Consider the following 56583-nt stretch of genomic DNA (forward strand, 5'->3'; position numbering starts at 1 on the left):
CTGACGGCGATGCTGAGCTATTGGAGCGATCCGAATGTCAATCCTGTATCACAAACCTACGGCGCGCCGATGCTGGATTTAGCGAACGCTTATGTCTGGGCCTGGGATACGCGCCCTTTTCCGACCTTTCCCAACCTGCAAAGCCAATGGGATGATGGTGAGAACTATCCCAGGGGGCATTGGTTGAACGGCAGGTCCGGATCGCGCACTCTGGCATCCGTTGTGACGGAAATCTGCCGCGGAGCCGGGGTGACGGATATTGATGTGTCCGGTCTTTATGGCGTGGTCCGCGGATATGTCATCGAAGATGTGACAAACGCGCGTTCGGCTTTGCAACCGCTGATGTTGCGCTATGGCTTCGATGCGATCGAGCGGGATGGTGTCTTGCGGTTCCAGATGCGCGATGGGCACGGTGCGGTTGCGCTGAACCCCGATCAACTGGCGGTCAGCAAAGATCTGGAAGGTGCCGTTGAGCATCGTCGTGAAGCCGAGGCCGAAATGACCGGGCGTGTCCGCCTGCGCTTTGTGCAGTCAGACGCGGATCACGATGTGGTCGCGGAAGAGGCGGTTTTGCCACAAGACAGAACCCATTCGGTATCAGTCAACGAAATGCCGCTGTCCATGACACGCACGGAAGGCCGACAGACCGCCGAGCGCTGGCTGAGTGAGGCCAGAGTGTCTCGCGATACGGTTCGGTTTGCATTGCCACCATCCCAAACGCATTTGGGCGCAGGTGATCTGATCCGGCTGTCGGAAACTGGTACCGGGCCTGTCTATCGGATTGACCGGTTGGAATCCGCTGACTTGCAGTTGGTCGAAGCGGTTCGGATCGAACAGGGCGTTTACAAGGCCGCAGAATTGAAAGACGACCCGGTAACGGTCAAGCCGTTTGCCGCGCCGACGCCTTTGCTGCCGGTTTTTCTTGACTTGCCTTTGATAACCGGAGCTGAAGCCCCTCATGCGCCTTATCTGGCCGTAACCGCAGATCCCTGGCCAGGGGCGGCGACGATCTATTCCTCGTCCAGCGACGATGGGTATATTCTGAGCGACGTGATCAGCGGGCGCGCTACCGTTGGTGTCACCGAAACACCGTTAAGACGGGCCAGCGTCGGAGTATGGGATGATGGCCCGGCATTGAAGGTCAAGCTGCTTGCCGGTCAGTTGGAATCGCGCCCACGCGGATCTGTTCTGAACGGCACCAATTTGGCTGCAATCGGTGACGGATCACCCAACAACTGGGAGGTGTTTCAGTTCTCTGAAGCCAAGCTGGAGGCTCCGGGAGTGTACGCCTTGTCCGGGCGGCTCAGGGGGCAGCTTGGGTCTGACGCTCTGATGCCGGATGTCTGGCCGGAAAGATCGGTTTTTGTTCTGCTGAACGATCACGTGCAGCAGATAAGCCTGCTGCGAAATGAACGGCGCTTGGCCAAGCATTACCGTATCGGACCTGCATCCCGCAGCTATGACGATCCGTCATACCAACATCTGATCGCCTCGTTTGATGGCAATGGTTTGCGCCCGTTCGCGCCTGTACATCTGGGGCTTCGGTCCAGTGCGGCCGGGGACGAATTCAGCTGGATTAGACGTGCCCGGGCCGATGCGGATGACTGGTCGGGGTTGGAAATTCCGTTGGGTGAGGAAAGCGAATCCTATTTGGTGCGTGTTGTCGTAGGAGGAGACCTTGTGCGCGAAGACCTGACGTCTGTGCCTAGGTGGAGCTATTCAGCTGCGATGAAAGCGGCCGACGGTTTGACCGGGCAATACCATATCGAGGTGGCGCAGGTCTCCGCCGTGTACGGACCGGGTGCCTGGGCAAGACTGGTGGTTGGGTAAGCGGCCTGATGCGCCCTGTTTTTCATGGAGATGTGAGTGCTGTGGCGCGCGCCTTGCTGGCCGTGCCGCAGCCGGATCGAGAGGCTTTGTGTGTCCGTATGATTCACGAGGCGGAACTGGCCTGCAAGCATTTGGAATGCACAGGCAAACTTCACCCGGTTTACGGCAACGGTTCACTTATGGCTGTTGCCCGAAATCGGATTTTGGTCGATGAGCCGGGGTTCGACGATCTGCAATATTGCCAATGTTTTGAGACGGTTCTGCATCAACTCGCCAGGTTTTTGGTTAACCGGACGCGCAACTGACGCATTTGCTGGCGGCCAGATCCAGGTTTAGCCGCCCATCCGGAATGCGTTCTCCGCAGTCTTCGCAATACCCGAACTCACCTTCGTCCAGCCGTGTTAACGCAGCCCGAAGTCGGAGCGTTTCCGTATCGCGATTGGTCTGTTGCGCTTTGGCCATGGCCTGGTTTTGCAGCGCGTCCATGCGGCTTAGCCTGCCTACAGCCTGTTGATCCAGCTCGACAACGGCCTGCGCCTGCTGACCCGCGGCTGACAACTCTTCAAGTTCCGCCAGTCGCTCGCGAATTCGTGTTTCAAATTTGGTGCGCTCTGACTCATTCATTTTCGTTACATGACCGATCATGGGTTTGCGTTTGGTCTTTTTGCCACTAAATGGCATTCTAGGCGCAGCAAAGGATCAAAAGCCATGTTTGAAAAGCGCAGCCACGTGACACCGGTCGATCCGGTTTGGAGCCGTATAACATCCGAGGCCCAGGCAGCCGTTGAGAAAGAGCCCCTTATGGGTGGACTTGTGCACGCCTGTATCCTGCATCACCGCAGCCTTGAACGTGCCCTTTCGTATCGAGTGTCGGCCAAGCTGTGTTCGAACGAAATGTCAATGATGGTCCTGCGCGAGATCGTGGATGAGGCTTATGCCGACGATCCGGGATTGCTGGAAGCTGCCCGCGCGGATCTGATGGCGGTGTACGAACGTGACCCGGCCTGCCACCGGTTGTTGCAGCCGATTCTGTATTTCAAAGGCTATCAGGCCATGCAGGCTTATCGCGTGGCACATTGGCTGTGGCGTCAGGGGCGCAATGACTTGGCGTATTTCTTCCAGATGCGTTCGTCTGAAATCTTTGGGATCGATATTCACCCTGCCGCGAAAATCGGCAAGGGCATCATGATCGACCATGCCCATTCCATCGTGATCGGTGAAACCGCGATTGTCGGGGACAATGTCTCGATGTTGCATTCGGTCACGTTGGGCGGAACCGGCAAGGAAGAAGAACAGCGCCATCCCAAGATCGGCAACGGCGTTCTGATCGGGGCCGGTGCCAAGGTGCTTGGCAATATCGAGGTCGGCCATTGCAGCCGTATCGCTGCCGGTTCGGTGGTTCTGCAAGAAGTACCGCCGTGCAAGACCGTGGCCGGTATCCCTGCCAAGATCGTAGGTGAAGCCGGATGCGATCAGCCGTCGATTTCGATGGATCATATGCTGGGCAAGGACCAGTAAACAAACCTCAGTTCGAGCGGTTGGAGCGTTTTTCCAACCGCTTGCGCCGCCGTTCTTCCCGTTTCTGTTTTCTCAATTCTCTGCGACGATCTTGTTCAGCTTTCTGCTGAGCAACTGCAGCCGGATCGTTTGATTTGAACTTCGAATGTTCGCCCGGATAGCTGTTCGGTTTCGCGTCAGCCCTATCAGGCGCAACCCCAGTCAGAAGAGCCAAAACAATCAGGACTTGAATGGGGCTTTTCCAGAACATCGCGCACCTTCTTTCTATCTGAAACTTTAGAAGAAGGTGGGACACCACGCTGTGCTGGACAATTGCTGCCCCGATCACGCGGGCTCAATTCAATGCCAAGAAATGAGACTGCCCTCGCCCAAAGTGTTTCGAGCGAGAGCGTGTTTAGGATCTTCAGGCCAGCATGACCATCGGGTTTTCCAGGTTGTCGACGATGGCCTTGAGCAGTTCCGCCCCCAGCGCACCGTCGATGACGCGGTGATCGACGGACATGGTAACAGACATCACCGTTGCCACGGTCAGTTCACCATCCTCCCCGACAACCGGCTTTTTGACACCGGTCCCCACGGCCAGAATACCGGCGTGGGGTGGATTCACGATGGCGTCGAAATTGTCGATGCCGAACATGCCAAGGTTTGAGATGGCAAATGTGCCGCCCTGATATTCATGCGGCGCCAGCTTGCGTTCGCGCGCCCGAGAGGCCAGGTCTTTCATCTCGGTTGACAGCGCAGACAGGGATTTCATGTCAGCGTCCTGAAGGACTGGCGTGAACAAACCACCCTCGATCGCGACAGCAACGGCCACGTCCGAAGGCTTCAGTTGCAATACCCGGTCGCCTGCCCAGACCGCGTTACAGGCCGGGACCTGTTGTAAGGCGTTGGCGACGGCCTTGATGATGAAGTCGTTGACGCTGAGCTTGACGCCGCGCCCTTCCAACTGCTTGTTCAACTGGCTGCGGAATTTCAGCAACGCGTCCAGCTTGATATCGCGGCGCAGGTAGAAATGCGGGATGGTCTGTTTAGCTTCACCCAGACGCGCGGCGATCGTCTTGCGCATCCCGTCAAGTTTGATTTCCTCGTATTCCCGACCCTCATACATCCGCGCGACCATATCGGCGGATGGACCAGCCGGAGCCGCTGCCGGCGCAGCAGCAGGCGCTTCGGCGGCTGTGGCCGGAGCGGGCGCTGACGCGGTTGCAGACGCGCCTTCGACGTCCGCTTTGACGATACGGCCATGCGGGCCCGAGCCGCTGATCTGCGAAAGGTCCAGACCTTTCTGCGCAGCGATCCGACGGGCCAGCGGCGAGGCAAAAATGCGACCGCCATCCGCCATGACCGGAGCTGCCGGAGCAGGGGCGGGCGCCTCGGATGCTGCTGGCGCGGCAGCCTCGTTGCCCGCGGCGGCTGGTGCCGCCTCTGGGGCCTTGGCCGGCGCAGCGGCAATATCGTCGGCGCTTTCTCCGTCTTCCAGAAGAACCGCAATGGCGGTGTTGACCTTGACCCCTTCGGACCCTTCGGGGATCAGGATCTTGCCGATGGTGCCTTCGTCAACGGCCTCGAACTCCATCGTGGCCTTGTCGGTTTCGATCTCGGCCAGCAGGTCACCGGAGGAAACGGTGTCGCCTTCCTTGACCAGCCATTTGGCGAGCGTGCCTTCCTCCATGGTCGGTGAAAGGGCGGGCATCAGGATTTCGGTGGGCATGTCTTCATGTCCTCTTACTTCGAAAATGAGTAAATCAGCGTTGCGATATCGATCAGGAGAATGGCCGCGCAGAAGGTGACAAACACCCCCACGACCACAGAGCGCGCCTTAGACACGCGCGGATGGTTCTTTTCCAGCCACTCGGTGAACTGACCAAGGGCAGCGGCGTCGCTGTGTTCAACAGCGGCCAGATAATCCATGCCCAGTTGCAGGCGTTGCTGCTCGAGCACAATGTAAATGACCGAAGCGTACGAGACGACGCAGGCGACACAAAGCATGGCTCGGATAGGCCAAGCGCTGGTCAGGCTGCCCTCGACCGACAACAGATCGAAGGATATCTGGTCGAAGGCCTCTAGGTTGAACGCAATGCTGACAAAGGAAACCACCAGGAACGCCGCACATACATAAAGCAGGTTGCGGTTGTTATCCTTGCGCGCGGAGACCAGGCTTTCAAATAGCCAGTCCACGCCCGCAGGATTATGTACGTTCCCGGGGGTCATCGCCTATCGGTAGGTCACTTGTTTGACGGCTGCGATCACCTCATCGGTGGTGATCAGCGCCAGCTTTTCCAAGTTCGCGGCGTAAGGCATCGGAACATCCTTGCCGGTGCAATTGATGACCGGCGCGTCGAGGTAATCGAACGCCTCTTGCATCACCACCGAGCTGATGTAGCTGCCGACCGAACCTTGCGGCCAGCCTTCTTCCACGGTCACCAAACGATTGGTTTTCATCACCGAGTTGATGATCGCGCCGGTGTCCATCGGGCGGATGGTGCGCAGGTCGATCACTTCGGCGCTGATGCCTTCCTCGGACAGCTTGTCCGCGGCTTCCAGCGCGTATTGCATACCGATGCCAAAGCTGACGATGGTCACATCGGAACCTTCGCGCCAGATGCGGGCCTTACCCAGTGGGATGGCCAGGTCATCGACTTGCGGTACGTCGAATGTGCGGCCGTAGAGGATTTCGTTTTCCAGGAAGACAACCGGGTTGGGGTCGCGGATCGCCGATTTCAGCAGGCCTTTGGCGTCTGCAGCCGAGTAGGGCATGACGACCTTCAGGCCCGGGATCTGCATATACCAAGCGGCGTAGTCCTGACTGTGTTGCGCGGCCACGCGGGCGGCTGCACCGTTGGGACCGCGGAACACGATGGGGCAACCCATCTGACCGCCAGACATATAAAGTGTCTTGGCGGCCGAGTTGATGATCTGGTCAATCGCCTGCATGGCGAAGTTGAAGGTCATGAACTCGACAATTGGTTTCAGACCGCCAAAGGCCGAACCGACGGCGATACCGGCAAAACCATGTTCGGTGATGGGTGTGTCGATCACGCGCTTGGAGCCGAACTCGTCCAGCAGGCCCTGGGAAATTTTGTATGCACCCTGATACTCGGCAACTTCCTCGCCCATCAGATAGACGTCTTCGTCGTTGCGCATCTCTTCGGCCATCGCGTCACGCAGGGCTTCGCGCACGGTCTCGGATTTCATCTCGGCATCGGCAGGCCAGTCGGGAGACATGTCTACAACGGGCGCTACGGGAGCAGCAGCGGCAGGAGCGGGGGCCTCAACCGCCGCCGGGGCGGCCTCGGCCACCGCTGCGGCTGCGGGCGCAGCAGCAGGCAGGGCGGAGGCGTCTTCGCCGTCCTCGACCAGCACCGCAATAGGGGTGTTGACCTTGACCCCTTCGGTGCCTTCCGCGATCAGGATTTTGCCGACGATGCCTTCATCGACAGCTTCGAACTCCATCGTCGCTTTGTCGGTTTCGATCTCGGCCATGATATCGCCGGAGTTTACGGTGTCGCCTTCCTTAACCAGCCATTTGGCCAGCGTGCCCTCTTCCATCGTGGGCGAAAGGGCGGGCATGAGAATTTCGGTTGCCATGTCTTATTCGTCCTCTCAGGCGTAAATATCGGTCCAGAGCTCATCCAGCGACGGCTCAGGGCTTTCTTTCGAGAATTCAGCGGCTTGATTGACGACCTCTTTGATCTCTTTGTCGATCGCCTTCAGGTCGTCTTCGGTGGCGTGTTTGCCGGTCAGCAACAGCTCGCGCACATGTTCGATCGGGTCGCTTTGCTCGCGGACCTTCTGAACCTCTTCGCGGGTGCGGTATTTGGCCGGGTCGGACATCGAGTGGCCGCGGTAGCGGTAGGTTTTGACCTCAAGGATGTAGGGGCCCTTGCCCGCGCGGCAGTGGGCCACGGCCTTTTCGCCAGCTTCCTTGACCGCCAGCACGTCCATGCCATTTACGATTTCGCCGGGGATGCCGAATGCTTCGCCGCGAACGTAGATGTCCTGGGTAGAGGTTGAACGCGCCTGAGCGGTGCCCATGGCGTATTGGTTGTTCTCAATGACGAACACCACCGGCAGGCTCCACAGGGCGGCCATGTTGAACGTCTCATAGACCTGACCCTGGTTGGCCGCTCCGTCACCGAAATAGGTGAAGGTCACGCCGCCGTTTTCTTTGTACTTATCGGCAAAAGCCAGACCGGCACCCAGCGGAACCTGAGCGCCGACGATACCGTGGCCACCATAGAAATGCTTCTCTTTCGAGAACATGTGCATCGAGCCGCCTTTGCCCTTGGACAGGCCGCCTTCGCGACCGGTCAGTTCGGCCATCACGCCGCCCGGGTCCATGCCACACGCCAACATGTGGCCGTGGTCACGGTAGGAGGTGATACGCTTGTCGCCCTCTTTGGCCGCCGCCTCGAGCCCAACAACAACCGCCTCTTGTCCGATGTAAAGGTGGCAGAACCCGCCGATCAGACCCATGCCATAAAGCTGGCCAGCCTTTTCCTCGAATCGACGGATCAGAAGCATTTCGCGGTAGTATGTCTTGAGTTCTTCCGCAGAAACATTTGGTTTCTTTGTGGTTTTTCGCGCAGCCATAGTGGCGATCTCCCCCTTTCGGCAAGATAGTTTAGCGTTAAACTATCTCATAAAGCATTTAACGCTTTCTGGCGAGGGGAAATGTGACGCAGCGTCCGGGCACGCGCGGCTTAGCCGAAAAACAGGGCAACGCCACATTGTTCAGAAGCTTTCCGAGGACCGAAAATGTTCAGCGGATTACGATTTCATCTGCCCGGATCATACCCAGAACCGAGCGTGCCTGCTGGTCCAGCAGGTCAAGATCAAGATAGGTGTCAGACAGACGTCGAGTCAGGTTATCCATTTCGGCGATCTCGGCATTCAGCTTTTCCAGATCGCGTGACAGAGCGTCCCGTTCCGCCGCTATTTCGACCCGTCGGAACAGGCCATAGTCGCCTTGCACGGCGGCGAAGGTGAAGTACACACCCAGCATGAAAGCCACCGTGAAGAAAACTACTGCGCCCAAACCGGGCCGATGGGAACGGGACACTCTGTTTACCGCCGTATGAAAACTTGCCTCAAAACGTGCCCTTTCCGGACATCTGATCGCACTATGTCACAGGTGATTCGGGTTGTGAATCCCCTGATTCGATTTTTTCTTCAGTAATTTATGCGTGCTCTGATCCGCGTCAGCGCCAGGATTCCAACACCTGATTTCGCGCGATGGTCTGTTCTTCCATACAGGTCCAGTAGAACATCGGGGCAGCGCTGCCGCCCCCGGCCAATTCCTTGTCGCAGGAAGCGTCCCGGGCCTGCAACCAAGCGCGTTGTTCTCTCAGAAGGGCATCACCGTCGCCGCGCGCATCGGCGGCAGGTTTGATCTCTGCCCACAGTCGGTTGAGTTCGCGATCAGCGACCTCCCATTGTTCCTTGGCGCAGAAATTGGCGTCAAGTTGGGTCTGACCGCCGCAACTGGATTGAGCAGCGGCAGAGCAGGGCAGCATGGTCAGGACAAGAAGGTAAATTGGCTTCACGGTAATATCCCCCGTTCAAAAGGAGATAATACCATGAACTATATCAGGCGACCAAAGGTGGTCAGCGACGCTTACTGATCCAGTGCAGCAACACCGGGCAGCGTCTTGCCCTCCATCCATTCCAGGAACGCGCCTCCTGCGGTCGAGATGTAAGTGAAGTCCTTGGCGGCACCCGAGGCGTTCAGAGCAGCAACCGTATCTCCACCCCCGGCGACCGAGATCAGCTGTCCTGAACGGCTGAGGGCGGCTGCTTTCAGCGCGGCGGCATTGGTGGCGGCGTCGAACGGTTCCAGTTCGAACGCGCCAAGCGGGCCATTCCAGATCAGGGTTTGGCTTTTGTCGAAGATCTCGGTGATCGCAGCGACACTTTCAGGACCGGCATCAAGGATCATGCCATCCTCGGGGCATTGATCTGCTGGCAGAACCTGATGCGGTGCGTTGGCTTCGAATTTCTCAGCCACTACGACGTCGCGGGGCAGAACGATCTGACAGCCCGAGGTTTCGGCCTTGGCCAGAATTTCTGCTGCCGTGTCTTTCATCGCAGTTTCTGCGAGCGATTTGCCAACACTGATGCCTTGCGCGACCAAAAACGTATTCGCCATGCCGCCACCGATCACCAGATAGTCGACCTTGTCGATCAGGTTGCCCAGCAGTTCCAGCTTGGTCGAAACCTTCGCCCCGCCGACAACAGCGGTCACCGGACGTTTGGGCGCACCCAACGCGCTTTCCAAAGCTTGCAGTTCAGCCTGCATCAGACGACCGGCGCAGGCGGGCAGCAGGCGCGCAATGGCCTCGGTCGAGCTGTGCGCCCGGTGCGCTGCCGAAAAGGCGTCGTTGCAATAGATCTCACCCAGCTTGGCCATGCCTTCGGCCAGATCGGTGTCGTTCTTGGTCTCGGCCGCGTGGAAGCGTGTGTTTTCCAGCAGCAGCACCTGACCGGGCTGAAGTGCCTCGGCTGCCAGTTCAGCCTCGGTGCCAACGCAATCCGCCGCAAACAGGACCTGCGCGCCAAAAGCGCTTTCCAGAGTCGGGACCAGTTGCTTCAAAGACAGGTTCTCGCGCCGCTCGCCTCCGGGGCGGCCGAAATGGGCCAGAAGGATCGGTTTGCCACCAGCGGCCAGAATATCGCGGACCGTCGGAACGATCCTCTGGATCCGAGTGGCGTCGGTCACAACGCCGTCAACAACAGGCACATTGATATCCACGCGCACCAGCACGCGTTTGCCGTTCAGGTCCATATCGTCCAGTGTTTTCCAGCCCATCTTGCGATCCTCGTCATTGGCATCCGATTTAGGCGGTTCTTTTCCTGCATTTTGCCCTCAGGTCAATGCGTCACTTGGCATTCGCACGCGTGCGTCATAGGTATTTGCGCAAGACAAACGACAGGAGGGCCTCATGGCCGAGATCAAAGATCCCGAAAACACCATCATCATCGAGCTGAAAGACGGCAATGTCGTCATTGAGCTGCTGCCCGACGTGGCACCGCAGCACAGCGCGCGCATGAAGGAACTGGCCCGCGGCGGAGAATATGACAATGTTGCCTTTCACCGTGTGATCGACGGTTTCATGGCGCAAACCGGCGACGTGCAGCATGGCGACATGGAAGACGGCTTCAACCTGCGTATGGCGGGCACTGGCGGCTCGTCGCTGCCGAACGTTCCGGCAGAGTTTTCCAAACTGCCCCATGATCGCGGCACGCTGGGCGCTGCCCGGTCGCAGAACCCGGATTCGGCGAACTCGCAGTTCTTCATCAACTTCAAGGACAACCACTTCCTGAACGGCCAATACACTGTATACGGCCGGGTCATCGATGGCATGGAACATGTAGATGCGATCGTACGTGGTGAGCCGCCTGCGAATCCGGATCGCATGATCAGCGTCAAGGTGGCCGCAGATGCATAAGCTGGCCGCAGCCTTTGCTTTGCTGGCAAGCCCTGCACTGGCCAGCGGGTTGCAGATCGAGGTCGAGGGGGAAGGGGCCAATGGCACGATCTCAATTGACCTGTTCGAAGATGTCGCGCCCAAGCATGTGGAACAGATCACCGCGTTGGCTGCTGACGGTCAGTATGATGGTGTTGTGTTCCACCGTGTGATCGAAGGCTTCATGGCGCAAACCGGCGATGTGGAATACGGCAATTCCGGCGCTAATGGGTTTGACATGCGCTATGCCGGGCGTGGCGGATCCGACCGCCCCGATCTGCCCGCTGAGTTTTCCGATGTGACCTTTGACCGGGGCGTTGTGGGCATGGCCCGCTCGAACGATCCGAATTCGGCCAATTCGCAATTCTTCATCATGTTCGAACCTGGCCCGTTTCTGGATGGCCAGTATACCGTGGTCGGTCAGGTGACCGACGGTATGGACGTGGTTGATGCGATCAAGCGCGGCGCTGGTCAGAACGGTGCCATTGTCGGCGCGCCCGATGTGATGAAAAAAGTCACCGTCACCGAATGAACAGAAAAAGCCCGGCGCTTACCAAAACGCCGGGCTTATTCGTATCGTTGGTCGTGTGAACCAGTGTCAATCGTCGGGTGACATGATTTTCCAGATCACTGCCCCGACAGCGGCGCCGATCAACGGGGCCACCCAGAACAGCCACAGCTGCGCAAGGGCAGGGCCGTCGGCAAACAGGGCAACACCTGTAGAACGGGCCGGATTGACCGAGGTATTGGTGACCGGGATCGATATCAGATGGATCAGGGTCAGACCCAAACCGATGGCGATGGGAGCGAAACCGGCTGGCGCCTTGTCCGAGGTTGCACCCAGAATGATCAGGATGAAGAACGCAGTCATCACGATTTCGATCACCAGAGCGGACATCAGAGAGTATCCACCGGGCGAGGCCTCACCATATCCGTTTGATGCGAACCCACCGACGCCGGAGAAATCGGGCGCGCCGCTGACGATCAGGTACAGGACGATGGCGGCCGCGATTGCTCCGATAACCTGAGCGACCCAATAGGGCAGCAGATCTTTGGCCGGAAACCGACCGCCAATCATCAGGCCCAGGCTGACCGCCGGGTTGAAATGCCCGCCCGAGATATGGCCCACTGTGTAGGCCATTGTCAGAACAGTCAGGCCAAAGGCGAAGGACACACCAAGCCAACCGATGCCGACATCCGCAACGCCCGCCGCAAGGACGGCACTGCCGCAACCCCCAAGAACCAACCAGAAGGTGCCGAAGAACTCGGCAAGTAGTTTTGATGACATGAAAAATCCTCCACGATGCAATGAGGTTAACTGTAATTCAAAAATTAGCTTTTGTTAAATTTTGGTGAACGGGGAATTTCCCGAATGCCCTCTCACCCGGGGCTGAAAATGTTTAGTGCCATTGTGCAGGATCTAGGTGAAACAGTTTTGACAACTGTTTGTATACGTCCGGAGCAGAGTTGCGCAGCGCCCTGGGGCGCTCAAAGAACACTTCAACCGAAACGGCAAAAAACTCCTCGTGCCCTTCCGCGCCATAGGGGTCAATTACCGTTGGCTGCCCTGTCTCAACGGCGTGCACATGGGCGTCATAGGCTGTCAGAAATGCGGCCTCCCACTCTGAAAAGCTCTGATCGTCGCTGAGGACAGGCACCCCATTTGCCGACCCTGTCAGGTCGTCGATCTGGTGGGCGAATTCGTGAAAAACAACGTTTTGCCCGTCATGATCGTTCATCGCCCCGCGCTGGCTGTGCGCCCAGGACAGGATTACCGGGCCGCGGTTCCAGCTTTCTCCTGTGCGCACGATTTCCTTCTCGGTGACGACGTAACCGCTGTGGCGGCTCTGTCTGGATTTGAATGCGCTGGGGTAGATCAGGATGGTAGTCAGGTTGTCGTACCAAAGCTCGGTATTCACCACCAGCAGACAGGCCTGCGCGGCGATGGACATTTGCATGTCTTCGGTAACGTCCAGACCGTCACATCCGATGAATTCAACCTGATCCAGGAACAGGTTAATCTTGCCCTCCAGATTTGCGCGCAAACCTTGTGGAAGTTTCCGCAAGATCGGGACCTGAGCGTCGACAAGATTCCGTTGCTGATCGGTCAGCGGCGCGGCCAACAGGGTGCGGCGCGCCTGCCGTTTGGACCAGAAGTAGTAAGCCAACCCTCCGGCGATCAGCGCAACAAGTGTCAGGAATATCAACATGGCTTGACCCTAACGCGATCCCGGCGGGATCAAAACCGGTTTCCCGGGCAGGGCAGTTACCAAAAAAGACGCCACTGGTCTCCCAGTGGCGTCCTGTTTTGACCTGAATGGTCTGATTATTGCTTGACGTCTGCCGCGGGGTTCGATCCGGCTTTGGCGCTGCGGCCCGGGTTCAGCGGATCGTCCTGACGTTGGACAGAACCTTCGAAATGCGCGCCGCTTTCGATCGCGATGGTCTTGTGGATGATGTCGCCTTCGACGCGCGCGGTCGAGGTCAGACGTACCTTCAGGCCACGCACGCGACCGACGATACGGCCGTTGATTACAACGTCATCTGCGGTGACTTCACCTTTGATCGTTGCCGATTCCCCGATGGTCAGCAGATGTGCACGGATGTCGCCTTCGACGGTGCCTTCCACCTGAATGTCACCAGAGGTCTTGATGTTGCCGGTGATGTGTAGATCCGAGGACAGAACCGATGCAGGCGGCTTTGGCTTGGGCGCCGTGGCAGGTTTCGACTCGGTCGGTGCAGGGGCCGCTGGGGTCGCCGGAGCGGCAGGTTTGGCCGCCTCAGGTGCCTTGGATGCGGGCTCGTTGATTTTGCTTTTAGAAAACATTTCTCGCAGCCTTGATGTAAGTCATTGGGTTTACCGGTTTTCCGTTCACGCGCACCTCATAGTGCAGATGCGTTCCGGTCGACCGTCCGGTGCTACCCATATCAGCAATATGATCCCCGCGCGAGACCCTTTGGCCAACCTTCACGTTGATCTTGGTGTTATGAGCGTAAAGTGTCTCAATTCCGAAGGCATGCTTGATCTTCACAAGCCGTCCGAAACCCGATTGCCAGCCTGCATGGGTGACCACTCCGTCCGCGGTCGCAAAGATATCCGTGCCATGCGCACCGGCGAAATCCGCGCCGTTATGCATCCGGCGACCACCGGTTTTGGGGTCGCGACGTTTGCCGTATCCGCTGGTGAAACGAACCGCTGCGTTGACCGGGCTGGCGAAGGGGGCCTTTTCCGCAGCAATCCGGTACAGGTTCAGTTGATCCATCTGTTGCAGAAGGATATTCGCGCGGGCCTCGTCGGCGGACAACTCGTCCTCCTCGCCGCGCGTGCTAAGGGATAAAGGGGTCAGCGGACCGCCCATACCGCTATATCCGCGCCGGACCTCTTCGATGATGCGATCTGTCGGCATTCCCGCCTGGCGGAACATTTTGTCCAGCGGCTCGACCGAGATCACCATGGCGTCTTCCAACTGGCGGAAGATCGCGTCACTGCGTTCCTGCATCAGACGGATTTCCAGCTCCAGATCATCACGCTGATCCAGTGCTTCCTGTGCGTCTGTCGCGATCTGGTCGCGTTCCTCGGCTGTACGTGCCAGAGCTTCGGTCATGAAGGCCATCTGCACCGGAGCGCTGGAGGCTGTGACATACATATCTGTGTCGCTGGTTTCCTGCTGCAGCGTCGCCAGTTCCGTGCGCGCCTCTTCCCGCTGCTTCATGGTGCTGCGCAAAGTGGTTTGGATGACTTCGATACCGGTCTCAAGCTCGCGGCGGCGATTTTCCGAGGCAAGCAATTCGGATTGCATGGCGGAAATCTGTTCCAGCGCGGCGTTGAACCGATCCTGTGCGGCAAGGGCTTCCTGCGCACGCATGTCCCGTTCTGCTGACAGGATATTCAGACGTTCCTGATAAGTTGCCTGATCGCGTTTCGCCTGTTCCCGGAAGTTGCCCGATCCGATGCTGTCCATCAGCAAAATTGCCGTAGCAACTGCTGTCCAGCCAACCATGACGGCAACTCCGGCCACTGCAATAACCTGAGTTTCCGAACTGAGCCGGATAAAGCGCGTATCTTTGTCAGATTTCAGAAAGACCCGGCGTTCCGGGAAGTACCGTTCCAGTACCGAGTGTATTTTTATTGCCAGACGTGTTCTCACGCGTCCTACCTCTCATCCCCAAGATCGGGGCCGGTCGTGAGTGCCTGCCGCCCCTTGGGCCGATTGCATAAAGGGCAGGCTGCGTTCGGGCAAGTTTGTTGACCGGTCTGCGGCAAACGGCGCAGAAATCCCGCGAAAGATCGGCGGGAAATCGCCGAAATCAACTTAAAAGTGTCAATTTGTGACTTCACCGGGCGCAGGCAGGTCCTCGGTCAGAGGCCAGTAGAAGTCGGGGGGCAATCCGGCCTCGGCCCGTTTTTCCTCGTTGAACGGAGGTTTCAGAGCGCCGTGGAAATACCGCCGGACCAATTCGTGAAATACATCCTTGGGATCGGCGTTTTCCCGGCCACACAAGAAATGGAACCATTTCGAACCATAGGCGACATGGCCAACCTCTTCGGCATAGATCACCTCCAGTGCGGCGATGGCTTGCTCTGCTTTGGCCTTGCGGAAAATTTCGATCATGCCGGGCGTCACGTCCAACCCGCGCGCCTCGAGCACCATGGGCACAACGGCCAACCGTCCCATCAGATCCTCGGCCGTATCTTCGGCCGCGCGCCACATGCCGGCATGGGCGGGCAGGGCGCCATAATGGCTGCCCATCTGCTCCAGACAATCGCATACCATCTCGAAATGGCGCGATTCTTCCTCGGCGCATTTCACCCAATCGTCATAAAACCCGATCGGCATCGGCACATGCCCGAAACGCGCGATGATGTCCCAATGCAGATCAACAGCGTTCAACTCGATATGGGCCACTGCGTGCAGCAAGGCGATGCGTCCTGCCTCCGTGCCCGGTTTGCGCTTTGGCACTTCACGCGGCGACAGAAGCTCTGGCTTGTCCGGGCGCGTCGGGTTCAATGGCGGGGTGGCCGTTCCGATCTCGATAGGTTCGGCCTCACCCTTGCGGGCAGCGAACCATGCGGCGGCATGGGCTTTGGACAGGGCGGTCTTGGCCCGCCCGTCCGCTGTTGTCAGAACCTCTGTCGCCATCTGTGTCAGTGTTTTGGGCACCGGGTTGCTCCGCCTCTGTCGTGTCGACGCGGGTGATAAACCGGATGGCACGGCAGGTCTAGAGGGGCTTAGAGCGCCTTTACCTCTTCCAGAACGGCCTCCACATGGCCAGGCACCTTGACCTTGCGCCAGACCTTGGCAATGCGGCCTTCGGCGTCGATGACAAAGGTGGAGCGCTCGATGCCCATCGACTTGCGGCCGTACATGTTCTTTTCAACCCATACGCCATAGTCCTCGCATACGGTCGAGTTCTCATCGGACAGGAGCGGCGTGGTCAACCCGTGCTTGGCGACGAACTTGTCATGCTTGGCGACGCTGTCCCGCGAGATGCCGAAAACTTGAGCGCCCGCATCCGCAAAGGCCTGAAGTTGTTCCGAGAAACCAATGGATTCCTTGGTGCACCCCGGCGTATCATCGCGGGGATAGAAGAACAGAACCACGGTGCCACCGCGCAACGCCGAAAGCGTCACCTCGCCGCCGCCGTCGCGCGGCAAAGTGAAGTCGGGGGCCATGTCTGAAACGTCGGGCATTGGAAACTCCGCTAAAGGTTTTTAAAGGCTGCCTGATATCATAGGGCAACGCGTGCGGGTTGGAAGGCGTGGATAGCAAATTGAATCAGCTTAAAGACGGCGATGAAGCAGAAACGGGCAAGCCCGTGCGCCGTCGGTCGCGTCGCCGGGCCGCGGGCCTCTGGGCCATGCGCGGTGTCGTCGTGCTGGTGCTTTTGGCGTTGTTCACTGCGTTCATGGTCGTGGGGCAAAGGATGTATGCGCCTGTCTGGTTACAGGACAGGGTCGAAGCGCGGCTTGAAAAGGCGCTGGGCGGGCTGCAAATCCGGTTCGGTGATGTCAGTTTCATTATCAACGAAGGGTGGCGGCCCCGACTGCGACTGACCGATGTTGTCATCAAGGACGCTGCAGGTCAGCAGATCGCGCAGGTGTCCGACATGCGCGCCAGTCTGGCCATGCGTCCTTTGTTGCGCGGACATGTCCGTCCCAAGCGGATCATTCTGAGCGGTGCGCAAATCGCCGTGACCCGGGACAAGGACGGTGCGTTGAGCCTGACCGTGGGGTCCGGCAGTGCACCGGTGCAGGAGGCCCCGAACCTGGCGCAGTTGATCGAAGCGTCGGATCAGGTTTTCCTGTCTCCGGCCCTGTCGGCGCTGACATCAGTCGAGTTTGATGCGATCACGCTGGATTACCGCGACCTGCGGCAAGGGCGGTCCTGGATTTTGGATGGTGGGCACATACAGGCCAACCGCAGCGACAATGAAATGCGGCTGGCGACCGGGTTCTCGGTTCTGGCGGGGCGTGACTATGTCAGTGCCATCGAGGCCAACTATACAAGCGTTCTGGGTACACCTGCTGCGCAGTTTGGCATATCGGTCACCGACCTTCCGGCCGAGGATATTGCAGGCCAATCGCCCGCTCTAGCTTGGCTGCAAGTTCTGAAGGCCCCGATTTCAGGTGCATTGCGGGGCGGCGTCGATGAAAGCGGAGCAATCGGGACTGTGTACGCAACGCTCAATCTGGGGGCAGGGGCGGTACAGCCCAACCCGGAAACCCGCCCGGTTCCTTTCGAATCCGCCCGGACATATTTCACCTATGATCCTGCCAGTCAGACGCTGGACTTCAACGAAGTGTCCGTAGTCTCGGCCTGGGGTGACGTGCAGGCTGACGGAAAGGCGTTTCTGGAAGGCGCAGAAGACGGTGTGCTGGACAGCTTGTCTGCGCAGTTGCGACTATCCGGCATCAACGTGAACCCTGCGAACCTGTTTCCGGAACCCATTCAGCTGTCACGCGCCAGTCTGGACTTCAAGATGGCGTTGGACCCGTTCCAGTTGCGTCTGGGGCAGATGACCATCGAAGATCCGGGTCACACAGTGCGTGCCTTTGGTGTTCTGAATGGACGGCCGGATGGCTGGGCGGTCGAGCTGGATGCGCATTTGAATCAGATGACGTCCGACAAAGTTCTTAGCTATTGGCCCGAACGTCTGGCCCCGAAACCGCGGGAATGGGTGACGGAAAACCTGTATGAAGGGGTACTGTCGGATATGGACTTTGCCCTGCGCTTGCTGCCAGGGTCAGAGCCGGACCTCTATCTGGATTTCGGTTTTTCAGAGGCCAAGATCCGGTTTGTCAAAACTCTGCCGCCGATAGAAAAAGCGCAGGGTCAGGCCAGCCTGATCAATCGAAGGTTTACGGTCACGGCGGAGCAAGGGGTTGTGATCGCGGATGACGGCGGTGCGGTAGACGCGTCGGGGACATCTTTCATCATACCCGACACCGATATCAAAAAATCCGCCCCCGCAATTGCGCGTATTCAGGCCACGGGCAGTGTGACGGCTGCGTTGTCCTTGCTGGATCGGCCCCCTCTGTCGCTGCTAAGCAAAGCCGGGCTGCCCGTTGATGTGGCCAAGGGAACAGCATCGCTTTCCGGAACGCTGTCCCTGCCGCTGAAAAAGGGTCTCAAGTTTCAGGACACTGAGTTCCACTTCAATGGCAATCTGGCCAATCTGTCCAGCGATCGGCTGGTGCCCGGATTTTCCGTGAGTGCTGATCTGCTGGATCTTTCTGGTGATCAATCCGGGGTTCAGATTCAGGGGCAGGGACGTTTTGGGGACGTGCCGATGACGGCGCTCTGGCGGCAGCCGATTGATGGCAAATCCGAACAGCGCAGCACGTTAACCGGACAGATCGAGCTGTCTCCGCTTTTGATGGATGAAATCGGAGCCGGCCTGCCGTCGGGTATGCTGACCGGAAAAGGGACGGCGGACATCACTCTGGGTCTCGGGGCGGGGTCGCCGCCTAATTTGTCGGTTGAGTCAGATTTGCAAGGGGTGGCGCTGGCCATCCCCGAGCTCGGGTGGCGCAAAGGGGCAAATTCGACGGGTACTTTGACGGCCGAGGCGACTTTGGGGTCGCAACTGAAAGTGGATAGCCTGCGCATCAATGCTGCGGGGCTGCGTACTTCAGCCTCAATTACGTTTCGCGAGAATGGCGAATATGACCGGGTTCGGTTCAGTTCCTTCGATCTTGGCAACTGGCTTGCGGTCCCGGCCGAGCTGATCGGGCGCGGCGCTGCCATGCCGGACATTCGTGTCCTTGGTGGCGTGCTGAATATGGGGCGCGCCAATTTCGGGACAAGCGAAGGATCGGGCAGCGGTGGTGCCGGGCCGAAACTGGATGTGGCGCTTGATCGCCTTCAGGTCACGGAATCGGTCGCGTTGACGGGGTTTCGTGGTGCCTTTCAAACCACCGGGGGCATCAATGGCAACTTCGCCGCGCGGGTGAATGGCGGGGCGTCAGTCAGCGGACAGGTGAGCCCCAGAGGGAACCGAAGCGCCGTAAACCTGACCTCGAAGGATGCGGGGGCCGTATTGCGGTCAGCCGGGGTTCTGACCCAGGCGCGTGGCGGTGACATGAACCTGAAGCTCGAGCCTGTGGCCGCACCCGGCAGCTACGATGTGATCCTGAAAATCGTCAACACGCGGATCACCGATGCCCCGGCCATGGCTGCTTTGCTGAACGCGATCAGCCTTGTCGGCCTGCTGGATGAGATGGCGGGGCAGGGTATCTTTTTCTCGGCCATTGATAGCCGGATGAGGATCACCCCGACGGATATCAAAGTGCTCAGCGGCAGTGCCGTAGGACCGTCCATGGGCCTGTCTTTTGACGGCACCATCGATACGGTGAACGAAATGCTGAACCTGCGGGGGGCGATCTCACCTATTTACCTGCTTAATGCGATTGGCAGTGTGTTCACACGCAAGGGCGAAGGGATTATCGGGTTCAATTATACGCTCACCGGTCCGCTCGCCTCTCCCAAAGTGTCGGTCAATCCGCTGTCCGGTCTGGCCCCTCTTTTTCTGCGAAACCTTTTACGTGCGCCCGCGCCAAAGGTTCAGGATGGTCCGAACGCGGCTCCTCAGAAGCCCGATGAACCGAAACGTACTTTTGGAGCATCTCCCAGCGATCGCTGACAGGATATGGCCGAATCTGATCCAGAGTTGTAAGGCGCGGGCATGAAGCTCAGCGATTTTGATTTCCACCTGCCCGATGACCTGATTGCCACGCGGCCTGCCTGCCCGCGTTCTTCCGCGCGCCTGTTGGTGGCGCAGGGGGATGCAACGACGGACAGCCACGTGTTCGACCTGCCTGATTTCCTGCAACCGGGCGACCGGTTGGTGCTGAACGATACCCGCGTCATCCCGGCGCGCCTGAACGGTCGTCGCCACCGGGACAGCGCACAAGGCCCGGTTTCGGCGGGGATCGAGGCCACCTTGCTGGACCCGCAGGCCGATGGCACCTGGTCTGCATTGATCAAACCGCTGAAGAAAGTGAAGCCGGGGGAAGAGATCGCCTTTTCCGACGACCTGAGTGCAACGCTGGATCGGGTCGAGGACGGGCAGGCCTATCTGCGCTTCAACCTCAGCGGCGAGGACTTCGACGCCGCGCTAAATCAGGCTGGTGCAATGCCCCTGCCGCCTTACATCGCGGCCAAACGCCCGGCGGACGAGCAGGACAAGACCGACTATCAGACCATTTGGGCCAACCGTTCCGGCGCCGTGGCCGCCCCAACGGCGTCACTGCATTTCGATGAAGGTTTGATGCAGGCACTGACGGAAAGCGGTGTGAGTTTCACACATGTGACGCTCCATGTAGGGGCTGGAACTTTCCTGCCGGTCAAGGTCGAGGACGTGACAACCCACAAGATGCACGCCGAATGGGGGCAGGTCAGCCCCAAGGCTGTGGCCGAGATACAGGCGACCAAGGCTGCAGGCGGGCGCGTGATTCCGGTGGGCACAACAGCCCTGCGTCTGATCGAAAGCGCAGCGCGGTCCGGTGTGATCGAACCGTGGGAAGGCGAGACGGATATTTTCATCTATCCCGGTTTCAGGTTCAACGTAACGGACGCGTTGATGACAAATTTCCATCTGCCGAAATCAACGTTGCTGATGCTGGTCTCGGCGCTGATGGGGCAGGAGCGTATGCGCGAGGTCTATGCCCATGCCATCGCCCGGAAATACCGGTTTTTTTCTTATGGAGATGCGTCGCTTTTGATCCCGTGAAAGACGTGTATTCAGTATCAATAATCGGGAATGTCGTAGACAAGCTCGACAATGGCGGTCTTTGATCGCACAACGAATCTCAATTCAGGTTGGCATTTCTCGGAGGCCCCAATGATTCAGGTCCTTTCCAGCGCATGGGCTTTGTTGCTCGGCATGGGGTTGTTGATGATCGGAAACGGTCTTCAGGGTACGATCTTGGGTGTCCGGGGTGAGATCGAAGGCTTTTCGACCTTTGAAATGTCCGTTGTGATGTCCGGCTATTTCCTGGGTTTTCTGGGCGGCTCACGCCTAGCGCCCGAGATGATCCGGCGCGTCGGCCATGTACGCGTGTTCGCGGCGCTGGCGTCATTCATTTCGGCAGTGATGATCATGTACCCCTTGCTGACCGACCCGATCGCGTGGACCCTGGGCCGGGTATTGATCGGGTTCTGCTTTTCGGGCGTCTACGTCACTGCGGAAAGCTGGCTCAACAACGCGGCAAGCAATGAAAACCGCGGGCAGGCGCTGTCGCTTTACATGATTGTCCAGATGGTTGGCATCATCAGTGCGCAGGCACTTGTGCTGATTGGCGACCCCGCCGGATACGAAGCCTTTGTGATTGCCTCGATCCTGGTTTCGGTGTCCTTCGCGCCCATTCTGTTGTCGATTTCTCCAACGCCGGCCTTTGACACCACCAAGCCGATGACACTGAGGAAACTGTTGGAAACCTCGCCCCTGGGCTGCGTTGGTATGTTCCTGTTGGGCGGCGTGTTTTCGGCGCAGTTCGGTATGGCGGCGGTTTACGGCGCACGGGCTGGGTTGTCCCTTGTGGAAATCTCGACCTTTGTTGCGACGTTTTATATCGGCGCGGTCGTGCTTCAATACCCATTGGGCTGGTTCTCGGACCGCATGGACCGGCGCTTTCTGATCCTTCTTGTGGCGCTTGCCGGTGGTTGTGGCGCAACGATCGCTATGATGATGGGGGGATCGTTTCCAATTCTGCTGGGTTCGGCTTTCCTGATCGGCGGCACCTCCAACCCGCTTTATTCGCTGCTGATCGCGCACGCGAACGACTTTTTGGATCACGAGGATATGGCGGCTGCCTCTGGGGGGCTGGTGTTCATCAACGGCATGGGCGCGATCGCCGGGCCGCTGATCACCGGCTGGCTGATGGGGGATGCCATTTTCGGACCGGCAGGCTTTTTTCTCTTTATTGCGGCATTGTTATTCGCGATGGCGCTCTACGCGTTGTACCGCACGACGCAGCGCGCTTCGGTTCCGGTGGACGAAACCGGCACAATGTCGACGCTGTATCCTACGGCCTCGCCAGTTGCGTTTGAAGTGGCGCAGGAAGTCGCCATCGAAGCGGCCGAAGCCGAGCAAGCTGAGCAGGAAGACGCCTAGGACACAGGTTTATGTCGCAAGTGTTGCAATATGTTACTGTAACAGTTCTGTAAAACGGCCTTAAATGACCTTACGTCCCGGGTGCGGGCACAAGACGGAGTTTAAGGCAATGGTAACGCCTGAAGAAGTATTGAGTTTTTGGTTAGATGAGGTGGGTCCTAAGGGCTGGTATTTACAGGATGACGCGCTGGATGCAGACATCCGCAAACGTTTTCTGTCAACGTGGGAGGCGGCGACCGAGGGCAAATTTTCGCTCTGGCTGACCTATCCAAGTGGATCACTGGCCTACATTATTCTGACGGACCAATTTCCACGCAACATGTTCCGGGGTCAGGCGCGTGCATTCGCGACAGATCGCGCTGCTTTGGCGGCTGCAAAATGCGCGGTCGACAAGGGCTGGGACAAAAAGATCGACGAACCGGCCCGGCAGTTCTTCTACCTGCCGATGATGCATTCTGAAAACCTGTGCGATCAGGAACGCTGCGTGCGTTTGATGTGCGAGAACATGAGCGGCGATACAAGCAATCTGCTGCACGCCCGCGCGCATCGCGAAGTAATCCGCAAATTCGGTCGGTTCCCGTATCGGAACGAAGCGCTGTCACGTAATTCGACGCCACATGAAGAGGCTTATGTCGATAAGGGCGGTTACGGCGTCACTGTGCGTGAGCTTCAGACGGCAGGTTGAAATCGCCGAAACAGGCTGGAACCGCGACAATAGAACTGGCCTGATTTAGGATTGCGGCTCACATCTCTTGAGCGCCAACACTCGTTCGGATGCGATGTCTGCTCCGGTCTGTATGGTTTGAGCGATCAGCACTTCTGGCGTTTCCGCAAGTTCAGCGAACCGTTCCTGCACCGTCTGCAGCCTCTGTTCAACTGCATTCAGACGGCTCAACGTTGCCCGGATGTTTTGCGCCGCTTGAACATCCGTGATCTGGTTCTTCTGCGTCAGCGTTGTCAAATCACCGCGCAATGCAGCAAGCTCATCCCGAATGCTCTTCGCCTCATCCCGAATTGGGGTCAGAACCTGCACCGTTTCCGAGAACTCTGCCGTCACGCTTTCTACTTTCGATGCCAGCTTCCAGCCAAGAAACAGGCACAGGGCCACAAGTATCAATGTCGCGTTGAGAAGGGCGAGCAGCAAATCCTTCAGTGTTTTGGCCATGGTAAGTCCCTTGAATTAAATGTTTTCAGAAATGTTCGAGCGGCCTCGGTGTTTCTTTTCTAGCCATAGCTTTGACCGGCGTATAGGCTGAAATCCGCAAATCCAGGTGCGGTTTACCCTGCGTTCCATTTGTCGCGGGAACTGTATGTTGATGCGTTTCTGAAAATAGTTTAATGGTAAACTAAATTTTCTGACACCTGCGCCGAGAGGGACACATGGCTGCACAATCCTATGATCTGATCGTAATCGGGGCTGGCCCCGGTGGCTATGTTGCTGCCATCCGCGCGGCCCAGCTTGGTCTGAAAACCGTTGTGGTTGAACGCGAGCATCTAGGCGGCATCTGCCTGAACTGGGGTTGTATCCCCACCAAAGCATTGCTGCGGTCGTCCGAAGTTTTCCATCTGATGGAACGGGCCAAGGATTTCGGCCTTAAGGCTGACAAGGTTGGCTACGATCTTGACGCGGTCGTCAAACGATCGCGCGGTGTGGCCGGCCAGTTGTCCGGCGGCATCGGTCATCTGTTGAAAAAGAACAAGGTTGCCGTAGTGATGGGCGAGGCCACGATCCCTGCCAAAGGCAAGGTCAGTGTCAAAACCGACAAGGGCACCGAAGAATTAACAGCCAAGAACATCATTCTCGCAACCGGCGCGCGGGCCCGTGAATTGCCCGGTCTCGAAGCGGATGGTGATCTGGTCTGGACCTACAAGCACGCCTTGCAACCGCCTCGGATGCCCAAGAAGCTGCTAGTCATCGGCTCGGGCGCAATCGGCATCGAATTTGCAAGCTTCTACAACACATTGGGCGCTGACACGACCGTGGTCGAGGTGATGGATCGCGTGCTGCCTGTAGAAGATGCGGAAATCAGCGCCCTGGCCAAGAAGGCCTTCACCAAGCAGGGCATGACCATCATGGAAAAGGCCATGGTCAAGCAACTGGATCGTGGCAAGGGCAAAGTGATCGCTCATATCGAAGTTAAGGGCAAGGTTGAAAAGCACGAATTCGACACAGTGATCTCGGCGGTCGGTATCGTCGGGAATGTCGAAAACCTCGGCCTGGAAGCTTTGGGCGTCAAGATCGATCGCACGCATGTGGTGACCGATGAATATTGCCGGACCGGTGTCGAGGGTCTCTACGCGATCGGCGACATCGCCGGCGCACCCTGGCTGGCGCACAAGGCCAGCCATGAAGGCGTCATGGTCGCCGATCTGATCGCGGGCCAGCACGCCCACCCGGTCAAGCCTGAAAGCATCGCCGGATGCACATATTGCCAGCCTCAGGTGGCGTCGGTGGGGTATACCGAAGCGAAAGCCAAAGAGCTGGGGTACGACATTAAAGTTGGCCGTTTCCCGTTCATCGGCAACGGCAAGGCCATTGCTTTGGGTGAGCCGGAAGGTCTGATCAAAACGGTGTTCGACGCCAAGACAGGTGAGCTACTCGGTGCGCATATGATTGGTGCAGAAGTCACCGAACTGATCCAAGGCTATGTTGTGGGGCGTCAGTTGGAGACAACCGAAGAAGACCTGATGAATACGGTCTTCCCGCACCCAACGCTGTCAGAAATGATGCACGAGAGCGTGTTGGATGCGTATGGCCGCGTGATCCACATGTAATATGTACGTGTGTTTCGGTCGGGCAGGGTGCTCTGCCCCCGCCGCGCTGCGCGCGCCTCCCCCGGGATATTTTGGGCCAGATGAAGCAGGGATCCTCTATTCATCTGGCTGCAAATATCCCGGAGCGCGAGGCAGAGCCTCGCTGAAAAACCCTTACTTGTTCAAAGCATCAAGAATACGGGCCCAGGAGCGGATGCCCTTGTGGAAGCTCTTGACGTCATATTTCTCATTCGGGGAATGGATGGCGTCATCTTCATTGGCGTAACCGACCAGCATCGAATCAAGCCCCAGAACAGTGTTGAAATAACCGACGACAGGGATCGAGCCTCCCATGCCGGTAAACACCGCTTCGCGGTCCCATTCGTCCGACAATGCTCCGCGTGCGGCTTCGAACTCCGGACGGTTGATGTTCATGACCGAGGCGGGCGAGCCTTCCAGATCGTTGTCCCAGACCACTTTTGCATCCGGCGACAGACGATCTTCTACATGTTTGCGGATCTTGGTGCGCAATGCGTCAGGGTCCATATCGCCGACCAACCGGCAGGTGATTTTACAATGTGCTTCCGATGGTATCACGGTTTTCGAGCCAGCTCCGTTGTAGCCGCCCCACAGACCGTTCATCTCGAGTGTCGGGCGTGCCCATTGTTGCTCGAGCGTTGAATAGTTTTTTTCTCCGTGTGGTTGGGTGAAGCCGACCGAGTTCAGGTAGTCCGCCTCGTCGAATCCACAGTTTTGCCATTGGCGCAGCTGGTCTTCGGGTACTTCGTGAACGCCTTCGTAAAATCCTTCTACCGCGACCCGTCCGGTTTCGTCATCGTAGAAAGAGGCTACGATTTTCGACAATTCACGCAGGGGGTTCAGACCCGGGCCGCCATAATGGCCGGAGTGCAGGTCGATGCGGGGGCCGACGATGGTGAATTCGTCCTTCAACATACCGCGCAGCTGCGCGGCAATCGACGGAACACCACGCGATACCATGGATGTATCACAAACTAGTGCCAGATCCGCTTTCAGTTCAGCCGCGTTTTCTTCGAGGAACGGGACCAGTGAGGGCGAGCCGGATTCTTCTTCGCCCTCGAAGAAGAAAGTGATGCGGCAGGGCAGGGAACCGTGCACCGCTTTCCACGCGCGGCAGGCTTCGACAAAGGTCATCAACTGGCCTTTGTCATCCGATGCTCCGCGTCCACGAATGACGGGGCCATGCTCGGTGTCTTCGATGGCAGGATCGAAGGGGTCGCGTGTCCATAGGTTCAATGGATCAACGGGCTGCACGTCGTAATGCCCGTAAAACAGGATATGCGGGGCATCTGTGTCTTCGCCCACATGGCCCACGACCATCGGGTGACCCGGAGTTTCCCGTTTCTCCGCCGCAATTCCGATGCTGTTCAGATCGGCGACCAGCCAGTCCGCGGCGCGGTCGACTTCGGCCTTGTAGGCGGGGTCGGTCGAAATCGAGGGGATGCGCAGCAGTTCCATCAGGCGGTCGATCGAGGTTTGCAGATCTTCGTCGATTCGGTTCAGCACGGTGTCTAGCGACATGGGGGGCTCCTGCTTGTCAAAGTTTGGGCGAACCTAGCAGCGTTATCGGCGCCGTCCAGAGTGGTTGACCGGAAATACGCCCCACGAATAGTTGAGCGATGCGACGGGGCCTGCGTCGTTTCCACGCGTCCTTTGGCCGGAACTATACTTGCCGTAGGTGATGTGACCTTATATTTGATGCAAATCAAAGTTGGGTTCACCTGTTCGGCTGTAACCAGCTGAATAAAGGAACACAAAGCCGCTGAAACAGGTTAAACTGTGGGATGTGGCAGACTAATTGCCCGAACGGAGACCGGATCGGGCATTCAAGGAGGGTCCGTTGGACTATACTGCTCAGCTCGATTCAGCGATTGCCAGGCTGCATGATGAAGGTCGTTACCGGACTTTCATCGATATCGAACGTCGCAATGGACATTTCCCCCACGCGGTGCGTACGCGCCCGGATGGGTCCCAACAGAATATCACCGTGTGGTGTGGCAATGACTATCTGGGTATGGGCCAACACCCTGTTGTGCTGAACGCAATGCACGAGGCGGTTGATGCCGCCGGTGCGGGTTCGGGCGGTACACGCAATATTTCGGGCACCACGGTTTATCACAAGAAGCTTGAGGCCGAGCTGGCTGATCTGCATGGCAAGGAAGCGGCGCTGTTGTTCACCAGTGCCTATATCGCCAACGACGCCACGCTCAGCACGCTGCCCAAGCTGTTCCCGGGCCTGATCATTTACTCCGACGCGCTGAACCATGCTTCGATGATCGAAGGCGTGCGCCGCAATGGCGGTGCCAAGCGCATCTTCCGTCACAACGACGTGGCGCATCTGCGCGAATTGCTTGAGGCGGACGATCCTGCCGCGCCCAAGCTGATCGCCTTCGAGTCGGTCTATTCCATGGACGGTGACTTTGGTCCGATCGAAGAGATCTGCGATCTGGCCGACGAATTTGGCGCGCTGACCTATATCGACGAAGTTCACGCTGTTGGCATGTACGGCCCGCGTGGCGGTGGTGTGACCGAACGGGATCGTCTGGCCCATCGTATCGACATCATCAATGGCACCCTTGCCAAAGCCTATGGCGTGATGGGCGGCTATATCGCGGCCAGCGCCAAGATGTGTGACGCCGTGCGTTCTTATGCGCCGGGCTTCATCTTCACCACATCCCTGCCGCCTGCCGTTGCCGCAGGGGCCGCGGCATCTGTCGCGTATCTGAAAACGGCAACTGAGCTGCGCGAACAGCATCAGACCCAGGCCAAGATCCTCAAGCTGCGTCTGAAAGGGATGGGCCTGCCTTTGATCGACCATGGCAGCCATATTGTCCCGGTCATCGTTGGTGACCCTGTGCATACCAAAATCCTGAGCGACCGGTTGCTGGACGATTATGGTATTTATGTGCAACCGATCAATTTCCCGACCGTCCCGCGCGGAACCGAGCGGCTGCGGTTTACCCCTTCTCCGGTGCATGGACCCGACGAAATGAACCGTCTGGTGCAGGCGATGGACGAACTTTGGTCACATTGTGCGCTAAATCGCGCCGAACTTGCCGGATAACCTCACGCCAAAGTGTGCAACGAGTTTGCCGCGTGTTAAGCTTAGGCTAACAAAAGAAGTGAACGAATCATTGTGGGGATGATTCGACGCTTACGCGAAACACGCGACGGGCAGAATGGGGCAGCAGGGATGATTGGGCGCAGATCACAGCGCAATTCCGAAGAGGACGTGGATGTCAGACCAAAAGGGTTTGACGACTACGAAGTTCGCCTGGGCGATAAGATGCGCGGTGAACGCGCGACGATGGGCAAATCTCTTCTGGACGTTCAGCGCGAACTGCGGATCAAAGCCAACTACATTGCTGCCATCGAAAACGCAGATCCCGAAGCATTCGACACACCCGGCTTTATCGCCGGGTATGTGCGTTCTTATGCGCGCTATCTGGGAATGAACCCGGATGAAACCTTTGCATCCTTCTGCGAGGAAAGCGGATTTGAAGTTGCCCATGGCATGTCGGCCGAAGCCTCGGTCGTTCGCAAACCCTCTGGCGCGTTACCCGCACGAGGTCCGATGGGGCGCGATCCCTTCATTTCACCCAACACGCCTTACACTCCGGGCCGGGAATCTTTTGTCAGCCAGATTGAACCCCGAGCCATTGGCTCGTCGCTGGTCCTGCTGGCGGTGATTGGCGGTATTGGCTATGGCGGCTGGACTGTTCTGAACAAAATTCAGCAAGTACAGGTCAGCCCGGTGGAACAGGCACCGGTGGTTCTGTCCGATCTGGATCCGCTGGATGCGGCGCGCAGCAGCGCGTCAGAGGATGTTGCTGAGACGGCAAGCGCCGAAGCTCTGGACCGTCTCTATCGCCCGCAGGCGCTGGATGTGCCGGTTCTGGTTGCACGGGATGCTCCGATTTCCACGCTCGACCCGCGCGACGTAGGAACCTTCCGCCCACCGGAATTGCCAAAATTCGAAGTGGCTGAGGTTCACACAGTCGAAAGACCGGCCTTGCCGCAAGTGGTTGAACAGATCGACACAACGCTCAAGATCGTTGCCGTTAACCCCGCATGGATGCGCGTGACCGCAGCTGATGGAAGTGTGATTTTCGAAGGCACGCTGGGCACGGTTGAGCAGGGCAGCGTGTTCGAAGTGCCCCTGACGGAAGAGCCGCCATCCCTGCGCGCAGGCGCATCAGGTTCGGTCTACTTCTCGATGAATGGCGAACACTACGGGCCAGCGGGTGCTCCGGGCACTGTAGCCAAAGGCGTTGTTCTGTCGAAGGACGCGGTGTCCGAAACCTATGCCGTTGCCGATCTTGAGGCAGAGCAGAACAGCGCGCTCAAGCAATTGGTGGCTGAATTGCAGACCGAGGCGACAGAAGCGCCCGCTGAGTGATCTAGCCATTGCGGTAACCCGGTTGCCGAACTATCTACAGTCGCAACTCAGGCAGACGCGGATCCGTCCTTATGTCCCTCAATCATGTACGCCCCTGGCGCGACATTTATCGTCGTAAATCCCGTCAAATCATGGTCGGTAACGTCCCCGTTGGTGGCGACGCGCCCATTGCGGTGCAGACCATGACCAACACGCTGACCACCGATGTCGCTGCCACCGTAGCGCAGGTGCAGGCCGCGGCCGAGGCGGGTGCTGATATCGTGCGGGTTTCGGTGCCCGATGAGGGTTCGTCCAAGGCGCTGAAAGAGATCGTGCGCGAAAGCCCGGTGCCCATTGTGGCGGACATTCATTTTCACTACCGACGCGGCATCGAAGCCGCCGAAGCTGGGGCTGCCTGTCTTCGCATCAATCCCGGCAATATCGGGGACGAGACCCGCGTGAAAGAGGTCATTCAGGCCGCCCGCGACCACAACTGTTCGATCCGCATCGGCGTGAACGCGGGAAGTCTGGAAAAGCACCTGCTTGAGAAATACGGCGAACCGTGCCCCGAGGCGATGGTTGAAAGCGGCTTGGAACATATCCGCATCCTGCAAGACAACGACTTTCACGAGTTCAAGATCAGTGTGAAAGCCAGTGACGTTTTCCTGTCCGCGGCAGCCTATCAGGGCATTGCCGAAGCCACAGACGCCCCCATCCATCTGGGTATCACCGAAGCTGGCGGATTGGTCTCTGGCACTATCAAGTCCGCCATCGGTCTGGGTAATCTTCTGTGGATGGGTATCGGTGACACGATCCGTGTCAGCCTTTCCGCTGATCCGGTGGAAGAGGTCAAGGTCGGGTTCGAAATCCTCAAATCCCTTGGTCTGCGCCACCGGGGTGTAAACATCATCTCATGCCCATCCTGCGCGCGGCAGGGCTTTGACGTCATCAAAACCGTCGAGGCGCTGGAGCATCGGTTGGAACACATCAAAACGCCGATGTCTCTGTCGATCATCGGCTGCGTGGTCAATGGACCGGGCGAAGCACTGATGACCGATGTCGGCTTTACCGGCGGCGGTGCAGGCTCTGGCATGGTCTATCTGGCGGGTAAAGCCAGCCACAAGATGTCGAACGATCAGATGATCGATCACATCGTGGAGCAGGTCGAGAAAAAGGCGGCTGAACTGGACGCAGCGGCAGAAGCCGCCGAGTAATTTGCGCGTTTGGCTGCTAAGTTAAAGCAGATACAGCTGCCACACTCACTCCTTGCCCTTGGGCCACCCCTGTTGCACACTCTTATGCACAGGATGGACGTCTGTTCACCGCCGGTCCTGGTGGTAAACAGACCAGCGCGGCGCCATGCATTGGGAGGAGTGTGTCATGACATCCGACACCGCAGGTTCCACACCGCCAGACAAACTCACACCGCCGCAGCAGGCCATGCCCAAAGTCAACAGGGTTACTGCAGATGATATCACCGCGTCGCTGAAGGCCGGGTTTTCCGACTTTCTGTCGCGCCCCTTCATGAGCGGTTTCTTTGGTCTATTCTATGCTGTGTTTGGCATCCTGATGGTTTGGAGCCTGGTCTGGCTTGGCAAGATCTGGATGATCATTCCCGCTATTGTCGGCTTTCCTCTGGTTGCGCCTTTCGCTGCCGCCGGGCTGTACGAGATATCCCGACGGTTGCAGAAAGGCGAGCGTTTCGGGTGGGTTGAAATCCTCACCGTCATGGCCAATCAACGCAAACGCGAAATGGGCTGGATGGCCTTTGTTACCCTGTTCATATTCTGGGTGTGGATTTACCAGGTGCGGCTGTGGCTGGCGATTATCCTGCAGAAAGCGTCTTTTTCGGATTTTGACGGGTTCTTGAACATCGTCTTCTTCACGCCACAGGGTTGGACATTCCTTGCGGTTGGCACCTGCGTCGGCGCCTTCCTGTCGGCTGTCCTGTTTTCGGTGACCGTCGTCGCCATGCCCATGCTGCTGGACCGGGAAACCAATTTCGTTTCCGCCATGTTAACGTCTTTACGCGTCGTATCGGAAAGCCCGGTGGTCATGCTCAGCTGGGCGGCAATCATCTCGGTAACCATGCTGTTGTCGCTGGTCCCGGCGTTTCTCGGCCTGATCTTTACCCTGCCGATCCTTGGCCATACCACATGGCATCTATACCAACGGGCAGTGGAACCGAAGGAAGAGTGATTGTCGGTCTTTGATTTTGGAAGGGGCGGATGAACCGCCCCAAACACTCAGCCCTGTTCAGCGCGCACGCCATCAACAATCTGTTGCATCTGATCAGCGGGCAGGAAACCACGCAGCATCTCGGTGCCCAAAACGAACGAGGGCGTTCCAGAGATCTGCATCCGTTGTGCCAAAGCGCGGGTGCGGGTGATTTCGTCGGTAACACGGTCGCTGTCCATCGCCGCGACGATTGCATCGCTGTCCAAACCCAGACCGTCCGAAATGCGGCGCAGCGAGATTTCGGTCGGCTCGCCCGTGAATTCCAGCAGGGCGTCGTGGACCTGCTTATAGGCATCGTCGCCCGCCACGTGCTTGGTGGCCACGGCAAAGCGCGAAGACTGAACGGATGCTTCGCCCAGAATGGGGAATTCCTTGATCACAAGCCGGATATTGCCGTCTTCAGCCAACAGGCTGGCCACTTCGGGCACGGCGCGACGGCAATAGCCGCAGCGGTAATCCATGAACTCGACCAGTGTGATGTCGCCATCCGGGTTGCCACCGACCCAGCTAAAACCATCGTTGAACAGCTCATCCGCATTGGCGACAACCAGTTCTTTATCCGCTGCCGCTTCGGCGACAGCATTGCGCTGTTCCAGAATGTTGATCGCTTCGATGATCACTTCGGGGTTTTCCAGCAGGTACTCCCGCACCTGCGCGCCGAACTCGGCCTTTTCGGCATCACTCATCGCGTTCAGGTCCAACGCCTGCACTGAGGTGGCTGCCAAGGAAAGCCCCAGAAGGGCGGCTGCAGCATGTCTGAGGATCATTTCCGTTTCCTTTTGTTTTTCTTGAATCGTTCCGAAGCAATCAGCACGTCCTGTGCCCGTTGCCAACCCGGAGAGCCTTCGGGCAGTTGCCCGATGGCCCGTTTCGCGTGAATTCCAGCGTCATCCAAACGCCCTTGCAACGCATAGCGTTCTGCCGTCACGGTCGACGCCATCCCGTTATTGCCAATTTTTGAATAGGCAACACCCAGATCCTGCATCAGCCTGACATTTCGGTAATCGCGCGCACGGGCTTTTTCCAAGGTGGTCAGGGCTTGTTTGGTTTGCCCCTGTGCCAGTAAGGCGCGCCCATATCCTGCAAGGATCAGCGCATTGTTGGGGGCCATTTCAACGGCGTTCCCATAAGCTTCAACAGATTCGTTCAAGCGTCTGTTTTCCAGTAGTATTTGCCCTTTGAGGTCGTAGTAATAAGGGTCGTTTGGGCGCAGCGCGAGAGCCTCGTCGATGGCGGCACGGGCACGGCCCAAATCGCGGTTCTGATGATGGGCCGAGGCCACTCGCATCAGACGGATATCCGGATCGCTTTCCTCTTTGGCCCGCCGTAGCGTCCAATTGGGAGACCGCAAAAAGGCCGATAGTTTGCCTTTGACACGGGCAAACCAGTAATCTGCATTGGCATTTGGAACAGTCTTGTCACCAAATTCATCCAAAAAGGCTTCGGCGGCGCGCAAACGTTCCCGGCTGGTGGGGTGCGACCGCATATAGGGGTCCTGATTGGCGGTGCTCAGCAATTCCTGTCCTGCGAATTTCCGGTGCAAGGCGACCATCCCGCTGGGCGAAATTTCGGCCCAGCGCAGATAGCTTGCAGCGCTTCGGTCGGCCGAGGCCTCTTCGGCGCGGGTATGACCCAGAAAACTGCGAAGCGCCGCGCCCTGTGTGCCTGCGGCGATGCCAACGGCCGCTTCGCCGCCGCCTGCCGCAGCAGCCAGCAGGGCCAATGCGGTGCCAAGGCCGGCCTTACGCTGCGCGGCCCGAAAATTTTCGACCCGGCGCGCAAGATGACCATTCGCGATATGGGCGGCCTCATGCGCGATCACGGCTTGCAGCATTTCGGGGCTTTCGACCGTCAGAATCAGCCCGTAATTCACATAGATGGCGTTGTAGTCGATGACGAATGCGTTGAACGTGTTGTCATTGACGACCAGAATCTGAACCCGGTTGGTGTTCAGCCCGGCGGCCCGCAAGACGGGAAAGGCCAACTCACGCAGCCCATGTTCGATGTCGGGATCACGGATCAGGCCTTGCGCGTGCGATTGTGCCGCTGCCGACAGCCAGACGACAACCGCAAGCATCAGGGCCGGGATTGACGCCAGCCGGGATACGCGTTCAAAAGCCATGGCTGCAACATGGGAGATGGGCATGAGAAACTCAACCCGGTCCGGGGTCGATCCCTTCATCGTGATGGACGTGATGGAGGCGGCGCGCAAAGCCGAAGAGGCAGGGCGTCATGTGATCCACATGGAAGTCGGCCAGCCCGGCACCGGCGCGCCAAAAGGCGCAACCGAAGCGCTGGCGAAGGCGATGGAGCAACACCCGTTGGGCTATACGGTGGCCTTGGGTCTGCCTGCGCTGCGCAAGCGGGTCGCGCGGCTCTATGGCGATTGGTACGATGTCGACCTGAACCCCGAACGTGTGGTGATCACCCCTGGATCGTCCGGCGGTTTTCTTTTGGCTTTCACCGCTTTGTTCGACAGCGGCGACCGCATTGGCATCGGCGCGCCGGGATACCCTTCGTACCGCCAGATTCTCAGGGCGCTCGGGCTGGTGCCGGTCGATTTGCCAACCGCGCCGGAAAACAGGTTGCAGCCCGTGGCCGCGGATATTCAGGGCATGGACCTGCAAGGGCTTATGGTTGCCTCGCCTGCGAACCCCACCGGCACAATGCTGGATCACGCTGCTATGGGCGCGTTGATCGAAGCAGCGCACGGGCAGGGGGCGTCGTTCATCAGCGATGAGATTTACCATGGTCTGGAATATGAGGCCAAGGCCGTTACCGCGCTGGAACTGACGGATGAGTGCTATGTAATCAACTCATTCTCGAAATACTTTTCGATGACCGGCTGGCGCGTGGGCTGGATGGTGGTGCCCGAAGATCAGGTGCGCGTGGTCGAGCGGATCGCTCAGAACATGTTCATCTGCGCGCCACATGCCAGCCAGCTCGCGGCACTGGCGGCGATGGATTGCGAGGAGGAGTTGCAAGCCAATCTGGACGTGTACCGCCAAAACCGCGCTTTAATGCTGGAAGGTCTGCCCAAGGCCGGGTTTACCAACATCGCTCCGCCGGATGGGGCGTTTTATGTTTATGCCGATGTGTCTGACCTGACCGATGACAGCCGCGCCTTTGCCGCCGAGATTCTGGAGAAGGCCGGTGTGGCGGTCACGCCGGGTCTGGATTTCGACCCGCAACGTGGGCATACGACCCTGCGCTTTTCCTACGCGAGGGCGACTGCCGACATAGAAGAAGGGCTTGAGCGTTTGCGCTTGTTCATGGCCGAGCGTGGAGCGGTCCGGGAACAGGCCTGAGCCGTTCACAAATCATCCCTTGTGGTATAGGCTGCCCGCCAAACGATCTCGGGAAAACTTGAGGCCATGAGCAGGATCTTCTTTTGCATAGCGCTGATCTGGGCGCTGGCCAGCGCCGCCGTTGCGCAGGACTTCAGCGCTTTGGCACGCGTTCAGCCCGATCAAAGTCGCATCTCGGATGTCGGGCGGACCGGCGTTCGGGTGGATATCGGCCTCAGCCAGGGCGTCCCGTACAGGATTTTCACCCTGCAAGATCCCTACCGTATGGTTCTGGACTTCAATGAGGTGGACTGGACCGGGCTGAACCGAGAGGATTTTCTGCAGTCCGAACGCGTCAGCGGTGTGCAATTCGGGGCCTATGTTCCCGGATGGTCACGCCTGGTGCTGGAACTGGGCGCACCGATGGCAGTGGATACGGCCGAGATGTCGGTTGCAGAGGATTCGGGAGCTGCGCTGTTGTCCCTTAATCTCAAGGGTACGGATTTCGATGCGTTCAACGCGACCGCAGGCGCGCCGCGCAATCCGGGTTGGGATTTGCCAAAGCCGGCTGAAGTGCCGCAGGTAACCTCGCGCTCTGCTGACCGGCCATTGCGCGTGATGCTTGATCCGGGGCACGGGGGTATTGATCCGGGGGCCGAAATCGACGGGGTTGATGAGAAGACCCTGATGCTGACCTTTGCGCGTGAGTTGCGCGAAGTTCTATTGCGTTCAGGTGGTTACGAAGTCGTTCTGACGCGGGTTGACGATCAATTCGTCTCGTTGGAACGCCGGATTGCCTTGGCGCATCGGGCCGGAGCGGATTTGTTCATTTCGCTTCATGCGGATTCGTTGTCCGAAGGGCAGGCACATGGTGCTGCGGTCTATACCCTGTCAGCGGATGCATCGGATGTGGCCAGTTCGAAACTGGCCGAGCGGCATGATCGAGGAGACCTGATTTCAGGCATCGATCTGAACGGAGCGGACGATCAGGTGGCCGATGTTCTGCTGGACATCGCGCGTCAGGAAACAGTGCCGCGCACAAAGGCGCTGGCGGGCGCGATTGCCAATGGAATGGCCCAGCAGGGCGGGCCGATGAACCGCAAACCGCTGCGTACGGCTTCGTTTTCAGTGCTCAAGGCGGCGGATATCCCGTCCGTTTTGGTCGAACTTGGGTTCCTGTCCAGCCCCAGAGATCGGAAAAACCTAAAGGATTCCGAATGGCGGGCCAAAATGGCCTTGGGGATTTATCAGGGGCTTGAAGACTGGCGTCAGCAGGATGTGATCCGCAAATCCCTGATTGGTCAGTGACCTTGCGGCGCAAACCGGCTAGAATACGCTTGGTGTTTTGACCCTTGGGCGGTGCGACACTATATAGGCGGCACCGCGAGTAAAAGGCAGTAACGTGATCCGGTTCATTCTTTCGTTTTTCGGGGCGATCTTCAGTATCGTCACCTTGGGTATTTTCATGGTCGCACTGGTGATCGGTGCGGTGTTCTGGATGTATGGTCGTGACCTGCCCAGCCACGAATCCCTTGCTCAGTACAAGCCCCCGACAATCAGTCGGATTTACTCCGGCGAAGGTCAACTGATCGACGAGTTTGCACAAGAACGCCGCCTTTTCACCCCGTCCGAGGAAATCCCCGATCTGGTGAAGCAGGCCTTCATCTCGGCGGAAGACAAGAATTTCTATACCCACCAGGGCTACGACCCGCGCGGCATTATCGCGGCAGGGGTTGAGGCTGTTCGGACCAAAGGCGAAACCGTGCGCGGGGCATCGACCATCACCCAGCAGGTGATGAAGAACTTCCTGCTGTCGGGCGACCGACGGGCCGAGCGCAAGATCAAGGAGATCATCCTCGCCACCCGGCTTGAGGATACTTTGGACAAGGAACAGATCCTCGAACTCTATATGAACGAGATCTTTCTGGGGCAGAACTCCTATGGTGTGACCGCCGCCGCACAGACCTATTTCAACAAGACGTTGCAGGAACTGGCACCGCATGAGGCGGCGATGCTGGCCGCGATGCCCAAGGCGCCTTCGGATTATCACCCGGTTCGTCAAAAAGAACGTCTGCTGAACCGCCGCAATTATGTTCTGCGCGAGATGAACCAGAACGGCTATATCGATCAGGCGACCTATGAAACTGAGGTCGAGATGCCGCTGCGTTCGGTCCAGAATGGCGATTTCGAAAGCTTCCGCACCGCTTTGCCGCCGCGCGACTATTTCACCGATGAAATCCGCCGCCAGCTGAGCGAGGATTTCGGCGAGGGTGAGTTCTTTACCGGCGGTTTCACCGTCCGCGCTTCGGTTGACGAGGAAATGCAGGTCGAAGCCGCCCGCGCGCTGCGTGAGGCTTTGCAGAAATACGACCGTTCGCGCGGCAGATGGCGCGGCACGGGCGAAGTGATCCCGGAAGAAACGCTGGCGGATGAGGCGCAATGGCGCGAGGCGCTGTCGATCATGGAGATCCCGCGCGACGTCGCCCTGCCAACCCGGTGGTATCCTGCGGTGGTTTTGGGTGTCGCTGATCAGCAGCTGACCGTCGGGATCGAAAATGGCCCCGCAGACGGCGTCATTCCGCGTTCTGACATCAAATGGATGCAGGGTGACTTTGCCGCGAACTTCAAACGCGGCGACGTGATCCTTGTGATGGCCGGCGAAGAGGGGCAATGGTCTGCTCGTCAGGTGCCCGAAGTGCAGGGCGGCTTTGTCGCGATGGATGTGAACTCGGGCCGCGTTCTCGCGATGCAGGGCGGGTTCTCGTATCAGGATACAGTGTTCAACCGCGCCACCCAGGCGCAGCGTCAGCCGGGATCATCTTTCAAGCCCTTCGTCTATGCCGCCGCGCTGGACAGCGGATACAGCCCCGCGACCATCGTTGTGGACGCCCCGATTGAGGTGAACACGCCGCAGGGCCTGTGGCGACCAAAGAACTCAACTAACAAATTCTATGGGCCCACGCCGCTACGCACCGGGATCGAGCAGTCGCGGAACCTGATGACCATCCGCCTCGCGCAAGAGGTCACGATGCCTGTGGTTGCGGGCTATGCGGAACGCTTTGGCGTCTATGACCGCATGGGCGCGTTTCTTGCGAACTCGCTGGGCTCCGAAGAGACGACGCTTTACAAAATGGTTGCCGCCTATGCGATGTTCGCCAATGGTGGCCAGCGGGTTGAACCCACTCTGGTCGACCGCATTCAGGACCGGTTCGGCAAGACCATCTATCGCCATGATGACCGTCAGTGTCTGGACTGCAACTCCACATGGCTGGAGCCCGACGAATCCCCAACCCTCGTGACTGACCGCGCGCAGGTCATGGATGCGATCACCGCCTATCAATTGACCTCGATGATGAAAGGCGTTGTGGATCGCGGTACCGCCTCGCGCGTTGTGAACCTGCCAGTGCCGACAGCGGGCAAGACCGGAACCACTAACGAATCCAAGGATGCGTGGTTCATTGGGTTTACCTCGAACATCGTGGCAGGCTGCTATATCGGCTATGACCGCCCACGCCCGATGGGTCGGGGCGCTTATGGCGGCACCATGTGCGGTCCGGTGTTCCAGAGCTTCATGGAAAAAGCCGTTGAGAAATACGGTGGCGGCCCCTTCGAAGTGCCGGAAGGTGGTCATTTCATCAAGATCGACCGTTTCAGTGGTGCCCGCCTGCCGGACGACGCCAGCGGTGAATATGTTGTGGCTGAATTCTTCCGCGACGGTGTCGATGGGTTTATCGACCGCGTTTATGACGGTGGCTTTGCCATTGGATCGGATCTGCCCTTGTTCGAGGAAGTACAGCGTGCAGGCGTGCAGGTACAAACCTCGACCGGTCAAACTGTTACAGTCGGGCCAAAAGCCACCCAAGGCGACCTGAGTACCGGCGGCCTTTACTGATCGGCTACGTTTAGAAGCAGGCTTAACAGGTCCGCTTCCGGGTCGTTTTCGATGGCCCCGTCGGATCGCCAATAGATGGACAAGCCGCATTTTGCGGCGGCCCATTCTGCCAGCCGCGTCTTCGGCACATTCAGGGCTTTCGCGTAGAGCGACAGGCAGGTTTCGATCTGCCGAGGATCGCGCACCAAATCAGGCATGCCTTTCGGATGCCGCAGTGCATTTGCCAGCTCAAAGGCCGGATCTCCGACATACCCTTTTGCATCAAAAGCCCGCGGGCCAGTATTGGTAAGAATAATGTTGTCCGGGTGAAGATCCCCGTGAAGAGACGCGGGTGTGGGTTGGCTGTTCAACAGGTGCTTACCCATACCTATGGCGGACTGCATGTCATTGCGCAGAAAGGCCGGACATGTTGGCGCAAAGGTGCAGTCAAACAACGGGGCGAAAACCTGATCCAGGGGTTTCAAACCTTTGGTTGGGGCGGTGGTCTTCTCATGCAGGCGCGCTGCCGTTTCGGCAAGGATTGCAACAGCGTCTTCCGGGCGTCCTGCTCGCGCGATGTCTCCCAAAGACGGACCTTCCAGCCATTCCATCAGAACAGCGTTCCGTTCCTCGTTGAAAACCCGAACCGCACTCCGATCTCGCCACACGTTCAACAGTGCGGTACCGGCAGCTTCATTGCCGCGATCCAGCCTGCGATAGAGTTTAAGGGCGGCGGGCCCGTGTTTCGACTGTACTTTCCACACTTGCGCCTGACCGGTCTTGGCAACCAGCTCTGGCTGTTGCAGGTCCCACCTGTCCAGAAACTCGTCGCATGTGTTTTGCATTCCCGTCCGGCCTGTCTTGTGGTGTCTCGCGCCTCTTGCTATCACGCAGGCCTGATTGAGCAAGTTGGGACAAGACCATGCGCGCCGAAACCCAGAACATCGTGGCGGAAATCGAAAAGTCGCTGGAGCTGCTGGCGCAGCGTATGGACTATGAAACCGCGCCGCATCGCCTTGAGGAATTCAATGCGCGCGTCGAAGATCCGAACCTGTGGGATAACCCCGAGAATGCGCAGAAACTGATGCGCGAGCGGCAGATGCTGGTCGACGCGATCGAGACGTATGAGACCATCAAAACCGACCTCAGCGACAATATCGAACTGATCGAACTGGGTGAGATGGAAGAGGACGAAGAGGTCGTCCAGGACGCCGAAGCCGCCATCAAGAAGCTACAGGCCAAGGCCGCCAAAAAAGAGCTTGAGGCGCTGCTGGACGGCGAGGCCGACAGCAATGACACGTTCCTCGAGATCAACTCGGGCGCAGGCGGCACCGAAAGCTGCGACTGGGCCTCGATGCTGGCGCGGATGTATGTCCGCTGGGCCGAGAAAAAGGGTTATACGGTCGAACTGCAATCCGAGACCGCGGGCGAAGAAGCAGGGATCAAATCTGCTGCTTACAAAATCTCCGGTCATAACGCCTATGGCTGGCTGAAGTCCGAAAGCGGCGTGCACCGGCTGGTGCGGATTTCGCCTTATGACTCGGCGGCCAAGCGGCATACCTCGTTCAGTTCGGTCTGGGTTTATCCGGTGGTGGATGACAATATCGAGATCGAGGTAAACCCGGCCGATATCCGTATCGACACGTACCGGTCATCCGGCGCGGGTGGTCAGCACGTGAACACCACCGACTCGGCGGTTAGGATCACGCACATCCCGACCGGGATTGTTGTGACCTCGTCCGAGAAGTCGCAGCACCAGAACCGCGATATTGCGATGAAAGCGCTGAAATCGCGTTTGTACCAACAGGAACTGGATCGCCGGAACGCGGACATCAACGCCGCGCATGAGGCCAAGGGGGATGCCGGTTGGGGCAACCAGATCCGGTCCTACGTTTTGCAGCCGTACCAGATGGTAAAAGACCTGCGCACCAATCATGAAACCTCTGACACCAAAGGTGTTCTGGATGGCGATCTGGACGGGTTCATGGCGGCGACGCTGGCACTGAACGTAGCGGGTAAAAGCCGGTCCGAGGCGCAGGGCGACAGCTAAGGTGCAGCGCCAGAGTTCTTATCTGGACCTGCTGAAAGGGCACTGGCAGCTTATCCTGATCACAAGCCTTGTCTTTTTGCTCTGGAACACCCCTGTTGTGGTTCCTCTGAAAATTCTGGTTGTCTTTCTGCATGAGTTGTCTCACGCAGTTACGATCCTTTTGACCGGCGGCTCTGTCGAAGGCTTCACGATCTCGCCGCAACAAGGTGGAATGGTTGTCGGCCGGGGTGGCAACCGGTTTCTCAGCCTGTCTGCCGGATACCTTGGTTCGCTTGTGCTGGGCATGGTTCTGCTGATCCTTGCCTTGCGGACAAAGGCCGACCGCGCTGTTCTGGCGGTTTTCGGCGGCGTCATGTGTCTGGTTGCCGTGTTGTATATCCGCGACCTGTTTGCCCTTGTATTCTGCATAGGAACCGGGGCGGCGATGATTGCCACCGCATGGTATCTTCGCCCTGACGTGAGCGATCTGGTGCTGCGCGTGATCGGGCTGACCAGCATGATCTATGTGCCTTTCGACATCTTCGATGACACGATCCGACGGTCCGGAGTGCGTTCGGACGCTTTCATGCTGGCCGAGGAGTTCGGCGGCACCACCATGTTATGGGGTGGGATGTGGCTGGTGCTGAGTTTCATCGCGATTGTACTTTGTCTGCGATATTGGCTTGGGACGGACAGTAACTTGCATTTTCGCAAAACAAGTCGCTGACGCTGTCTTTAGGTGCGTCCACGAAAAGATACATTCAAACAGTGGGTTTAAATGATCTGAACCGCCCGCTAGGCTGCCGGAAACAACAGTAGAACGGCGTGTTATGGACCTGACCCGGATATCGGCCACGGATCTTCTGAAACAACTGACCAACCGGCAGGTTTCGGCCGCAGAGGTGATGCGCGCCACGCTTGATCGCATTGCCGCAGTGAATGGCGAGGTGAACGCCATCGTTGCAATTCGGGACGCGGACGATCTGATGGACGAGGCGCAGGCCTGCGATAACCGCCCGGTCACTGGCCCGCTGCACGGCCTGCCGATAGCGGTCAAGGATCTCGTGAATGTGGCCGGAGTTGTTTCGTCGCAAGGATCACCTGTGTTTCAAGGCTGTGTGCCGGACAGCGACGACCTGATAGCAGCCCGGATGCGGGCAGCAGGCGCTATCCTGATCGGCAAGACAAACACGCCTGAATTCGGGTTGGGCTCGCACACGTTCAACCCGGTCTATGGCACAACGCTCAATCCGTATGGCGCAAACTACACCTGCGGCGGGTCGTCCGGCGGGGCGGCGGTCGCTTTGGCAACGGGCATGGTGGCCTTGGCCGATGGGTCGGACATGATGGGCAGCCTGCGCAACCCGGCGGCATGGAACAACGTATACGGCTTTCGCCCAAGCTGGGGCAGGGTGCCCTCTGACCCCATTGGCGACAGCTTTCTGCATCAGTTGTCAACGCTAGGCCCAATGGCGCGCAGCCCTGAGGATCTGGGCGCTCTGCTTGATGTGATCTCGGGGCCGGACCCACGCCTGCCTTTGGCCATCGAAAGCGCGCCAGTGTCGCCGGTGACCGCAGCAGACCTGAATGGGTTGCGAATTGGCTGGCTTGGCGATTGGGAAGGGGCCTTTCCGACCGAACCCGGTATTCTTGAACTATGCATAGATGCGATGCACGTGTTTGAAACACTCGGCGCGCGGGTTGAGGCTGTCGCACCGCCTTTCGACGCCGAACAGCTATGGACCAGCTGGATCACCTTACGGTCGTTCAGCGTGGCGGCGGGGCTTGAACCACTGGCGTCACAAAGGGAGCATTTGAAAGACACGGCCCAATGGGAACTGGATCGGGGGCTGGCGTTGTCCGCGATGGAGGTGCAGCACGCCAGCGTCATTCGATCAGACTGGTTCCGCCGCGCGGCGGACCTGTTCACTCAGTTTGATGCGCTGGTCCTGCCATCAGCTCAGGCTTGGCCCATTGGGGTTGAAGTGCCGTACCCGACCAGCATCGCGGGCCGGACCATGGACACATACCACCGGTGGATGCACGTCACGGTGCCGGTCAGTCTGATCGGCTTGCCCTGTCTGGCCGCGCCGGCGGGTTTTGGGTCTCAGGGCCTGCCGATGGGTTTCCAACTGTTCGGACCACGAGGCGCGGATCAGAAACTACTGTCGGTTGGGGCGGCTTACCACGCCGAAACCAACTGGCCAATCAAGAGGCCAGCGATGTCATAACGCCGGTCACGGAGGAGGAGACAACATGGAAAAGCCCTTTGGCGTTCCGGACATGCGACCGGTCGATACGGCAATGCTGCGCACTGCATTGCGGCGGGCCTGGGCCGACTTTCGCCGCGCACCGGCATTCGGCCTGATCTTTGCCGGGGTGTACGTGCTGGCCGGTTGGGCGATGGCCTGGGTGACCGTTCAGACCGGAACAACCTTCTGGTTGGTGTTGGCGGCCATCGGCTTTCCGCTGATCGGCCCGTTTGCCGCCGTCGGCCTCTACGAGGTATCGCACCGGCTGGAGCAAGGTCAGTCACTGGACTTGGGCGCGATCTTCGGGGTTGTGCTGCAACAAAGCCGCAGGCAGTTGCCTTCGATCTGTGCGATCATCGTAGTGGTGTTTCTGTTCTGGTTTTTTCTGGGCCACATGATCTTTGCCCTATTCATGGGGCTGGCAACCATGACCAATGTGTCGACGTCGCTTGAGGTGTTTCTGACATTGAACGGCCTGACAATGCTGGCGGTTGGCACGGCCGTCGGGGCGGCCTTTGCAACCATTCTGTACATGATCACGGTTCTGTCGATTCCCTTGCTGCTGGATCGGGAACTGGATTTCGTCACGGCGATGATTGCCAGTTTTTCCTACGTGTCGAACAACTTCCCGGTCATGCTGGCCTGGGGCGCGTTCATAGCGGTTTTGACATTCCTTGCCATGGTGCCGTGGTTTCTTGGGTTGCTGGTCGTCTTGCCGCTGTTGGGGCATGCCAGTTGGCATCTGTACAGGCAAATAACGCAGAACGATGGCGGGGAAGCCGCGGCCTGAGAACCGATTAGGTGTGCTGCGCCACATTGTTGGTGGACAGACGCGCCGCAGCAAAAATAGCTGTCGAGTCGTGACCCAGATATTTCAGAACAACGGGTTCGGGCTTGGTCGAATTTGCGGGGCTGATGACCGACCCGCGCCACTGAACTGCCGTACCGGTCGGGTCAGGAGAGATCAGATAAACCCTGCTGTTCTGACCTTCGCGCTGCGAAGTCAGCATGTAGATTGTATCACCGCTTGAGGCTGCAATTCCCTGAATTTCCCGCGCTTGAGGCGTTGCCTCGGGCATTGCCGCGCGTGACACATATCCGCGTATCAACGTGCATTGGGCCAGCGGCCGGGCGTGTAGAAGCGTCATGCGATGTTCCGCCGAAAGGCTTTCGATCACGGCGTAGAAACCGGGCGAAAACGGGGACTTTTCGATTGCATCCGCACCCGACCCCAGAAACTCTGTCAGGGCCGGGGTTGCGGGGTGGTCTTCGATCCTTTCGATCTCGTCCAACGGTTTCAGAAGAATGCGCGCATCCACATCGAAGAACCGGCAAATACGATCCAGAACATCCGGTCTGGGAACGCTTTCCCCCGAAAGATATCGGTTGAACTGAGTGCGGTTTACACCAAGCTTACGACACAAGGCTGAGATCGAGCGGTATCGCTGCGATAATTGCCGAAGGTTCGCACCGAACATGGCGCGAAGTTCAGCGGGGCTGCGAATGTCGTCGGTCATGGGTGCCCACGCCTTGCTTCGTTTCCGGATGAAACCATCAGTGCACTGGCGCCAACGCCCAGTGCGCATTGAATAATCGTACAGAATGACCCCAAGCAACGTATCCCCACGTCGCGTTGCGAGCACAAGGCTAACGCGCTAAAGCGTAAAGGCAATAGGCTTTATCTGAAAATGCCTGATCTTTATCTGGAAAAGCTGACCCTATGGCAATTTTAGCGCATAGGGGTCATTGGGGTTGAATTCACCGTATCTCATCAACCTCAAAAGTGATCCCGCCCTTGGTGCAAGTAGGCCCGAGGGCGGGATAGACCGTTCAGTCGCCGCGCAGCAGGGCTGCCACGCCGGTACGTGCGATTTCCATCAGGCCCAGCGGGCGCATCAGGTCAGCGAAGGCGTCGATTTTGTCGGGCGCACCGGTGATCTCGAAGATGAAGGAGTTGAGCGTGCTGTCGACCACGTTGGCGCGGAAGATATCGGCCAGACGCAGCGCCTCGACCCGTTTGTCGCCTTCCCCCACGACCTTGATAATGGCCAGTTCACGTTCGACCGAGGGGCCCTCGACTGTCAGGTCATGCACGTCATGGACGGTCACGATCCGGCCCAGCTGCGCCTTGATCTGCTCGATCACCTGAGGGGTCCCGGTGGTGACGATGGTGATGCGGCTGAGGTGCCCGGTATGATCGACCTCGGCCACGGTCAGGCTTTCGATGTTATAGCCACGGCCCGAGAACAGACCGATCACACGGGCCAAAACGCCCGGTTCATTCTCGACCAGAACGGCAATCGTGTGCTGCTCCTGCACGTCCGAGAACGTAGGGCGTAGGTTATAGGCGGAATGGCGGGTAGCGCCTTTTTTGATATGTAGGGCAGACATTTATGTCCCTTTCATCATCCTTGAGATGTCGGGCGCAGCAAAGCGCCCAACCAGATCCGTCGAATATTGTTAAACCAGAACCGATCCCTTGGAATCGATCACGCCTTGCGTTTCGGCCTCGCCCAGCAGCATCTCGTTATGCGCCTTGCCCGACGGGATCATCGGGAAGCAGTTCTCGTGCTTTTCGACCAGACAGTCGAAGATCACCGGACCGTCATAGTTGATCATTTCCATGATCGCATCATCCAGATCGGCCGGGTCGGAACACAGGATGCCCTTGGCACCAAACGCCTCAGCCAGTTTGACGAAATCGGGCAGGGCCTCGGACCAGGAATGCGAATAGCGCTCGCCATGCAGCAGCTCCTGCCACTGGCGCACCATGCCCAGACGTTCATTGTTCAGGATGAACTGCTTTACCGGCAGACGGTACTGAACGGCGGTGCCCATCTCTTGCATGTTCATCAGCCACGACGCCTCACCGGCGACGTTGATGACCAGCGCATCGGGATGCGCCATCTGCACACCGATAGAAGCAGGGAAGCCGTAGCCCATCGTGCCCAGACCGCCCGAGGTCATCCAACGGTTGGGGTCTTCGAACCCAAGGTACTGGGCGGCCCACATCTGGTGCTGGCCGACCTCGGTGGTGATATAGCGGTCGTGCTTTTTGGTCAGCTCTTCAAGACGTTGCAGCGCATATTGCGGTTTGATCGACTTCTCGCTGTTGGTGAAAGCAAGGCAGTTGATCTTGCGCCATTCGCTGATCTGGTTCTGCCACTGCTTGACCGAGGCCGCATCGGTTTTGCGTCCGCGCGATTTCCACACTTTCAGGATGTCTTCCAGCACATGGGCCACGTCGCCAACAATCGGGATGTCCACACGGATCACCTTGTTGATCGAGGAGGGATCGATGTCGATATGCGCTTTTTTCGAGTTGGGCGAGAACGCATCGATGCGCCCGGTGATCCGGTCGTCAAAGCGCGCGCCAACATTGATCATCAGATCGCAATCATGCATCGCCAGGTTGGCCTCATAGAGGCCGTGCATCCCCAGCATTCCCAGCCAGTTTTCGCCCGAGGCAGGATAGGCGCCCAGACCCATCAGGGTCGAGGTGATCGGGAAACCGGTGGCATCCACCAATTCACGCAGCAGCTGGCTGGCCGCAGGACCCGAGTTGATGACCCCACCGCCCGTATAGAAAACCGGCTTCTTGGCGGTTTCCATGGCGGCAACCAGTTCTGTGATCTCTTCCAGATCGCCTTTCAGAACCGGCTGGTAATGCGAGGTCGAAGGTTTCGGGCTGGTATATTCGCCCGAGGCGAACTGCACGTCCTTAGGAATGTCGATCAGAACCGGGCCGGGGCGGCCCGACGTGGCGACATGGAACGCCTCGTGCATGGTTTCGGCCAGCGAATCCGTGTCCTTCACCAGCCAGTTGTGCTTGGTGCAGGGGCGGGTGATGCCGACGGTGTCAGCCTCTTGAAACGCGTCCGAGCCGATCATGAAAGTCGGAACCTGTCCGGTCAGAACGACCAAAGGGATCGAATCCAGCAGCGCATCGGTCAGGCCGGTCACGGCGTTGGTTGCACCCGGGCCAGAGGTTACCAGTGCGACACCCGGTTTGCCGGTTGACCGCGCATAGCCTTCGGCGGCGTGGATCGCACCCTGTTCGTGACGCACCAGAATGTGGCGAATGTCGTTTTGCAGAAAGATCTCATCATAGATCGGTAGGACGGCGCCTCCGGGGTACCCGAATACCGTGTCCACGCCCTGATCCTTGAGGGCCTGAACCACCATCTTTGCGCCGGTCATCTCACGTGTCATCTGCTTTGCTCCGTTCGCGACATGTGTCTTGCGTTTGACAAAAAAAAGCCCCCGATTTTTTCGGAGGCGCATGGGTTCGATTATGGTTTACCGTTACCGGCCCATGCGCGTGGTTCCTACGATTACGACTAGCGTTTTCATCGCCAGAGGCTCCTTCTTTGCGTGCAGGGACATTATTGTCGGGGGGAAGGGGCGTCAACAGTCAATTGCACCAATTTTCTATCCCCAGGGCGGTATTTTCCGACATTTTATTGCGCAGATTGCCGCATGCGGGGAACTTCCGGAAAAAATGGGCTGAATCCCGCCGGATTGCCGGTCGATTTGGTGGTCTGAAAGCGTCAGGCCGATGTCCGAAACTGGCATGATCATCGGTTTTTTCTGCGCCACGCTGCTTTTCGTGAGCGCAAACGACGGAGGCAGAGCATGTTGCAGGATCTGGTGAATCTTGGCCGGTATCCGATCGATCGCCCGGATTCGGCGGCATATGACCGAATGATCAGGGATTTGAGGCGCGAGTTGGACCAGGATGGATGTGCTGTTCTGCCCGGATTTGTGCACCCGCAAGGGCTCGAGCTTTTGGTCGAGGAGGCTGACAAGGTCGCACCAAAAGCGCATCGGTCTTTCAATCGCACCAACGCCTATTTCACCAAGGACGACCCCCGGTTCGGGATCGCCCATCCGATCCGACGATTTTACGACCGCTCAAATGCCTTTGTCCCGGCTGACAACTTTTCTGCTTCTGGGCCGCTGCGACGCATTTATGAATTTGACAGTTTCCTTCCCTTTGTTCGCGATGCGCTGGACGAACCCGAAGACCGCTTCTTTCGCTATGACGATCCTTTGGCTGACGTAATCATCAATGTTGTGGAAGAAGGGCAGGGCTTTCCCTGGCATTTCGACACCAACAACTACACGGTGACGCTGGCCATCCAGAATGGCGAGGAGGGCGGCGCTTTTGAATACGCCCCCAATTTGCGCAGTGCAGAGGATGAGAATTTCGGCCAGGTCGCCTCGGTTCTGGACGGTGACATGACGCACGTTCATCAACTGGAGTTACAGCCCGGGGATCTGCAGATTTTCAAAGGCCGCTACTCTTTGCACCGGGTAGCTCCGGTCAAAGGCACACGCCGCCGCTATGTGGGGATCTTTTCCTTCGTCGAGGCCGAAGGCATGTGTGGCGGGGTCGAACGAACACAACAACTCTATGGGCGTGTGTTACCGCATCATTATGAGCGTGCAGATTTGCGGAAGGATCAGTTGCTGGATTGAAAACCCAACGTGGGTAGACTGCAGTTGTTTCTTGCTGGGAGATTCAGATGCCTGAGATTTTGCAACTTACCCCATTTGTTTTGTGTTCGTCTTTACAAAACCAGATCGACTTTTACTGCGACCGACTTGGGTTCACCTGCGGTTTCACGCAAGACAACTATGCTTTTCTGTCGCTTGGGCCCGTGGCCATCCGTCTTTTGGAGTGCCCGCCGCGTGACGATGGGAAGCCGTTGGGGGATGATCAGTCGTTCTACATAGATGTAAACGATATCGATGCGCTGTATGACAGCCTGCGTGACGGTTTGGCAGATTTGCCCGAGGGGCGTGTGCGGCCGCCGTTTGATCAGCCCTATATGCAACGCGAGTTTCATGTGTTGGATGAAGACGGGACGCTGGTGTTCTTTGGTCAGGATATCAGTTCCAGGGCGTAAGCGCTCTCGCCCATCGTCGACGCGCCCAAGGCGCGTCTTCTCTGGTTGGGCCAGGCAGCGCTGCGCGCTGCGGTTGCGCGTAAATCAGAAGCCGACGCCGGTCCCTTGTAGCACACCATGTTCCAACGCGTAGCGGGTAAGCCCAGCAGTCGAGGAAATGCCCAGTTTGCGCTTGATATTCTTGCGATGGGTTTCGACCGTGCGCACAGAGATATCCAGGGTCAGGGCGACCTCTTTGTTGGATTTTCCTTGCGCCAGTTCCAGCAGGATTGTCTGTTCCCGTCCTGTCAGCGCCTCACGCGTATCATCCCCTTTGGGTTTCAGCGACCCACTGGCACCGGTACACAGGTATTGCTCGCCCCGCATGACGGCATCGATGGCCTGTTTGATCTCTTCTGTGGGAACATCCTTGAGCACATAGCCTTTAGCCCCATGGCTGAGAGCCGTCGAAATATACTCGGGGCTGTCATGCATCGACAGGATCAGGATACGCGTTTCCGGCAGGCGTTCCAGGATGATTTCCGTAGCACTCAGACCGCCGAGACCTGGCATGTTCAGATCCATCAGGATCACATCGGGGGCGAGGCTGACACCATTGTCTACCGCAGCCTGACCACTGCCGAGCGTGCCAACGACCTCGATATCGTCATAACTTTCGAGAATGGACTGAATGCCTTCGGCCACCATCGGGTGGTCGTCGACGATAAGAACTCGGGTGCATTCGGCGCTCATGTACCGGCCTTTCGGTTCGGAGTTGCGTCTTCCTGCGGCGGCAGAAGATGGCTGAGTGGCAAGCTGGCTTCGATGGCTGTGCCACCGTGCGGTCCGCGTGATGACAGAATGCGCAGCGATCCGTCAAGCTGTTCGATGCGTTCCTGCATGTTCCGCAAGCCAATCCCGGTGCTTGGTGTTCCGGTCTCGACCCGTAAGCCACGCCCGTTGTCGGTGATCCGCATCGTTGCGCCTTTCTTGTGCCCGCGCAGGTCGATTGTAACACGCGTGGCGTCAGCGTGGCGTTCGATATTGGTCAGGGCCTCTTGCGCGATGCGATAGAGGGCAATTTTGCTGTCCTGATCCAATCGGTTGCGAAAAACTACGGTTGTGAATTCGGTCTCGATCCCGGTGCGGTCTCGGAAATCGTCGGTCAGTGCCTTGAGTGCGGGGCCGAGGCCCAGATCGTCCAGAACACCGGGGCGAAGGTCGCGGCTGATGCGGCGGACTTCGGTAATCGCGGAGCCAAGATGGTCGATGCCTTTTTCCAACGGGTCGCGTGCGCCTGCGTCGTCGCCGCGGGACAGACGCCGACGCGCGTTGTCCAGGGCATAGCGCACGCCGACAAGTATCTGGCTGATGCCGTCATGCAGTTCACGGGCAACCCGGCCGCGTTCTTCTTCCTGCGCATCGAAGACGCGCTGGGTGAGTTCCTTCAATTTGGCATCCGCCAGTCTCCGCTCGCGGATGTTCAGTAACATGCCGGATGCAAAGACAATGAGCACGGCCGCCACAACGATCGCTCCGATATACATGAATGTGCGTTGAACGCGGGCCTCGACCTCGGCCCTGGCATTGGCGACCGTTGCGACGATGTCGTCGATGAAGACACCGGTGCCCACAACCCAACGCCAGTCTTGCAGGCCCACGACATAGGCGATCATCTGCGCCTCTTCCCCGGTCGAGGGTTTTTCCCACATGAAACTGTGCCAGCCAGATCCCTGCCGGGCGAGGCGAATGAACTCGTCAACGATGGGTGTGCCATCACTGTCTGTCAAACCTTCCCAGTTCTGGTTGATGTACTCTGTCTGGCGGGGGCTGACCAGATTGTTGCCGTCATAGTCGTAAACAAAGAAGAACCCATCTTGGCCGTAGATCATTGCCGACAGGATCTGCGACACGAGGTTCTTTGCCACCTCATCATCAGGTGAGGCACGGCCATATATATAGGCAAACCCGTTGCGGGCCTGTGTCACGTAGTTGCGCAACTCTTCCTTCTTGGCTTCGATCAGGCTGCGTTCCAGGGCCTTGATCTCACGTTCGGCGGTCGCGCGGGCCTCATACGTGACAAGCATGGCGATAGCAGCCACGGCCACGACCAGCGGGATTGCGGCGACCAGAGACAGCTTCTGCGCATAGGTCAGCGAAACCAGATGTCGGAATCTTTGCATGACGAATCGATACGCAAGCGGCGGCGAAAATGCAAAACGATTAGGCTTTTTACAGTGTTCTCAAAGAACACCGCTGCAATTGCAGGAGTTTGCTGCCCCATTTCTTGTCTGAAATCGCAAAGAAATCGATTCTCTACGCAGTAGTAGGTATTCCCTTTCACATCCGTGTGATTAGGCTGACGCGCACTGAATGCGACAGGTCCGGTTCTGCCGGACAATGACTATTAAGGGGAGGAACACTCATATGGATCGTCGTTCATTTCTGAAAAAATCCGCGTTGGGCGGCTCGGCTGCTGCTGCAACCGCTCTGGCGGCACCGGCCTATGCGCAGGGCCAGCGCACCCTGACCATGGTGACTTCTTGGGGTCGTGGCGCGGCGGGCGTTTTCGACAGTGCTCAGCGTTGTGCCGACACGATCAATGCCATGTCGGATGGCAGCCTGAATGTTGACATCAAGGCATCGGGCGAACTGGTCGGCGCGTTCGAAGTGTTTGACGCGGTGTCGTCGGGACAGGCCGATATGTATCACGCGGCTGACTATTACTTTGTAGGTCAGCACCCGGGCTATGCGTTCTTCACGGCTGTGCCTTTCGGCATGACCGCGCAAGAGCAGGTGAACTGGTACTACCATGACGGTGGTATGGAGCTGCACGATGAGCTGGGCGAAATCTTCGGCCTGAAATCCTTCCTGGCCGGTAACACCGGTGCGCAGGCGGGCGGCTGGTTCTCCAAGGAAATCAACGGCCCCGAAGACTTCCAGGGCCTGAAGTTCCGTATGCCGGGCCTGGGTGGTCAGGCGCTGGGTAAACTGGGCGCGTCGGTCCAGAACATTCCGGGTTCGGAAGTGTATCAGGCGCTGTCGTCCGGAGCCATCGATGGGACAGAATGGATCGGTCCGTGGGCCGATGAAAAGATGGGCTTCCAGGAAATCACCAAGACCTTCTACACTGCAGGCTTCCACGAGCCGGCAGCGGGCCTGTCCCTGGCGACCAACCGCGACGTGTTTGACGAGCTGACACCGGCACAGCAGAAGATCATTGAGATTGCTGCCGCCGAGGCGCATCAGTGGAACCTGGCACAGTTCCTTGCCAACAACGGTGCAGCGCTGCAGCGCCTGCAGGCCGGTGGCGTCAAGGTTCTGGAATTCCCGGACAGCGTCTGGGATGCCTTTGGTCAGGCCAGCCAGGAAGTTCTGGACGAAAACATGAGCGATGAGCTGTTCAAGAAAATCCACGACAGCGCCATGTCTTCGATGGCTGCTTCGTCGGCCTGGCTGAACAAATCGTCGGGCGCTTACACCACTCAGCGTGACCGTGTTCGCGGCTAAGCCTTTCTGATCCAAGGCAAACCGGTTTCCCCGCTGCATGCGGGGAAACCTTTCCCGTTGCGCTAAGGGCTTGGGCAAGCAACAATAATCCCACGCGCAACTGAGACGACCTGGGGACAACATGCAGGACGAAAACGGTATCTCGTTCTTCGGCGCCCTGTGGAATGGACTGGTCTGGTTCATTCAGAACATTGCCGAAGCTTTCTATAATTTCGGATACGCGATCACGCATCCGCAGCTCTGGCTGGACTGGTCCGACAAGGCGTCGATCATGCGCTTTGTCTATTACGGCGGTTCGGTCGAATTCTTCTTTGTGGTGTTCACCTTCTTTCTGGTTCTGACGGCCGTCGGGGTCTATTACCGGAACTTCATGTGGGCCATAGTGCGGGGTCTGGAAGGGTTCGCAAACACCACCGGGCGTTTCTTTGCCTGGGCCGGTCTGCTGATGGTGATCCAGCAGATCATCATCGTTTTCATGCAGCGTATCTTTACCCGGGCCGACATGGCGTTCGGGTTTGGTATTCCGCTCAGCAAAGACATCAGCTGGTATTCCGAGGAACTGAAGCTCTACAATGCCATGGTCGTGTGCCTGTGCTGTACCTATACGTTTGTGCAGGGCGGTCACGTGCGCGTTGACCTCATCTATGCCGGGATCAGTCACCGCGCCAAACGCGTGATCGACATGCTGGGCGCGCTGCTGTTCATGATGCCCATGGCGGTACTGACCTGGATGTATGGCTGGTTTTTCATGTGGCGGCACCTGATTGTGCCGAAGCCGTCGGCCAGTGATACGTTGGACCGTCTGGTGGCCAAGTCCCGCGCGCTGCGCTGGAACGTGGAGACCATCGGGTTCAGCCCCAATGGCTTCAATGCCTACTTCCTGTTCAAGATTCTTCTGGTGGCCTTTGCAGCCATGGTGTTCCTGCACGCCATTGCCTTCCTGTACCGGTCGTATCTGGAATATGTGGAAGGACCGGAAAGCACCGGAAAATACCTCGACAAGGACAGCCTTGGTGAGGGCGAAGAAGCCTATGAAGGCGCGCATTAAGGACGGAGAACCAGACAATGCTATTCGGACTTGATGGCGTCGAGATAGGCCTCATTATCGTATTCTTCTGCCTCTTCGGGGGCATCCTTTCCGGCTTTCCGGTGGCCTTTGCCATCGGCGGGGCCGGGGTGATTTCCTTTGGGATCATTGCGGCGCTCGACAGCGCCGGGTTGTTGATCCATCAGGCAATCGACACAAGCTCGCAAGCCTATCGGGATCTGGTGAATTCCGGGGTCAAGGCGGATGTCATTTCCGTGTTCCGATACCCGGACTTACCGAGGATAGCCGAGCCGGTCTTTGTTTCAGGCTGGGAAACCGCGCTGGATCGCAACGTTTCGTTCATCGTAAACCGCATGAACGAACGCGTTCTGGCGGGCCAGTCCATCGAGACTCTGCTGGCCGTGCTGATGTTCGTTCTGATGGGCATCACGCTGGAACGCTCGAAGATCGCGAACGACCTGCTGACGACCATGGCGCGCGTGTTTGGTCCGCTGCCGGGTGGTCTGGCCGTGTCGATCGTGGTTGTGGGGGCGTTTCTTGCGGCGTCTACCGGCATCGTCGGGGCGACGGTTGTGACCATGGGCCTGTTGGCGCTGCCAACCATGTTGCGGAACAACTACTCACCTGAACTTGCGACGGGTGTGATCGCGGCCTCGGGTACGCTGGGGCAGATCATTCCGCCGTCGATCGTGATCGTTCTGCTGGGCACACTGGCAGGTGATCTGTATTCGACGGCGCAGGAGACGCGGGCTGTTGAGGCCGGGTGTACCGATGCGCTGACCTATCTGGGGGAACCTGCGGTTGTCTCGGTCGGGACATTGTTCCAGGCCGCGTTGTTGCCGGGGATCATGCTGGCCCTGCTTTATGCGCTGTATGCGTTTGGCTATGCGTTGCTCAATCCACACAAGGCACCTGCCGTTGCAATGTCGGGTGGATCGGGTGAGCCGATCACCCGGTCCGAAGGCCTAACCTGGCTTTTGGGTGCACCGGTCGCGCTGATCGTCGGTGCGGTGCTGCTGGGCAATGTGGGCGTGATTGGAAGCCAGAACATTTCGGTCTCGGCCTTCTCGGACATCGGGCAGGGCGCATCCCTGCGCACCAATGTGTCAGAAGAATGCAAACTGTCGATGATCGACCTGCATGGACAGGCGGCCTGGGATCAAGCCGTCGCCGAGCAGGAAGCCATTGACGCGGCAGGTGGCACAACTGAATCGCAGCGCCTGACCGAGGAAGAGCTGGCCGCCGCGCAGCAGGAAAGGATTGCAGCAGCCGCGCCAATCGGCACCGGTGTTGCGATCACCGTTGTTCTGCTTGGCCTGACGCTGGTTCTGGGACGTGGCATCGCACCATCGCGCGCGCCGCTGCCGCTGATCCTTGGGGCGATAGGTCTGTTGCTGATGGTGTTGGTGGATATCCTGATGATCTCGCCGACGACATCCTCAGGCGCGACCTTCCTGTTGCTTGCCTTGCCGTTTGCGCTGGCCATGTATGGCTGTAAGGAGGCGGCAGCGCGCTGTGCCACGAATGATCTGATCCGCGTCGTCTTTCCACCGCTGGTTCTGATCATTGCCGTGCTGGGATCGATCCTTGGCGGTGTTACCAACCCGACACCTGCAGCCGCGCTGGGTGCGGGTGGAGCGATCATGCTGGCGGCTTATCGCAAGCTGCAGGATCAGGGCCGGTCGGGCAAAGTGATCATCTGGTCGACCTTTGCGGTGATCATTGCGTTGCTGATGGGGGTCAACTTTGACCTGCGCATCAATCAGGGCAATGTGGCGCTTGAAACCTGGGTCGCCTTCATCATTGCCTATGCGGCCTATCTGTATGCCTTGTTCGGGCTGCTGTTCGGGTGCTGGGTGCTGTATTCCAGCGGCGTTTTGACCCCGGTGGTGCGCGAGACCGCCAAGGTGACCTCGATGGTGTTCACCATCCTGATCGGATCGCAATTGCTGAACCTTGTGGTGATTTCGTTTGGGGGGGAGCACTATATCCAGCAATTCCTGAAGAGCTTCGACAACGAGTTCACGGTCTTCCTGATCGTGATGCTGGTGCTGTTTATTCTGGGCTTTGTGCTGGATTTCCTCGAGATCATCTACATCGTGATCCCCATCGTGGGCCCGGTGATTTATGGCGGGTCGTTTGATCCGAAATGGGTGACGATCATGGTTGCGGTGAACCTGCAGACGTCGTTCCTGACGCCGCCGTTCGGGTTCGCACTGTTCTACTTGCGAGGGGTGGCGCCGAAAGAGGTCACGACCGGCCATATCTATCGCGGGATCACACCGTTTGTTCTGATCCAGGTGGTGGGGATCGCGATTCTGTGGTTCTTCCCGGCGATTGTCACAATTGTGCCAGATCTGATCCCGAACTGATCTGGTTGAGCTAAATGCAAAGGGGGCCTGGTGGCCCCCTTTTCTTTATCGGATCAGGGAAGGGGCCAGCCCCTTCTTGGCCTGCGGCCAATTCATCCCCGGGATATTTTTGGCCAGATGAAGGGGCGGATCAGGAGAATTGGATCAGGTCCCAGCGATTGCCGAAGGGATCGCACCAGACGGCGACACTGCCATAGGGCTCGTGGCGTGGGGCCTCTTCGAAGCGGACGCCTTTGAAAAGCATCTCTGTGTAATCGCGATGGAAATCATCGGTTTGCAGAAAGAAACCGACGCGGCCTCCGGTCTGATTTCCGATGGCGGCGTGCTGTTTTGGTCCGTCGGCCTTGGCCAGTAGAAGGGCGCTGCCGTCGGACCCCGGTGGTGCGATCAGGACCCAGCGTTTGCCTTTCCCAAGGTCGATATCCTTCAGGAGTTGGAAGCTGAGGGTCTGCGTATAAAACGAGATGGCGTCATCGTAATCCGG

The 56583-nt window shown here is 58.3% G+C and carries 52 protein-coding genes (2 of these 52 only partly in view); 26 read left to right on the top strand and 26 right to left on the bottom strand.

What is annotated here, in order from left to right; translation table 11 throughout:
* Positions 1-1830: the 3' portion of a baseplate multidomain protein megatron gene (locus ACR0LF_RS00580; protein ID WP_480573422.1), read on the top strand. Its footprint begins 2274 nt before the window's first position; 1830 of the gene's 4104 nt are visible here — the last part of the coding sequence; its start codon lies off the left edge, out of view; it ends in the stop codon at positions 1828-1830.
* An 8-nt stretch (positions 1831-1838) separates the two neighbouring features.
* Positions 1839-2135 (top strand): DUF7742 family protein, encoded by a 297-nt coding sequence (locus tag ACR0LF_RS00585; RefSeq protein ID WP_480573425.1) that lies wholly within the window; start codon positions 1839-1841, stop codon positions 2133-2135.
* Here the strand turns inward: ACR0LF_RS00585 and ACR0LF_RS00590 are convergent.
* Complete coding sequence (locus tag ACR0LF_RS00590; RefSeq protein WP_480573428.1) at positions 2116-2454, bottom strand: TraR/DksA family transcriptional regulator; 339 nt, start codon at positions 2452-2454, stop codon at positions 2116-2118. The genes ACR0LF_RS00585 and ACR0LF_RS00590 overlap by 20 nt on opposite strands.
* Before the next feature lie 84 nt (positions 2455-2538).
* Here ACR0LF_RS00590 and cysE point away from each other — a divergent pair, with 84 nt between their 5' ends.
* Entirely contained in the window at positions 2539-3348 is an 810-nt protein-coding gene (cysE, locus tag ACR0LF_RS00595; protein WP_480573431.1) for a serine O-acetyltransferase, read from the top strand.
* A 7-nt stretch (positions 3349-3355) separates the two neighbouring features.
* Here cysE and ACR0LF_RS00600 read toward each other — a convergent pair whose 3' ends face one another.
* The 8 genes from ACR0LF_RS00600 to ACR0LF_RS00635 all read right to left on the bottom strand — a co-directional run bounded on the left by ACR0LF_RS00600 (position 3356) and on the right by ACR0LF_RS00635 (position 10156).
* The gene (locus tag ACR0LF_RS00600) at positions 3356-3598 is read right to left on the bottom strand and encodes a hypothetical protein (protein ID WP_480573434.1); all 243 of its coding nucleotides are present in this window, start codon (positions 3596-3598) and stop codon (positions 3356-3358) included.
* Positions 3599-3751: 153 nt separating this feature from the next.
* Positions 3752-5059, bottom strand: coding sequence for a pyruvate dehydrogenase complex dihydrolipoamide acetyltransferase (locus tag ACR0LF_RS00605; RefSeq protein WP_480573437.1), 1308 nt, complete (start codon positions 5057-5059; stop codon positions 3752-3754).
* 14 nt (positions 5060-5073) lie between these two features.
* Complete coding sequence (locus tag ACR0LF_RS00610) at positions 5074-5559, bottom strand: hypothetical protein (protein WP_480497565.1); 486 nt, start codon at positions 5557-5559, stop codon at positions 5074-5076.
* Between the two features lie 3 nt (positions 5560-5562).
* Positions 5563-6936 (bottom strand): pyruvate dehydrogenase complex E1 component subunit beta, encoded by a 1374-nt coding sequence (locus ACR0LF_RS00615; RefSeq protein WP_480573440.1) that lies wholly within the window; start codon positions 6934-6936, stop codon positions 5563-5565.
* Positions 6937-6951: 15 nt separating this feature from the next.
* On the bottom strand, positions 6952-7941 hold the full coding sequence (pdhA, locus tag ACR0LF_RS00620; protein ID WP_480573443.1) for a pyruvate dehydrogenase (acetyl-transferring) E1 component subunit alpha: 990 nt from the start codon (positions 7939-7941) through the stop codon (positions 6952-6954).
* Between the two features lie 169 nt (positions 7942-8110).
* A complete protein-coding gene (locus ACR0LF_RS00625) occupies positions 8111-8410 on the bottom strand; it encodes an FtsB family cell division protein (protein WP_480573446.1) in 300 nt (99 codons plus the stop codon).
* Positions 8411-8549: 139 nt separating this feature from the next.
* Positions 8550-8894 carry a lysozyme inhibitor LprI family protein gene (locus tag ACR0LF_RS00630; RefSeq protein WP_480573449.1) on the bottom strand — a complete coding sequence of 115 codons (345 nt, stop codon included), beginning with the start codon at positions 8892-8894 and terminating at the stop codon, positions 8550-8552.
* Between the two features lie 71 nt (positions 8895-8965).
* Positions 8966-10156, bottom strand: a complete 1191-nt coding sequence (locus ACR0LF_RS00635; protein ID WP_480573452.1) for a phosphoglycerate kinase — start codon at positions 10154-10156, stop codon at positions 8966-8968.
* A 133-nt stretch (positions 10157-10289) separates the two neighbouring features.
* Between ACR0LF_RS00635 and ACR0LF_RS00640 the strand changes: the two genes are divergently transcribed.
* Both ACR0LF_RS00640 and ACR0LF_RS00645 read left to right on the top strand, forming a co-directional pair.
* A complete protein-coding gene (locus tag ACR0LF_RS00640; RefSeq protein WP_480573455.1) occupies positions 10290-10796 on the top strand; it encodes a peptidylprolyl isomerase in 507 nt (168 codons plus the stop codon).
* Positions 10789-11346 (top strand): peptidylprolyl isomerase, encoded by a 558-nt coding sequence (locus ACR0LF_RS00645; RefSeq protein WP_480573458.1) that lies wholly within the window; start codon positions 10789-10791, stop codon positions 11344-11346. The genes ACR0LF_RS00640 and ACR0LF_RS00645 overlap by 8 nt, the downstream gene beginning before the upstream one ends.
* 66 nt (positions 11347-11412) lie before the next feature.
* Here ACR0LF_RS00645 and aqpZ read toward each other — a convergent pair whose 3' ends face one another.
* From aqpZ to ACR0LF_RS00675, 6 genes are all read right to left on the bottom strand, one after another.
* Positions 11413-12102 carry an aquaporin Z gene (gene aqpZ / locus ACR0LF_RS00650; RefSeq protein ID WP_480573461.1) on the bottom strand — a complete coding sequence of 230 codons (690 nt, stop codon included), beginning with the start codon at positions 12100-12102 and terminating at the stop codon, positions 11413-11415.
* A gap of 112 nt (positions 12103-12214) precedes the next feature.
* On the bottom strand, positions 12215-13024 hold the full coding sequence (locus ACR0LF_RS00655) for a M90 family metallopeptidase (protein ID WP_480573464.1): 810 nt from the start codon (positions 13022-13024) through the stop codon (positions 12215-12217).
* Between the two features lie 116 nt (positions 13025-13140).
* Positions 13141-13641: a bactofilin family protein gene (locus ACR0LF_RS00660; RefSeq protein ID WP_117868644.1), complete on the bottom strand. Its 501-nt coding sequence runs from the start codon at positions 13639-13641 to the stop codon at positions 13141-13143.
* Positions 13631-14962, bottom strand: a complete 1332-nt coding sequence (locus ACR0LF_RS00665; RefSeq protein ID WP_480573467.1) for a DUF5930 domain-containing protein — start codon at positions 14960-14962, stop codon at positions 13631-13633. The genes ACR0LF_RS00660 and ACR0LF_RS00665 overlap by 11 nt, the downstream gene beginning before the upstream one ends.
* A 174-nt stretch (positions 14963-15136) precedes the next feature.
* A complete protein-coding gene (locus ACR0LF_RS00670; protein ID WP_480576117.1) occupies positions 15137-15955 on the bottom strand; it encodes a ferritin-like domain-containing protein in 819 nt (272 codons plus the stop codon).
* Positions 15956-16044: 89 nt separating this feature from the next.
* Positions 16045-16506 (bottom strand): peroxiredoxin, encoded by a 462-nt coding sequence (locus tag ACR0LF_RS00675; protein ID WP_480573470.1) that lies wholly within the window; start codon positions 16504-16506, stop codon positions 16045-16047.
* 80 nt (positions 16507-16586) lie between these two features.
* Here ACR0LF_RS00675 and ACR0LF_RS00680 point away from each other — a divergent pair, with 80 nt between their 5' ends.
* The 4 genes from ACR0LF_RS00680 to ACR0LF_RS00695 all read left to right on the top strand — a co-directional run bounded on the left by ACR0LF_RS00680 (position 16587) and on the right by ACR0LF_RS00695 (position 23115).
* Positions 16587-19958 (top strand): YhdP family protein, encoded by a 3372-nt coding sequence (locus tag ACR0LF_RS00680; RefSeq protein WP_480573473.1) that lies wholly within the window; start codon positions 16587-16589, stop codon positions 19956-19958.
* A gap of 42 nt (positions 19959-20000) precedes the next feature.
* Complete coding sequence (gene queA, locus ACR0LF_RS00685) at positions 20001-21047, top strand: tRNA preQ1(34) S-adenosylmethionine ribosyltransferase-isomerase QueA (RefSeq protein ID WP_480573476.1); 1047 nt, start codon at positions 20001-20003, stop codon at positions 21045-21047.
* Positions 21048-21158: 111 nt separating this feature from the next.
* On the top strand, positions 21159-22430 hold the full coding sequence (locus ACR0LF_RS00690; RefSeq protein ID WP_480573479.1) for an MFS transporter: 1272 nt from the start codon (positions 21159-21161) through the stop codon (positions 22428-22430).
* Positions 22431-22539: 109 nt separating this feature from the next.
* A complete protein-coding gene (locus ACR0LF_RS00695; protein WP_480576122.1) occupies positions 22540-23115 on the top strand; it encodes a DUF924 family protein in 576 nt (191 codons plus the stop codon).
* A gap of 45 nt (positions 23116-23160) precedes the next feature.
* Here ACR0LF_RS00695 and ACR0LF_RS00700 read toward each other — a convergent pair whose 3' ends face one another.
* Complete coding sequence (locus ACR0LF_RS00700) at positions 23161-23595, bottom strand: hypothetical protein (protein WP_480573481.1); 435 nt, start codon at positions 23593-23595, stop codon at positions 23161-23163.
* A 215-nt stretch (positions 23596-23810) separates the two neighbouring features.
* Between ACR0LF_RS00700 and lpdA the strand changes: the two genes are divergently transcribed.
* Positions 23811-25205, top strand: a complete 1395-nt coding sequence (gene lpdA / locus ACR0LF_RS00705) for a dihydrolipoyl dehydrogenase (RefSeq protein WP_480573484.1) — start codon at positions 23811-23813, stop codon at positions 25203-25205.
* A 153-nt stretch (positions 25206-25358) separates the two neighbouring features.
* On the opposite strand, the gene ACR0LF_RS00710 is transcribed toward lpdA, so the two are convergent.
* Complete coding sequence (locus ACR0LF_RS00710; RefSeq protein ID WP_480573487.1) at positions 25359-26744, bottom strand: M20/M25/M40 family metallo-hydrolase; 1386 nt, start codon at positions 26742-26744, stop codon at positions 25359-25361.
* A gap of 319 nt (positions 26745-27063) precedes the next feature.
* On the opposite strand from ACR0LF_RS00710, the gene hemA reads away from it, so the two are divergent.
* The 4 genes from hemA to ACR0LF_RS00730 all read left to right on the top strand — a co-directional run bounded on the left by hemA (position 27064) and on the right by ACR0LF_RS00730 (position 31800).
* Entirely contained in the window at positions 27064-28287 is a 1224-nt protein-coding gene (gene hemA, locus ACR0LF_RS00715; protein ID WP_480573490.1) for a 5-aminolevulinate synthase, read from the top strand.
* Positions 28288-28416: 129 nt separating this feature from the next.
* Positions 28417-29622 carry a helix-turn-helix domain-containing protein gene (locus ACR0LF_RS00720; RefSeq protein ID WP_480576125.1) on the top strand — a complete coding sequence of 402 codons (1206 nt, stop codon included), beginning with the start codon at positions 28417-28419 and terminating at the stop codon, positions 29620-29622.
* Between the two features lie 71 nt (positions 29623-29693).
* Positions 29694-30815: a flavodoxin-dependent (E)-4-hydroxy-3-methylbut-2-enyl-diphosphate synthase gene (ispG, locus tag ACR0LF_RS00725; protein ID WP_480573493.1), complete on the top strand. Its 1122-nt coding sequence runs from the start codon at positions 29694-29696 to the stop codon at positions 30813-30815.
* Between the two features lie 166 nt (positions 30816-30981).
* Positions 30982-31800, top strand: coding sequence for a DUF2189 domain-containing protein (locus ACR0LF_RS00730; protein WP_480573496.1), 819 nt, complete (start codon positions 30982-30984; stop codon positions 31798-31800).
* A 47-nt stretch (positions 31801-31847) separates the two neighbouring features.
* On the opposite strand, the gene ACR0LF_RS00735 is transcribed toward ACR0LF_RS00730, so the two are convergent.
* A complete protein-coding gene (locus ACR0LF_RS00735) occupies positions 31848-32606 on the bottom strand; it encodes a DsbA family protein (RefSeq protein WP_480573499.1) in 759 nt (252 codons plus the stop codon).
* Entirely contained in the window at positions 32603-33985 is a 1383-nt protein-coding gene (locus tag ACR0LF_RS00740) for a M48 family metalloprotease (RefSeq protein WP_480573502.1), read from the bottom strand. The genes ACR0LF_RS00735 and ACR0LF_RS00740 overlap by 4 nt, the downstream gene beginning before the upstream one ends.
* Between ACR0LF_RS00740 and ACR0LF_RS00745 the strand changes: the two genes are divergently transcribed.
* From ACR0LF_RS00745 to ACR0LF_RS00755, 3 genes are all read left to right on the top strand, one after another.
* On the top strand, positions 33984-35147 hold the full coding sequence (locus ACR0LF_RS00745; RefSeq protein ID WP_480573505.1) for a pyridoxal phosphate-dependent aminotransferase: 1164 nt from the start codon (positions 33984-33986) through the stop codon (positions 35145-35147). The two genes, ACR0LF_RS00740 and ACR0LF_RS00745, sit on opposite strands and share 2 nt — an antisense overlap.
* A gap of 66 nt (positions 35148-35213) precedes the next feature.
* On the top strand, positions 35214-36434 hold the full coding sequence (locus tag ACR0LF_RS00750) for an N-acetylmuramoyl-L-alanine amidase (protein WP_480573508.1): 1221 nt from the start codon (positions 35214-35216) through the stop codon (positions 36432-36434).
* A gap of 94 nt (positions 36435-36528) precedes the next feature.
* Positions 36529-39018, top strand: a complete 2490-nt coding sequence (locus ACR0LF_RS00755; protein WP_480573511.1) for a penicillin-binding protein 1A — start codon at positions 36529-36531, stop codon at positions 39016-39018.
* Here ACR0LF_RS00755 and ACR0LF_RS00760 read toward each other — a convergent pair.
* A complete protein-coding gene (locus tag ACR0LF_RS00760) occupies positions 39012-39842 on the bottom strand; it encodes an aminoglycoside phosphotransferase family protein (protein WP_480573514.1) in 831 nt (276 codons plus the stop codon). The genes ACR0LF_RS00755 and ACR0LF_RS00760 overlap by 7 nt on opposite strands.
* Positions 39843-39919: 77 nt before the next feature.
* Between ACR0LF_RS00760 and prfB the strand changes: the two genes are divergently transcribed.
* The 4 genes from prfB (at position 39920) to ACR0LF_RS00780 (ending at position 44068) form a co-directional block, all read left to right on the top strand.
* A complete protein-coding gene (gene prfB / locus ACR0LF_RS00765; RefSeq protein ID WP_480573516.1) occupies positions 39920-41047 on the top strand; it encodes a peptide chain release factor 2 in 1128 nt (375 codons plus the stop codon).
* 1 nt (position 41048) lies between these two features.
* Entirely contained in the window at positions 41049-41753 is a 705-nt protein-coding gene (locus ACR0LF_RS00770; protein WP_480573519.1) for a M50 family metallopeptidase, read from the top strand.
* A 103-nt stretch (positions 41754-41856) separates the two neighbouring features.
* Positions 41857-43257 (top strand): amidase, encoded by a 1401-nt coding sequence (locus tag ACR0LF_RS00775; protein ID WP_480573522.1) that lies wholly within the window; start codon positions 41857-41859, stop codon positions 43255-43257.
* 25 nt (positions 43258-43282) lie between these two features.
* Positions 43283-44068, top strand: coding sequence for a DUF2189 domain-containing protein (locus ACR0LF_RS00780; RefSeq protein ID WP_480573526.1), 786 nt, complete (start codon positions 43283-43285; stop codon positions 44066-44068).
* 7 nt (positions 44069-44075) lie between these two features.
* Here the strand turns inward: ACR0LF_RS00780 and ACR0LF_RS00785 are convergent, their stop codons facing one another.
* The 3 genes from ACR0LF_RS00785 to ACR0LF_RS00795 all read right to left on the bottom strand — a co-directional run bounded on the left by ACR0LF_RS00785 (position 44076) and on the right by ACR0LF_RS00795 (position 47490).
* The gene (locus ACR0LF_RS00785; RefSeq protein WP_480573529.1) at positions 44076-44795 is read right to left on the bottom strand and encodes a helix-turn-helix domain-containing protein; all 720 of its coding nucleotides are present in this window, start codon (positions 44793-44795) and stop codon (positions 44076-44078) included.
* Between the two features lie 313 nt (positions 44796-45108).
* Positions 45109-45669, bottom strand: a complete 561-nt coding sequence (gene ilvN, locus ACR0LF_RS00790; protein ID WP_480573532.1) for an acetolactate synthase small subunit — start codon at positions 45667-45669, stop codon at positions 45109-45111.
* Positions 45670-45738: 69 nt separating this feature from the next.
* Complete coding sequence (locus tag ACR0LF_RS00795) at positions 45739-47490, bottom strand: acetolactate synthase 3 large subunit (protein WP_480573535.1); 1752 nt, start codon at positions 47488-47490, stop codon at positions 45739-45741.
* A gap of 423 nt (positions 47491-47913) precedes the next feature.
* Here ACR0LF_RS00795 and ACR0LF_RS00800 point away from each other — a divergent pair, with 423 nt between their 5' ends.
* Both ACR0LF_RS00800 and ACR0LF_RS00805 read left to right on the top strand, forming a co-directional pair.
* Positions 47914-48759, top strand: a complete 846-nt coding sequence (locus ACR0LF_RS00800; protein ID WP_480573538.1) for a HalD/BesD family halogenase — start codon at positions 47914-47916, stop codon at positions 48757-48759.
* A 47-nt stretch (positions 48760-48806) separates the two neighbouring features.
* Positions 48807-49190: a bleomycin resistance protein gene (locus ACR0LF_RS00805; RefSeq protein ID WP_480573541.1), complete on the top strand. Its 384-nt coding sequence runs from the start codon at positions 48807-48809 to the stop codon at positions 49188-49190.
* 84 nt (positions 49191-49274) lie between these two features.
* Here the strand turns inward: ACR0LF_RS00805 and ACR0LF_RS00810 are convergent, their stop codons facing one another.
* Both ACR0LF_RS00810 and ACR0LF_RS00815 read right to left on the bottom strand, forming a co-directional pair.
* Entirely contained in the window at positions 49275-49922 is a 648-nt protein-coding gene (locus ACR0LF_RS00810) for a response regulator transcription factor (RefSeq protein WP_480573543.1), read from the bottom strand.
* Positions 49919-51352, bottom strand: coding sequence for a cache domain-containing protein (locus ACR0LF_RS00815; RefSeq protein WP_480573546.1), 1434 nt, complete (start codon positions 51350-51352; stop codon positions 49919-49921). Before ACR0LF_RS00815 ends, ACR0LF_RS00810 begins: the two co-directional genes overlap by 4 nt.
* 244 nt (positions 51353-51596) lie before the next feature.
* Here ACR0LF_RS00815 and ACR0LF_RS00820 point away from each other — a divergent pair, with 244 nt between their 5' ends.
* The 3 genes from ACR0LF_RS00820 to ACR0LF_RS00830 all read left to right on the top strand — a co-directional run bounded on the left by ACR0LF_RS00820 (position 51597) and on the right by ACR0LF_RS00830 (position 56099).
* Entirely contained in the window at positions 51597-52679 is a 1083-nt protein-coding gene (locus ACR0LF_RS00820) for a TRAP transporter substrate-binding protein (RefSeq protein WP_480573549.1), read from the top strand.
* 121 nt (positions 52680-52800) lie between these two features.
* Complete coding sequence (locus tag ACR0LF_RS00825) at positions 52801-53727, top strand: TRAP transporter small permease subunit (protein WP_480573552.1); 927 nt, start codon at positions 52801-52803, stop codon at positions 53725-53727.
* A gap of 17 nt (positions 53728-53744) precedes the next feature.
* The gene (locus ACR0LF_RS00830; RefSeq protein ID WP_480573555.1) at positions 53745-56099 is read left to right on the top strand and encodes a TRAP transporter large permease; all 2355 of its coding nucleotides are present in this window, start codon (positions 53745-53747) and stop codon (positions 56097-56099) included.
* A 130-nt stretch (positions 56100-56229) separates the two neighbouring features.
* On the opposite strand, the gene ACR0LF_RS00835 is transcribed toward ACR0LF_RS00830, so the two are convergent.
* Positions 56230-56583, bottom strand: the 3' portion of a protein-coding gene (locus tag ACR0LF_RS00835; RefSeq protein ID WP_480573558.1) for a VOC family protein. 36 nt of this gene lie beyond the right edge of the window; 354 of the gene's 390 nt are visible here — the last part of the coding sequence; the start codon falls outside the window, past its right edge — the gene reads right to left on this strand; it ends in the stop codon at positions 56230-56232.

Source organism: Ruegeria sp. E8, from assembly GCF_056533985.1.

Excerpts from the sequence above, each read along its gene's own strand:
- ACR0LF_RS00585 (WP_480573425.1), top strand. The coding sequence starts at position 1,839 with ATGCGCCCTGTTTTTCATGGAGATGTGAGTGCTGTGGCGCGCGCCTTG.
- ACR0LF_RS00590 (WP_480573428.1), bottom strand. The coding sequence starts at position 2,454 with ATGAATGAGTCAGAGCGCACCAAATTTGAAACACGAATTCGCGAGCGA.
- cysE (WP_480573431.1), top strand. The coding sequence starts at position 2,539 with ATGTTTGAAAAGCGCAGCCACGTGACACCGGTCGATCCGGTTTGGAGC.
- ACR0LF_RS00600 (WP_480573434.1), bottom strand. The coding sequence starts at position 3,598 with ATGTTCTGGAAAAGCCCCATTCAAGTCCTGATTGTTTTGGCTCTTCTG.
- ACR0LF_RS00605 (WP_480573437.1), bottom strand. The coding sequence starts at position 5,059 with ATGCCCACCGAAATCCTGATGCCCGCCCTTTCACCGACCATGGAGGAA.
- ACR0LF_RS00610 (WP_480497565.1), bottom strand. The coding sequence starts at position 5,559 with ATGACCCCCGGGAACGTACATAATCCTGCGGGCGTGGACTGGCTATTT.
- ACR0LF_RS00615 (WP_480573440.1), bottom strand. The coding sequence starts at position 6,936 with ATGGCAACCGAAATTCTCATGCCCGCCCTTTCGCCCACGATGGAAGAG.
- pdhA (WP_480573443.1), bottom strand. The coding sequence starts at position 7,941 with ATGGCTGCGCGAAAAACCACAAAGAAACCAAATGTTTCTGCGGAAGAA.
- ACR0LF_RS00635 (WP_480573452.1), bottom strand. The coding sequence starts at position 10,156 with ATGGGCTGGAAAACACTGGACGATATGGACCTGAACGGCAAACGCGTG.
- ACR0LF_RS00640 (WP_480573455.1), top strand. The coding sequence starts at position 10,290 with ATGGCCGAGATCAAAGATCCCGAAAACACCATCATCATCGAGCTGAAA.
- ACR0LF_RS00645 (WP_480573458.1), top strand. The coding sequence starts at position 10,789 with ATGCATAAGCTGGCCGCAGCCTTTGCTTTGCTGGCAAGCCCTGCACTG.
- aqpZ (WP_480573461.1), bottom strand. The coding sequence starts at position 12,102 with ATGTCATCAAAACTACTTGCCGAGTTCTTCGGCACCTTCTGGTTGGTT.
- ACR0LF_RS00655 (WP_480573464.1), bottom strand. The coding sequence starts at position 13,024 with ATGTTGATATTCCTGACACTTGTTGCGCTGATCGCCGGAGGGTTGGCT.
- ACR0LF_RS00660 (WP_117868644.1), bottom strand. The coding sequence starts at position 13,641 with ATGTTTTCTAAAAGCAAAATCAACGAGCCCGCATCCAAGGCACCTGAG.
- ACR0LF_RS00670 (WP_480576117.1), bottom strand. The coding sequence starts at position 15,955 with ATGGCGACAGAGGTTCTGACAACAGCGGACGGGCGGGCCAAGACCGCC.
- ACR0LF_RS00675 (WP_480573470.1), bottom strand. The coding sequence starts at position 16,506 with ATGCCCGACGTTTCAGACATGGCCCCCGACTTCACTTTGCCGCGCGAC.
- queA (WP_480573476.1), top strand. The coding sequence starts at position 20,001 with ATGAAGCTCAGCGATTTTGATTTCCACCTGCCCGATGACCTGATTGCC.
- ACR0LF_RS00690 (WP_480573479.1), top strand. The coding sequence starts at position 21,159 with ATGATTCAGGTCCTTTCCAGCGCATGGGCTTTGTTGCTCGGCATGGGG.
- ACR0LF_RS00695 (WP_480576122.1), top strand. The coding sequence starts at position 22,540 with ATGGTAACGCCTGAAGAAGTATTGAGTTTTTGGTTAGATGAGGTGGGT.
- ACR0LF_RS00700 (WP_480573481.1), bottom strand. The coding sequence starts at position 23,595 with ATGGCCAAAACACTGAAGGATTTGCTGCTCGCCCTTCTCAACGCGACA.
- lpdA (WP_480573484.1), top strand. The coding sequence starts at position 23,811 with ATGGCTGCACAATCCTATGATCTGATCGTAATCGGGGCTGGCCCCGGT.
- ACR0LF_RS00710 (WP_480573487.1), bottom strand. The coding sequence starts at position 26,744 with ATGTCGCTAGACACCGTGCTGAACCGAATCGACGAAGATCTGCAAACC.
- ACR0LF_RS00720 (WP_480576125.1), top strand. The coding sequence starts at position 28,417 with ATGATTGGGCGCAGATCACAGCGCAATTCCGAAGAGGACGTGGATGTC.
- ispG (WP_480573493.1), top strand. The coding sequence starts at position 29,694 with ATGTCCCTCAATCATGTACGCCCCTGGCGCGACATTTATCGTCGTAAA.
- ACR0LF_RS00730 (WP_480573496.1), top strand. The coding sequence starts at position 30,982 with ATGACATCCGACACCGCAGGTTCCACACCGCCAGACAAACTCACACCG.
- ACR0LF_RS00735 (WP_480573499.1), bottom strand. The coding sequence starts at position 32,606 with ATGATCCTCAGACATGCTGCAGCCGCCCTTCTGGGGCTTTCCTTGGCA.
- ACR0LF_RS00745 (WP_480573505.1), top strand. The coding sequence starts at position 33,984 with ATGAGAAACTCAACCCGGTCCGGGGTCGATCCCTTCATCGTGATGGAC.
- ACR0LF_RS00740 (WP_480573502.1), bottom strand. The coding sequence starts at position 33,985 with ATGCCCATCTCCCATGTTGCAGCCATGGCTTTTGAACGCGTATCCCGG.
- ACR0LF_RS00750 (WP_480573508.1), top strand. The coding sequence starts at position 35,214 with ATGAGCAGGATCTTCTTTTGCATAGCGCTGATCTGGGCGCTGGCCAGC.
- ACR0LF_RS00760 (WP_480573514.1), bottom strand. The coding sequence starts at position 39,842 with ATGCAAAACACATGCGACGAGTTTCTGGACAGGTGGGACCTGCAACAG.
- prfB (WP_480573516.1), top strand. The coding sequence starts at position 39,920 with ATGCGCGCCGAAACCCAGAACATCGTGGCGGAAATCGAAAAGTCGCTG.
- ACR0LF_RS00775 (WP_480573522.1), top strand. The coding sequence starts at position 41,857 with ATGGACCTGACCCGGATATCGGCCACGGATCTTCTGAAACAACTGACC.
- ACR0LF_RS00780 (WP_480573526.1), top strand. The coding sequence starts at position 43,283 with ATGGAAAAGCCCTTTGGCGTTCCGGACATGCGACCGGTCGATACGGCA.
- ACR0LF_RS00785 (WP_480573529.1), bottom strand. The coding sequence starts at position 44,795 with ATGACCGACGACATTCGCAGCCCCGCTGAACTTCGCGCCATGTTCGGT.
- ilvN (WP_480573532.1), bottom strand. The coding sequence starts at position 45,669 with ATGTCTGCCCTACATATCAAAAAAGGCGCTACCCGCCATTCCGCCTAT.
- ACR0LF_RS00795 (WP_480573535.1), bottom strand. The coding sequence starts at position 47,490 with ATGACACGTGAGATGACCGGCGCAAAGATGGTGGTTCAGGCCCTCAAG.
- ACR0LF_RS00800 (WP_480573538.1), top strand. The coding sequence starts at position 47,914 with ATGTTGCAGGATCTGGTGAATCTTGGCCGGTATCCGATCGATCGCCCG.
- ACR0LF_RS00805 (WP_480573541.1), top strand. The coding sequence starts at position 48,807 with ATGCCTGAGATTTTGCAACTTACCCCATTTGTTTTGTGTTCGTCTTTA.
- ACR0LF_RS00810 (WP_480573543.1), bottom strand. The coding sequence starts at position 49,922 with ATGAGCGCCGAATGCACCCGAGTTCTTATCGTCGACGACCACCCGATG.
- ACR0LF_RS00815 (WP_480573546.1), bottom strand. The coding sequence starts at position 51,352 with ATGCAAAGATTCCGACATCTGGTTTCGCTGACCTATGCGCAGAAGCTG.
- ACR0LF_RS00820 (WP_480573549.1), top strand. The coding sequence starts at position 51,597 with ATGGATCGTCGTTCATTTCTGAAAAAATCCGCGTTGGGCGGCTCGGCT.
- ACR0LF_RS00825 (WP_480573552.1), top strand. The coding sequence starts at position 52,801 with ATGCAGGACGAAAACGGTATCTCGTTCTTCGGCGCCCTGTGGAATGGA.
- ACR0LF_RS00830 (WP_480573555.1), top strand. The coding sequence starts at position 53,745 with ATGCTATTCGGACTTGATGGCGTCGAGATAGGCCTCATTATCGTATTC.